General features: G+C 72.4%; 55 protein-coding genes, 1 pseudogene and 1 riboswitch (2 of these 57 only partly in view). Of the genes and pseudogenes, 34 read left to right on the top strand and 22 right to left on the bottom strand.

Annotation, left to right across the window (positions count from 1 at the left end; all coding sequences use genetic code 11):
* The 4 genes from ACZ6B8_RS17315 to ACZ6B8_RS17330 all read right to left on the bottom strand — a co-directional run.
* Positions 1-1403, bottom strand: partial view of an urease subunit alpha gene (locus ACZ6B8_RS17315; RefSeq protein ID WP_471083397.1) — the 5' portion only. 319 nt of this gene lie to the left of the window's left edge; only the first 1403 of its 1722 coding nucleotides appear in the window; it begins with the start codon at positions 1401-1403; its stop codon lies off the left edge, out of view.
* Entirely contained in the window at positions 1396-1707 is a 312-nt protein-coding gene (locus ACZ6B8_RS17320; protein WP_471607922.1) for an urease subunit beta, read from the bottom strand. Before ACZ6B8_RS17320 ends, ACZ6B8_RS17315 begins: the two co-directional genes overlap by 8 nt.
* 49 nt (positions 1708-1756) lie before the next feature.
* Complete coding sequence (locus ACZ6B8_RS17325; RefSeq protein ID WP_355806842.1) at positions 1757-2059, bottom strand: urease subunit gamma; 303 nt, start codon at positions 2057-2059, stop codon at positions 1757-1759.
* Between the two features lie 266 nt (positions 2060-2325).
* A complete protein-coding gene (locus tag ACZ6B8_RS17330; RefSeq protein ID WP_471607718.1) occupies positions 2326-2616 on the bottom strand; it encodes a type II toxin-antitoxin system Phd/YefM family antitoxin in 291 nt (96 codons plus the stop codon).
* A gap of 209 nt (positions 2617-2825) precedes the next feature.
* On the opposite strand from ACZ6B8_RS17330, the gene ACZ6B8_RS17335 reads away from it, so the two are divergent.
* The 3 genes from ACZ6B8_RS17335 (at position 2826) to ACZ6B8_RS17345 (ending at position 4787) form a co-directional block, all read left to right on the top strand.
* Positions 2826-3461 (top strand): ATP-dependent Clp protease proteolytic subunit, encoded by a 636-nt coding sequence (locus tag ACZ6B8_RS17335; protein ID WP_471607719.1) that lies wholly within the window; start codon positions 2826-2828, stop codon positions 3459-3461.
* Positions 3462-3468: 7 nt separating this feature from the next.
* Positions 3469-3777, top strand: coding sequence for a hypothetical protein (locus tag ACZ6B8_RS17340; RefSeq protein ID WP_471083388.1), 309 nt, complete (start codon positions 3469-3471; stop codon positions 3775-3777).
* 357 nt (positions 3778-4134) lie between these two features.
* Positions 4135-4310, top strand: a riboswitch (cyclic di-AMP (ydaO/yuaA leader).
* Between the two features lie 3 nt (positions 4311-4313).
* Complete coding sequence (locus ACZ6B8_RS17345) at positions 4314-4787, top strand: C40 family peptidase (RefSeq protein WP_471607720.1); 474 nt, start codon at positions 4314-4316, stop codon at positions 4785-4787.
* A gap of 57 nt (positions 4788-4844) precedes the next feature.
* Here ACZ6B8_RS17345 and ACZ6B8_RS17350 read toward each other — a convergent pair whose 3' ends face one another.
* Positions 4845-5297 (bottom strand): ATP-binding protein, encoded by a 453-nt coding sequence (locus ACZ6B8_RS17350; protein WP_471083382.1) that lies wholly within the window; start codon positions 5295-5297, stop codon positions 4845-4847.
* Between the two features lie 272 nt (positions 5298-5569).
* On the opposite strand from ACZ6B8_RS17350, the gene ACZ6B8_RS17355 reads away from it, so the two are divergent.
* The gene (locus tag ACZ6B8_RS17355; RefSeq protein WP_471083379.1) at positions 5570-6433 is read left to right on the top strand and encodes a helix-turn-helix domain-containing protein; all 864 of its coding nucleotides are present in this window, start codon (positions 5570-5572) and stop codon (positions 6431-6433) included.
* 9 nt (positions 6434-6442) lie between these two features.
* Entirely contained in the window at positions 6443-6667 is a 225-nt protein-coding gene (locus ACZ6B8_RS17360; RefSeq protein ID WP_471083376.1) for a DUF397 domain-containing protein, read from the top strand.
* Between the two features lie 32 nt (positions 6668-6699).
* Here the strand turns inward: ACZ6B8_RS17360 and ACZ6B8_RS17365 are convergent, their stop codons facing one another.
* Positions 6700-7908, bottom strand: coding sequence for an 8-amino-7-oxononanoate synthase (locus tag ACZ6B8_RS17365; protein ID WP_471607721.1), 1209 nt, complete (start codon positions 7906-7908; stop codon positions 6700-6702).
* Between the two features lie 120 nt (positions 7909-8028).
* Here ACZ6B8_RS17365 and bioB point away from each other — a divergent pair, with 120 nt between their 5' ends.
* The 4 genes from bioB to ACZ6B8_RS17385 all read left to right on the top strand — a co-directional run bounded on the left by bioB (position 8029) and on the right by ACZ6B8_RS17385 (position 12125).
* On the top strand, positions 8029-9282 hold the full coding sequence (gene bioB, locus ACZ6B8_RS17370) for a biotin synthase BioB (RefSeq protein WP_471083370.1): 1254 nt from the start codon (positions 8029-8031) through the stop codon (positions 9280-9282).
* Positions 9275-10555: an adenosylmethionine--8-amino-7-oxononanoate transaminase gene (locus ACZ6B8_RS17375; protein WP_471607722.1), complete on the top strand. Its 1281-nt coding sequence runs from the start codon at positions 9275-9277 to the stop codon at positions 10553-10555. The genes bioB and ACZ6B8_RS17375 overlap by 8 nt, the downstream gene beginning before the upstream one ends.
* 3 nt (positions 10556-10558) lie before the next feature.
* Positions 10559-11287 carry a dethiobiotin synthase gene (gene bioD / locus ACZ6B8_RS17380; protein WP_471607723.1) on the top strand — a complete coding sequence of 243 codons (729 nt, stop codon included), beginning with the start codon at positions 10559-10561 and terminating at the stop codon, positions 11285-11287.
* Between the two features lie 160 nt (positions 11288-11447).
* Entirely contained in the window at positions 11448-12125 is a 678-nt protein-coding gene (locus ACZ6B8_RS17385) for a class I SAM-dependent methyltransferase (protein ID WP_471607724.1), read from the top strand.
* Between the two features lie 63 nt (positions 12126-12188).
* Here the strand turns inward: ACZ6B8_RS17385 and ACZ6B8_RS17390 are convergent, their stop codons facing one another.
* Both ACZ6B8_RS17390 and ACZ6B8_RS17395 read right to left on the bottom strand, forming a co-directional pair.
* The gene (locus ACZ6B8_RS17390) at positions 12189-12527 is read right to left on the bottom strand and encodes a fic family toxin-antitoxin system, toxin component (RefSeq protein WP_471083927.1); all 339 of its coding nucleotides are present in this window, start codon (positions 12525-12527) and stop codon (positions 12189-12191) included.
* 37 nt (positions 12528-12564) lie between these two features.
* Entirely contained in the window at positions 12565-12813 is a 249-nt protein-coding gene (locus ACZ6B8_RS17395) for a toxin-antitoxin system HicB family antitoxin (RefSeq protein WP_362373300.1), read from the bottom strand.
* Positions 12814-12975: 162 nt separating this feature from the next.
* On the opposite strand from ACZ6B8_RS17395, the gene ACZ6B8_RS17400 reads away from it, so the two are divergent.
* From ACZ6B8_RS17400 to ACZ6B8_RS17420, 5 genes are all read left to right on the top strand, one after another.
* Positions 12976-13824, top strand: coding sequence for an ABC transporter ATP-binding protein (locus ACZ6B8_RS17400; RefSeq protein ID WP_471607725.1), 849 nt, complete (start codon positions 12976-12978; stop codon positions 13822-13824).
* Positions 13825-13837: 13 nt separating this feature from the next.
* On the top strand, positions 13838-16402 hold the full coding sequence (locus tag ACZ6B8_RS17405) for an ABC transporter permease (RefSeq protein ID WP_471607726.1): 2565 nt from the start codon (positions 13838-13840) through the stop codon (positions 16400-16402).
* A gap of 108 nt (positions 16403-16510) precedes the next feature.
* Positions 16511-16999, top strand: coding sequence for a GNAT family N-acetyltransferase (locus ACZ6B8_RS17410; RefSeq protein ID WP_471607727.1), 489 nt, complete (start codon positions 16511-16513; stop codon positions 16997-16999).
* Positions 17000-17169: 170 nt separating this feature from the next.
* Positions 17170-18504, top strand: coding sequence for a hemolysin family protein (locus ACZ6B8_RS17415; protein ID WP_471607728.1), 1335 nt, complete (start codon positions 17170-17172; stop codon positions 18502-18504).
* Positions 18501-19514 carry a hemolysin family protein gene (locus ACZ6B8_RS17420; protein ID WP_471607729.1) on the top strand — a complete coding sequence of 338 codons (1014 nt, stop codon included), beginning with the start codon at positions 18501-18503 and terminating at the stop codon, positions 19512-19514. The genes ACZ6B8_RS17415 and ACZ6B8_RS17420 overlap by 4 nt, the downstream gene beginning before the upstream one ends.
* Before the next feature lie 88 nt (positions 19515-19602).
* On the opposite strand, the gene ACZ6B8_RS17425 is transcribed toward ACZ6B8_RS17420, so the two are convergent.
* The 3 genes from ACZ6B8_RS17425 to yczE all read right to left on the bottom strand — a co-directional run bounded on the left by ACZ6B8_RS17425 (position 19603) and on the right by yczE (position 21151).
* A complete protein-coding gene (locus tag ACZ6B8_RS17425) occupies positions 19603-19863 on the bottom strand; it encodes a holin (protein ID WP_471083342.1) in 261 nt (86 codons plus the stop codon).
* Between the two features lie 85 nt (positions 19864-19948).
* Positions 19949-20509, bottom strand: coding sequence for an NADPH-dependent FMN reductase (locus ACZ6B8_RS17430; protein WP_471083339.1), 561 nt, complete (start codon positions 20507-20509; stop codon positions 19949-19951).
* Between the two features lie 12 nt (positions 20510-20521).
* Positions 20522-21151: a membrane protein YczE gene (gene yczE, locus ACZ6B8_RS17435; RefSeq protein WP_471607730.1), complete on the bottom strand. Its 630-nt coding sequence runs from the start codon at positions 21149-21151 to the stop codon at positions 20522-20524.
* 87 nt (positions 21152-21238) lie between these two features.
* Between yczE and ACZ6B8_RS17440 the strand changes: the two genes are divergently transcribed.
* The 3 genes from ACZ6B8_RS17440 (at position 21239) to purB (ending at position 24139) form a co-directional block, all read left to right on the top strand.
* The gene (locus tag ACZ6B8_RS17440; protein ID WP_471607731.1) at positions 21239-21751 is read left to right on the top strand and encodes a MarR family winged helix-turn-helix transcriptional regulator; all 513 of its coding nucleotides are present in this window, start codon (positions 21239-21241) and stop codon (positions 21749-21751) included.
* Positions 21752-21795: 44 nt separating this feature from the next.
* Positions 21796-22575 carry an SGNH/GDSL hydrolase family protein gene (locus ACZ6B8_RS17445; protein WP_471083330.1) on the top strand — a complete coding sequence of 260 codons (780 nt, stop codon included), beginning with the start codon at positions 21796-21798 and terminating at the stop codon, positions 22573-22575.
* Positions 22576-22696: 121 nt separating this feature from the next.
* Entirely contained in the window at positions 22697-24139 is a 1443-nt protein-coding gene (gene purB / locus ACZ6B8_RS17450) for an adenylosuccinate lyase (protein WP_471607732.1), read from the top strand.
* 94 nt (positions 24140-24233) lie between these two features.
* Here purB and lysA read toward each other — a convergent pair whose 3' ends face one another.
* Both lysA and ACZ6B8_RS17460 read right to left on the bottom strand, forming a co-directional pair.
* A complete protein-coding gene (gene lysA / locus ACZ6B8_RS17455) occupies positions 24234-25685 on the bottom strand; it encodes a diaminopimelate decarboxylase (RefSeq protein ID WP_471083324.1) in 1452 nt (483 codons plus the stop codon).
* 25 nt (positions 25686-25710) lie between these two features.
* The gene (locus ACZ6B8_RS17460) at positions 25711-26145 is read right to left on the bottom strand and encodes an SAV_915 family protein (protein ID WP_471607733.1); all 435 of its coding nucleotides are present in this window, start codon (positions 26143-26145) and stop codon (positions 25711-25713) included.
* 456 nt (positions 26146-26601) lie between these two features.
* On the opposite strand from ACZ6B8_RS17460, the gene ACZ6B8_RS17465 reads away from it, so the two are divergent.
* The 5 genes from ACZ6B8_RS17465 to ACZ6B8_RS17485 all read left to right on the top strand — a co-directional run bounded on the left by ACZ6B8_RS17465 (position 26602) and on the right by ACZ6B8_RS17485 (position 33750).
* Positions 26602-27390 (top strand): GNAT family N-acetyltransferase, encoded by a 789-nt coding sequence (locus tag ACZ6B8_RS17465; RefSeq protein WP_471083318.1) that lies wholly within the window; start codon positions 26602-26604, stop codon positions 27388-27390.
* 215 nt (positions 27391-27605) lie between these two features.
* A complete protein-coding gene (mutA, locus tag ACZ6B8_RS17470) occupies positions 27606-29453 on the top strand; it encodes a methylmalonyl-CoA mutase small subunit (RefSeq protein WP_471607734.1) in 1848 nt (615 codons plus the stop codon).
* Positions 29453-31654, top strand: coding sequence for a methylmalonyl-CoA mutase (gene scpA / locus ACZ6B8_RS17475; protein ID WP_471607735.1), 2202 nt, complete (start codon positions 29453-29455; stop codon positions 31652-31654). Before mutA ends, scpA begins: the two co-directional genes overlap by 1 nt.
* 18 nt (positions 31655-31672) lie before the next feature.
* Positions 31673-32680, top strand: coding sequence for a methylmalonyl Co-A mutase-associated GTPase MeaB (meaB, locus tag ACZ6B8_RS17480; protein WP_471607736.1), 1008 nt, complete (start codon positions 31673-31675; stop codon positions 32678-32680).
* A gap of 17 nt (positions 32681-32697) precedes the next feature.
* Positions 32698-33750, top strand: coding sequence for an enoyl-CoA hydratase/isomerase family protein (locus ACZ6B8_RS17485; protein ID WP_471607737.1), 1053 nt, complete (start codon positions 32698-32700; stop codon positions 33748-33750).
* A gap of 17 nt (positions 33751-33767) precedes the next feature.
* Here the strand turns inward: ACZ6B8_RS17485 and ACZ6B8_RS17490 are convergent, their stop codons facing one another.
* The 3 genes from ACZ6B8_RS17490 to ACZ6B8_RS17500 are packed head-to-tail and all read right to left on the bottom strand — an operon-like array spanning position 33768 to position 35967.
* Positions 33768-34223, bottom strand: coding sequence for a hypothetical protein (locus tag ACZ6B8_RS17490; protein ID WP_471083302.1), 456 nt, complete (start codon positions 34221-34223; stop codon positions 33768-33770).
* A 53-nt stretch (positions 34224-34276) separates the two neighbouring features.
* Positions 34277-35032 (bottom strand): ABC transporter permease, encoded by a 756-nt coding sequence (locus tag ACZ6B8_RS17495; protein WP_471607738.1) that lies wholly within the window; start codon positions 35030-35032, stop codon positions 34277-34279.
* A 2-nt stretch (positions 35033-35034) separates the two neighbouring features.
* Positions 35035-35967: an ATP-binding cassette domain-containing protein gene (locus tag ACZ6B8_RS17500; protein WP_471607739.1), complete on the bottom strand. Its 933-nt coding sequence runs from the start codon at positions 35965-35967 to the stop codon at positions 35035-35037.
* 109 nt (positions 35968-36076) lie between these two features.
* Here ACZ6B8_RS17500 and ACZ6B8_RS17505 point away from each other — a divergent pair, with 109 nt between their 5' ends.
* The 3 genes from ACZ6B8_RS17505 to ACZ6B8_RS17515 all read left to right on the top strand — a co-directional run bounded on the left by ACZ6B8_RS17505 (position 36077) and on the right by ACZ6B8_RS17515 (position 39226).
* Positions 36077-37294: a sensor histidine kinase gene (locus tag ACZ6B8_RS17505; RefSeq protein ID WP_471607923.1), complete on the top strand. Its 1218-nt coding sequence runs from the start codon at positions 36077-36079 to the stop codon at positions 37292-37294.
* 14 nt (positions 37295-37308) lie between these two features.
* Positions 37309-37971 (top strand): response regulator transcription factor, encoded by a 663-nt coding sequence (locus tag ACZ6B8_RS17510; RefSeq protein ID WP_471607740.1) that lies wholly within the window; start codon positions 37309-37311, stop codon positions 37969-37971.
* A 97-nt stretch (positions 37972-38068) separates the two neighbouring features.
* On the top strand, positions 38069-39226 hold the full coding sequence (locus tag ACZ6B8_RS17515; RefSeq protein WP_471083290.1) for an ROK family transcriptional regulator: 1158 nt from the start codon (positions 38069-38071) through the stop codon (positions 39224-39226).
* Positions 39227-39379: 153 nt separating this feature from the next.
* Here ACZ6B8_RS17515 and ACZ6B8_RS17520 read toward each other — a convergent pair whose 3' ends face one another.
* Both ACZ6B8_RS17520 and ACZ6B8_RS17525 read right to left on the bottom strand, forming a co-directional pair.
* Entirely contained in the window at positions 39380-40141 is a 762-nt protein-coding gene (locus tag ACZ6B8_RS17520) for a GntR family transcriptional regulator (protein ID WP_471607741.1), read from the bottom strand.
* Positions 40142-40439: 298 nt separating this feature from the next.
* The gene (locus ACZ6B8_RS17525; RefSeq protein WP_471607742.1) at positions 40440-41330 is read right to left on the bottom strand and encodes an RNA polymerase sigma-70 factor; all 891 of its coding nucleotides are present in this window, start codon (positions 41328-41330) and stop codon (positions 40440-40442) included.
* A gap of 172 nt (positions 41331-41502) precedes the next feature.
* Between ACZ6B8_RS17525 and ACZ6B8_RS17530 the strand changes: the two genes are divergently transcribed.
* On the top strand, positions 41503-42336 hold the full coding sequence (locus ACZ6B8_RS17530; RefSeq protein WP_471607743.1) for an alpha/beta fold hydrolase: 834 nt from the start codon (positions 41503-41505) through the stop codon (positions 42334-42336).
* Between the two features lie 39 nt (positions 42337-42375).
* Here the strand turns inward: ACZ6B8_RS17530 and ACZ6B8_RS17535 are convergent.
* Positions 42376-43212: pseudogene (locus ACZ6B8_RS17535) on the bottom strand (EamA family transporter); the annotation flags it as partial.
* Positions 43213-43332: 120 nt separating this feature from the next.
* Here ACZ6B8_RS17535 and pdxR point away from each other — a divergent pair.
* Positions 43333-44886 (top strand): MocR-like pyridoxine biosynthesis transcription factor PdxR, encoded by a 1554-nt coding sequence (gene pdxR / locus ACZ6B8_RS17540; protein WP_471607744.1) that lies wholly within the window; start codon positions 43333-43335, stop codon positions 44884-44886.
* On the opposite strand, the gene ACZ6B8_RS17545 is transcribed toward pdxR, so the two are convergent.
* Positions 44844-45254: a VOC family protein gene (locus ACZ6B8_RS17545; RefSeq protein WP_471607745.1), complete on the bottom strand. Its 411-nt coding sequence runs from the start codon at positions 45252-45254 to the stop codon at positions 44844-44846. The genes pdxR and ACZ6B8_RS17545 overlap by 43 nt on opposite strands.
* 300 nt (positions 45255-45554) lie before the next feature.
* Here ACZ6B8_RS17545 and ACZ6B8_RS17550 point away from each other — a divergent pair, with 300 nt between their 5' ends.
* Entirely contained in the window at positions 45555-47135 is a 1581-nt protein-coding gene (locus tag ACZ6B8_RS17550) for an alkaline phosphatase D family protein (protein ID WP_471607746.1), read from the top strand.
* A gap of 191 nt (positions 47136-47326) precedes the next feature.
* On the top strand, positions 47327-48835 hold the full coding sequence (locus ACZ6B8_RS17555) for a GNAT family N-acetyltransferase (RefSeq protein ID WP_471607747.1): 1509 nt from the start codon (positions 47327-47329) through the stop codon (positions 48833-48835).
* Here the strand turns inward: ACZ6B8_RS17555 and ACZ6B8_RS17560 are convergent.
* Positions 48759-50036, bottom strand: a complete 1278-nt coding sequence (locus ACZ6B8_RS17560; protein WP_471607748.1) for a trans-sulfuration enzyme family protein — start codon at positions 50034-50036, stop codon at positions 48759-48761. The genes ACZ6B8_RS17555 and ACZ6B8_RS17560 overlap by 77 nt on opposite strands.
* A gap of 60 nt (positions 50037-50096) precedes the next feature.
* Between ACZ6B8_RS17560 and ACZ6B8_RS17565 the strand changes: the two genes are divergently transcribed.
* On the top strand, positions 50097-50612 hold the full coding sequence (locus ACZ6B8_RS17565) for an Lrp/AsnC family transcriptional regulator (protein WP_471083263.1): 516 nt from the start codon (positions 50097-50099) through the stop codon (positions 50610-50612).
* A 32-nt stretch (positions 50613-50644) separates the two neighbouring features.
* Complete coding sequence (locus ACZ6B8_RS17570; RefSeq protein WP_471083260.1) at positions 50645-52363, top strand: DUF885 domain-containing protein; 1719 nt, start codon at positions 50645-50647, stop codon at positions 52361-52363.
* Positions 52364-52503: 140 nt separating this feature from the next.
* Here the strand turns inward: ACZ6B8_RS17570 and ACZ6B8_RS17575 are convergent, their stop codons facing one another.
* Positions 52504-53010: a rhodanese-like domain-containing protein gene (locus ACZ6B8_RS17575; protein ID WP_471607924.1), complete on the bottom strand. Its 507-nt coding sequence runs from the start codon at positions 53008-53010 to the stop codon at positions 52504-52506.
* Between the two features lie 389 nt (positions 53011-53399).
* Between ACZ6B8_RS17575 and ACZ6B8_RS17580 the strand changes: the two genes are divergently transcribed.
* The 3 genes from ACZ6B8_RS17580 to ACZ6B8_RS17590 all read left to right on the top strand — a co-directional run.
* Positions 53400-54137 (top strand): S1 family peptidase, encoded by a 738-nt coding sequence (locus tag ACZ6B8_RS17580; RefSeq protein ID WP_471083257.1) that lies wholly within the window; start codon positions 53400-53402, stop codon positions 54135-54137.
* Positions 54138-54411: 274 nt separating this feature from the next.
* Positions 54412-54858, top strand: a complete 447-nt coding sequence (locus ACZ6B8_RS17585) for an Lrp/AsnC family transcriptional regulator (RefSeq protein ID WP_355806755.1) — start codon at positions 54412-54414, stop codon at positions 54856-54858.
* A gap of 19 nt (positions 54859-54877) precedes the next feature.
* Positions 54878-55431: the 5' portion of a haloacid dehalogenase type II gene (locus tag ACZ6B8_RS17590; RefSeq protein WP_471607749.1), read on the top strand. It continues 142 nt past the right edge of the window; the window shows 554 of its 696 coding nt (coding positions 1-554); it begins with the start codon at positions 54878-54880; its stop codon lies off the right edge, out of view.

Below are 55431 nucleotides of genomic sequence, written 5' to 3' on the forward strand. Positions count from 1 at the left end.
TTGGCGTCGCCCATCTGCGCGTAGGCGATCTGGCCGCCCTTGAGGACCAGCTGCGGCTTGACGCCGAAGAACGCCGGCTCCCACAGCACCAGGTCGGCGAGCTTGCCGGGTTCGACCGAGCCGAGCTCGTGGTCGATGCCCTGGGCGACGGCCGCGTTGATCGTGTACTTGGCGACATAGCGACGCGCACGACGGTTGTCGGCGCGGAGGTCGCCCGGCAGGAATCCCCTGCGCCGCTTCATGACGTGGGCGGTCTGCCAGGTACGCATGATGACTTCGCCGATGCGGCCCATGGCCTGGGAGTCCGAGGACATGATCGAGATGGCGCCGAGATCGTGCAGGATGTCCTCCGCCCCGATGGTGGAGGGGCGGATGCGGGACTCCGCGAAGGCGAGGTCCTCGGGCACGGCCGGGTTGAGGTGGTGGCAGACCATCAGCATGTCGAGGTGCTCCTCGACGGTGTTGACGGTGTGCGGCCGGGTCGGGTTGGTGGAGCTCGGCAGCATGTTGGGGAGCGATACCGCCGTGATCATGTCGGGGGCGTGACCGCCACCCGCGCCCTCCACGTGGAAGGCGTGCAGGGTGCGCCCCGCGACCGCGTCGAACGTCGCGTCGATGAAGCCCGCCTCGTTCAACGTGTCGGTGTGTACAGCCAGTTGGGCACCGGTCTCCTCGCACACGGTGAGGCAGGCGTCGATGCTGGCGGGCGTGGCCCCCCAGTCCTCGTGGATCTTGAAGCTGACGGCGCCGGCGCGCAGTTGGGCGTGCATCGACTCGGCGTTGACCGTGTTGCCCTTGCCGAGGAAGCCGATGTTGACGGGGCTGGACTCCAGCGCCGCGAACATCCGGGACAGGTGCCAGGCGCCGGGCGTGATGGTGGTCGCCTTGCTGCCCTCGGCGGGGCCGGTGCCGCCGCCGAAGAGGGTGGTGACGCCGGAGGCGAGCGCCTCGTCGACGATGGTCGGCGAGATGAAGTGGATGTGGGTGTCGATGCCGCCCGCGGTGAGTATCTTGCCGTTGCCCGCGATGACCTCGGTCTCCGGCCCGATGACGAGGTCGGGGTGGACGCCGTCCATCGTGTCCGGGTTGCCGGACTTTCCGACGCCGGTGATCCGGCCGTCGCGGATGCCGATGTCGGCCTTGACGATTCCCCAGTGATCGATGACGACCGCGCCGGTGATGACGGTGTCGGGTGCGCCTTCGGCACGCGTGGTGCGCGACTGGCCCATCGACTCGCGGATGACCTTGCCGCCGCCGAACACCGACTCGTCGCCGGACCGGCCCGGGCCGCCCGAGCGGTCCTCCTCGATCTCGATGAGCAGATCGGTGTCGGCCAGCCGGATCCGGTCGCCGGTCGTGGGGCCGAACAGATCGGCGTACGCGGCACGGGACAGCTCAGGCATCGAGGGCACCTCCGGTCTCACCGCGCAGGCCGGGCACGATGCGCTTGCCGGCCAGCGGGACGAGTTCGACGTCGACGGGGATTCCGGGCTCGAAGCGCACGGCGGTTCCCGCGGCCACGTTGAGCCGCTTTCCGTGCGCGGCGCCGCGGTCGAAGTCCAGACCCGGGTTGGCCTCGGCGAAGTGGTAGTGGGAGCCGACCTGTACGGGACGGTCGGCGGCGTTGAGGACGGTGAGGCGGGTGACCTCGCGGCCCACGTTGTAGGCGATGGGGTCGTCCGCGAAGAGGATCTCCCCGGGGACCATTCCCTGGCCCGTGCCGTGCGTTGCGGCATGCATGAGGCGCGAACTCCCGTCAGACGATCGGCTCGTGGACGGTGACGAGCTTCGTACCGTCCGGGAAGGTGGCCTCGACCTGGACGTCGTGGATCATCTCGGGGATGCCCTCCATGACGTCGTCACGCGTGAGGACACCGCGCCCCGAGGACATGAGCTCGGCGACCGAGCGGCCGTCGCGGGCGCCTTCGAGGATGTGCGAGGTGATGAGGGCGATGGCCTCGGGGTGGTTGAGCCGCAATCCCCGCGCCCTTCGCTTCTCGGCCACGTCCGCGGCCACATGGATGAGCAGTCTCTCCTGCTCGTGCGGGGTCAGTTGCACGCGTCCCACCTCAACAGTTCTCACTCCGAACCATGCGGGGTCCGGCTGCCGCGGCCACCGCGACGGATATAGATGTAACACACAGCGAAGGTGCGCGATCTTGCGCACCCCGGACAGGAAATCCGCTGGTGGCGTGGCACGGAAGGTAGTTGGGAGGAGTTTCAACGAGGTTAACCAGTCATTGACCGGCCCATGACCATCGACTGGTCTACGCCATACCCGTCGACCGAGCGGCGCCCCATTTGTCCATCCTGTGAATTCGCGCCCTACCTGGCGTCGGGGCCGCGGTGCTCCGCCGCTATGCCGAACCTCTGTCGCTCCGAGGAGCCGGGCGGCACGGAACCGAGCGAGGTGACGGTGCTGACCGTCCGCTCCTCCCCCGCCGCCTCCACGGCCTCCGCGAGCGCCTGGAGACGCTCCAGATCCTCGGCGGACACGAGGGCCACGAGCGGCTTGCCGTGCCGGGTGACGACGACGCGCTCGCCGCCGTACACGACGCGATTGATCAGCTCGGCGAACTCTGCGCGGGCTTGCGTCACCGGAATCTCGTAGGCCATGCGTCCAGCTTAAACGGCCCCCTTCCGGCACCAAGGGCACGAGCGATCCCCCGCACGGCGCGGCGCATGCCCCTCATTCCCCCCACCCCCTCTCCCCCTCGACGCACCTCCGGGATCCCTGGCGACACCGCACGAGGAGTACGTACGTCCTGTACATTCTGTACAGATCCCGGAGGTGCGCACCGCACCCGGAGGAAGAGAGGCGTGCCGTGAACCGTCCTTCTGCCCGTTACGTCCTGCCCGAGTTCACCGAACGCACCAGTTCGGGGACGCGGACCATGGACCCCTACTCCAAGCTCCTGGAAGAGCGGATCGTCTTCCTCGGCACTCCCATCGACGCCACCTCGGCGAACGACGTGATGGCGCAGTTCATGCACCTCGAGTACCAGGCGCCCGACCGCGACATCTCGCTGTACATCAACTCCCCGGGCGGCTCGTTCAGCGCCATGACGGCGATCTACGACACGATGCGGTTCGTGAGCTGTGACGTGGAGACGACCTGCCTCGGCCAGGCCGCGTCGGTCGCCGCCGTCCTGCTCGCCGCCGGGACGCCCGGCAAACGGTTCGCGCTGCCCGGCGCGCGCCTCCTGATCCGCCAGCCGGAGATCTCCGAGCCCCTTCAGGGACAGACGACCGATCTCGTCATCCAGGCGGACGAACTCCAGCGCACCAGGCGGCTGTTGGAGGAGCTGCTCGTCCGGCACACCGGACAGGGCCCCGACCGGATCACCGCGGACATCGAGCGGGACAAGATCCTCGACGCTCAAGGAGCCCTGGAGTACGGGTTCGTGGACCGGATCATCCCGAGCCGCAAGAGCTCGCTCGCGGCACGGGACGCGAGGTGACCCGCCCATGCTGCCTCCCGAGCTGCCGCCCCTGCCGGCCCTGACGGGCGCCGAGGCGGAGCTGGTCGACCGCTACCTGGAGGTCGTCGACCTGCTCGGCAGAATCAATCCGGCGCGCGCCGAGCACACTTATGGTGGCCTCAGGGCCGCCCAGGCGCTGGTCGGCCGGGCGAGCGCCCTGCGGGACGCGCTCGCCCTCATGCACCGGCGGGGGGAGAGTGAGGTGCACGCACCCACGCTCGCCCGGGCCTTGCGCGTCCTCGACGGCGAACGGCGCGCCGGCCGCGTCACCCTGCCGCCCCCGGCAGCCGGCTGAGCACCCGTCAACCGCCCACCGCTCGAAGCCGAAACGTCCGGGCCCCGCGCGAAACGGACCAGTCGGGCTACCCCGGACGGCGTATTTCCACCTCCTCCTTCACACGGGTTGCGGTTGCGCCCGACGACTACAGCAGGTCCGGAATAAGACGTTCCGTTGCTGGTCGAGCCGTCGTCAGACGACGTGTCGACTAGTCCATTTCGGTTGTGTCCACCTGAACAGGTCAGTCGTGAGGAGCCTCACAAAAAGCCGTTTCGGCTCGGTTTTCGGACCTGTTTCGGGTCAAGATCCCTTCCGACGACAAGCCCCCGCCACAACGGCGGGGCGGTCCGGGCGGACGCCGAGTCCTGCCGCCGCCCGGATGACCGGTCGACATCTGTGCAACGGCAGGAGTGGAGGACCCAGCACGACGGGCCCGTCCGGAAAGTCCGGGCGACGTCCTTGGGGTGAAGCCGCAGAGCACGACGCGGCCGGGCATCTTCGCCTGCCCGAACCCGACAGGTCATCCTTCACAGGCGGCTGACGAAGGGTTGCGCATGACCGCGCTGAATCACGTTCCGTCGCTGCTCAGCAGGACCGGTGCCGCATCGGTCCTCACGCTCGCAGTCGTAGGCGGCACCGTATTGGCCCCCGGGCTCACCTCCGAGGCCCAGGCAGCGACCCACGGGGCGAAGGCGCTCCAGATCGCGGCGTCGAAGAAGGGCGCCCCGTACGCCTACGGGGCCGTGGGGCCGCACCGGTTCGACTGCTCCGGCCTGACGCTCTACTCGTTCAAGCGAACGGGCAAGAAGCTCCCGCGCACCGCCGCCGCGCAGTACAACAAGACCACGCACGTCTCCAGGTCCCAGCGGTCCCGCGGTGACCTGGTGTTCTTCCACTCCGGGCGGAACGTCTACCACGTGGGCATCTACGCCGGGAACAACCGCATCTGGCACTCCCCCAAGACGGGGTCCGTGGTGCGCCTGGAGAAGATCTGGTCCAAGAGCGTCTGGTACGGCAGGGTCCGCTGACCCCGCAGATCCCTCGGCGACCGGCCTCCCGGTCCCCTGACGCCGTGGCGGCGCTCCTCAGTGGGCGGCGTCACGGGGTCTGCGCCGGACGGGCGCCCGCCAGGGAAGCGCGATCCACACGGTCTTGCCGCCCTCGTCGGTCGGGCTGACCGAGAGCCTGCCGCCGCACTCCGCGGTGAGCCAGCGGATGATGACCATGCCGCGGCCGTTGTCCTGCTGGACGGCGGCCGGGAGCCGCTTGGGGTAGCGCGGGTGGCTGTCGGTGACGCCGATCCGCAGGTGCTCGTCCCGGTCGAGTTCGAGGCCCACGGTGAAGGTCGGCGACTGCCCCAGGGTGTGCTGCACGGCGTTCGTGGCGAGCTCGGAGACGATGAGCCTGATCGTGTCCGACACCTCGGCGTCGGCGGGCAGTCCCCAGTCGTCGAGCACCCGCATCACGTACTTCCGGGCCGCTGGGACCGAGGCAGGATCGCTCGGCAGGGTGACGGAGGCTTCCTGATGGTCGGCCATGGCGACGCTGTCCCTTTCCCACCGGGACCGGTCTCCGACTGGCGGCGGATGACTCGAGGACCGTCCCGGGCTGGTGCTTCGCGCCAGCCTGCCACTCCTTGGCCGGTCACGCGTGGCGATCCACCGAGATGTGCATATATCTGTCGCTCGAAGCGGTGAACTCTGCTACGGCAGAACGTATTTGGGCACAGGACTCGTACTTCCTCTAATCTCCCGTACTGCCCCCGTCCTGCCGCCGGGTGACCTGGCGGCTCCGTCCGGAAGGAGCGGGCATGCAGTACGGCCCCGCGGTACGCCGGCGCCAGCTCGGCGCCGAACTGCGCGCGCTGCGCAGCGCGGCGGGACTCACCAGCAGTGAGGCCGCGGCCCGGCTGGGCTGGCACCAGTCGAAGGTGAGCCGCATCGAGACGGGCCGCAGCGGGGTGAAGGCGTCCGACGTGCGGCTGCTGCTCACCGCGTACCGGGTCGAGGACTCCCGGCGCAGCGAGCTGCTCATCGCCATCGCGGGCGCCGACGACCCCGGCGCGGGGCGTCAGCACTGGTGGCGGGCCTACCGCGATCTGCTGCCCGCCACCTACCGCGATTTCATCAGCCTGGAATCGCAGGCGAGCGGCGTGCGCACCCTGGAGACCAGCGTGGTCCCCGGCTTGCTGCAGACCCCGGACTACGCGCGCGCGGTGACCCGGGCGGCGCTCTGCGGGCTGCCGGAGAAGCAGGTCGACGCGTTGGTGGAGGTGCGCCTCGCCCGGCAGGACGTGCTCCGCGCGGACCCGCCGCTGCGACTGAGCGTGGTCATGGACGAGGCCGTGCTGCACCGGCCGGTGGGCGGAAAGCCGGTCCTGGCGGGGCAGTTGGCGCGGTTGCGGGAGGCGTCGCAGCTGCCTCATGTCCGGATTCAGGTGCTGCCGTTCGCCGCCGGCGAGCATGCGGGTCTGATCGGTTCTTTCGTTATCTTTTCATTTCCGGACATTGCTGATCTGGATGTGGTTGTTCTCGACCACTTGACGAGTAGCCTCTACCTCGAACGGAAAGAAGACCTCCAGGCGTACACGGAGGCCTTCAACTCCCTTCAGGCACAGGCGCTTTCACCCGAGGAATCAACGGAATTCATCGCCGGACTAGGTAACGGCGCGTAAGGAGGCACCATGATCGCAATGCCTCGGTACGTACCTTCCAGCACGACGCTCCAAGGTGCGCGGTGGCAGCGCAGCAGCTACAGCAACGGAATGAACAACTGTGTCGAGACGGCCACCCTCGACTCGGGTCCGCCGACCGGCCTGTGCGCCGTGCGTGACTCGAAGGACATCGCAGGGCCCGCCCTGCTGTTCTCCCCCGGCCCCTGGGAGACGTTCGTCAACAGCCTCCGGTGAGCCGGCCCGGCCTCCCGCGGGCCGGGCACGCTTCACCGGGGTGCTCTGCGGCTGATCACCCGGACCGCATCGGCGATCATCGCGTCGGTGAGGTCGGCCCGGGCGGTCAGCCGCAGTCGTGAGATGCCGTCGGGCACCGACGGCGGCCGGAAGCAGCCCACCGCGAGCCCGTCGGACCGGCAGTCGGCCGCCCACTGCACGGCCTGTTCCGGTGACGGCGCGCGCACCGAGACGACGGCGGCGTCGGGGCGCACCGCCGAGAGCCCCTCGGCCGTGAGGCGCCGGTGCAGCTCGGCCGCGACCTCGCGGGCGCGGGCGGCGCGTCCGGGTTCGCGGCGCAGCAGGCGCAGGGCTGCCAGGGCGGCGCCGGCCGCGGCGGGCGCGAGACCCGTGTCGAAGATGAACGTACGGGCCGCGTTCACCAGGTGCTCGATGACCCGGGCCGGGCCGAGGACGGCGCCGCCCTGACTGCCGAGGGACTTGGAGAGGGTGAGGGTGACGACGGTGTCGTCCGCGCCCGCGAGCCCCGTCGCGTGCGGGGCACCACGGCCGCCGTCGCCCAGCACGCCGAGGCCGTGGGCGTCGTCGACGATCAGCCCCGCGCCGGTCTCCCGGCAGACCGCGGCGAGTTCGGCGAGCGGCGCCATGTCGCCGTCCACCGAGAACACCGAGTCGGACACCACGACCGCGGGACCGTCGTGGCCTTCCAGCGTCTTGCGCACCGCTTCGGGGTCGGCGTGCGGCACCACCTGTGTCGTACCGCGGGCCAGCCGGCAGCCGTCGATCAGCGACGCGTGGTTGCCCGCGTCGGAGACGATCAGCGTGCCGTGCGGGGCGAGCGCGGTGACGGCCGCCAGGTTCGCCGCGTAGCCCGAGGAGAAGACGAGCGCCGCCTCGAAGCCGCAGAAGTCGGCGAGCTCGCGCTCCAGTTCGGCGTGCAGTTCCGTGGTGCCGGTGACGAGCCGGGAGCCGGTGGCGCCACCGCCCCAGCGCCGGGCCGCGGCCGCGGCGCCCTCGGTGGTCTCCGGGTGCCTGGTCAGGCCGAGGTAGTCGTTGCCCGCGAGGTCGAGGAGGCCGTCCGCGTCGGCGGGGCGCGGGCGCAGGGTGCGGACGAGTCCGGCGTCGGCGCGCAGCCGCGCCTGTTCGTCGAGCCAGCCGAACGCCGTGCCCGACGGGGAGTCGTGGGACGCGCCGCTCGGCTGGGTGGGCGTGCCCGGCACGGGGTGGCTGTTTGTAGACATTGCACAGACCTTAGCCGTCGTGCCACCTGGCCAGTATGTGGCAATACCCACACCTCAAACCGGTTCTGTTGTGCGAACTCTCCTTGGCCGGGGAGGCTGCCGTGCGTAAGGATCAGCGCCATGGATCTGCTGAACACGCTGGTGGACAAGGGGCTTCGGCGCGAGCTGCCGACCCGCGAAGAGGCGCTGGCCGTGCTGGCCACCTCCGACGACGATCTCCTGGACGTAGTGGCCGCCGCCGGGAGGGTGCGGCGGCAGTGGTTCGGGCGCCGGGTGAAACTCAACTATCTGGTCAATCTCAAGTCGGGTCTGTGCCCCGAGGACTGCTCGTACTGTTCGCAGCGGCTCGGCTCCAAGGCCGAGATCCTCAAGTACACCTGGCTGAAACCCGACGAGGCCTCGCAGGCCGCGGCGGCCGGTGTCGCGGGCGGCGCCAAGCGGGTCTGCCTGGTGGCCAGCGGCCGCGGACCGACCGACCGTGACGTCGACCGGGTGGCGCAGACCATCGCGGCGGTCAAGGAGCAGAACGAGGGCGTCGAGGTGTGCGCCTGCCTCGGCCTGCTCTCGGACGGTCAGGCGGAGCGGCTGCGGGGCGCGGGCGCCGACGCCTACAACCACAACCTCAACACGTCGGAGGCGACGTACGCGGGCATCACGAAGACCCACACGTACGCCGACCGCGTCGACACCGTGCAGAAGGCGCACGCGGCGGGCCTGTCCGCCTGCTCCGGGCTGATCGCGGGCATGGGCGAGAGCGACGAGGACCTCGTCGACGTGGTGTACGCGCTGCGCGAGCTCGACCCCGACTCGGTACCGGTCAACTTCCTGATCCCCTTCGAGGGCACCCCGCTGGCCAAGGAGTGGAACCTCACGCCGCAGCGCTGTCTGCGGATCCTCGCGATGGTCCGGTTCGTCTGCCCGGACGTGGAGGTGCGCATCGCGGGCGGCCGCGAGGTCCATCTGCGCTCGATGCAGCCGCTCGCCCTGAACCTCGCCAACTCCATCTTCCTCGGCGACTACCTGACCAGTGAGGGCCAGGCCGGCCAGGCGGACCTGGACATGATCGCGGACGCCGGTTTCGAGGTGGAGGGCGCGGACCAGGTCACGCTGCCGCGGCACCGCGCGGACGCGGCGGCGGGCGGCTGCGGCTCGCACGAGGCGGCCGGGTGCGGGTCCGGGGCGCACGAGGGCGCCGGCTGCGGCTCGCACGACGGCGGCGGCTGCGGTCCGTGCGGCACCCCCGGGCCGACCGCGGAGCAGGCCGCGGAGCCGGTGGCCGAGGCCGCGGTCGTGGCCGAACCGGGCGAGGCGCGGACGGACCTGGTGGCGGTGCGCCGCCGGGGCGCGGGAACGGACCTGGCCCCCAATGCCTGACCTCTCCACATCGGAGCTCCTCGCCCTCGACCGGCAGCACGTCTGGCACCCCTACGGGCCGATGCCGGGCCGCCAGGAACCCCTGGTCGTCGAGTCCGCGAGCGGCGTCCGGCTGCGCCTCGCCGACGGTGACACGGAGCTGGTCGACGGGATGTCGTCCTGGTGGTCGGCGATCCACGGCTACAACCACCCCGTCCTCAACGACGCGGTGCGCGGCCAGCTGGACCGCATGAGCCATGTCATGTTCGGCGGACTCACCCATGAGCCCGCGGTCCGGCTCGCGAAGCGCCTTGTCGACATGTCACCCGAAGGGCTCGAGCACGTCTTCCTCGCCGACTCCGGCTCCGTCTCGGTCGAGGTCGCCCTGAAGATGTGTCTCCAGTACTGGCGCTCCCTCGGCCGCCCCGCGAAGCAGCGGGTGCTGACCTGGCGCGGCGGCTACCACGGGGACACCTGGCAGCCGATGGCCGTCTGCGACCCCGACGGCGGCATGCACGAGCTCTGGCAGGGCGTCCTGCCGCGCCAGGTGTTCACGGACGCGCCGCCGGCGGCGTACGAGGAGTCGTACGCGACCCATCTGCACGACATGATCGAACGCCATGCGCACGAGCTGGCGGCTGTGATCGTCGAGCCCGTGGTGCAGGGCGCGGGCGGGATGCGCTTCCACTCCCCCGCCTATCTGCGGGTGCTGCGCGAGGCGTGCGACGCGCACGACGTGCTGCTCGTCTTCGACGAGATCGCGACGGGCTTCGGCCGTACGGGAGCGCTGTTCGCGGCGGACCACGCGGGCGTCACGCCCGATGTGATGTGCCTGGGCAAGTCGTTGACCGGCGGCTATCTGACGCTGGCGGCGACGCTGTGCACGGCGCGGGTCGCCGACGGCATCTCACGGGGCGAGGTGCCGGTGCTCGCGCACGGGCCGACGTTCATGGGCAACCCACTGGCCGCCGCGGTCGCCGGGGCCTCCATCGACCTGCTGCTCGGACAGGACTGGCAGACCGAGGTCAAGCGCATCGAGACGGGACTGCGGGACGGTCTGGCCGAGGCGGCGGGCCTCGCGTCCGTGCGGGAGGTCCGCGTCCTCGGTGCGATCGGGGTGGTCCAGCTGGACCACCCGGTGGACATGGCGGCGGCGACCCGCGCCGCGGTCCGTGAGGGCGTGTGGCTGCGGCCGTTCCGCGACCTGATCTACACGATGCCGCCGTTCATCACGGGGGACGACGACGTGGCGCGGATCGCCCGCGCGGTCTGCGCCGCGGCGCGGGAGGGCTGACACATGACGGTGATCATGGTGTCCGGTACGGGCACGGAGATCGGCAAGACGGTGACGACGGCCGCCGTGGCAGCGGTCGCACTCGCGGCGGGGCGGAGCGTCGCCGTGCTCAAGGGCACCCAGACCGGCGTGGCACCCGGCGAACCGGGCGACGCCCAGGAGGTGGCGCGGCTGGCCGGCGACACCGTCACCACACGCGAACTCGCCCGTTTCCCCGAGCCGCTGGCTCCCGACACCGCAGCCCGCCGGGCCGGAATGACACCGGTGAGCCCGCGGGACGTGGCCGACGCCGCCCGGAAGCTGGCCGTCGAGCACGACCTGGTCCTGGTCGAGGGCGCGGGCGGGCTGCTCGTACGCCTCGACGAGGAGGGCGGCACGCTGGCGGACGTGGCGCGGCTCCTGGACGCGCCCGTCCTGGTGGTCGCCCCGGCGGGGCTCGGCACCCTCAACGCGACGACGCTGACCGCGGAGGCCCTGCGGGCGCGCGGCGTGGCGCAGTTGGGTGTCGTCGTCGGCAGCTGGCCCGCGGCGCCGGACCTCGCGTCCCGGTGCAACCTCGCGGATCTTCCGGGTGCCTCCGGCCGGGCCCTGCTCGGGGCGATCCCCGAGGGGTCGGGGCAGCTGGACGGCCCGGCCTTCCGCGCGGCGGCCGGGAGTTGGCTCGGGCCCGAGCTCGGCGGCACCTGGGACGGGACGGCGTTCGCGGAGCGCGAGGCGCCCGCGCCGCGCTGACCCGGCCCGGCCGAGGTGACCGGACCGCCGGGGCGAGCCGTCCCGGCGGACCACCCGTAAGGGAGACGACACCACCAGAACACCCCGGCCCGGGAACTGCGGAGAACGGCCTCCCGAGGGGCACCATGGCGGTATCCGCCCGCTGTGCCGAGGAGGACCCATGTCGCCGCGCTCCGCCCGCTCCGCCGCGTCCCGGGACGCCGTGCACCACCCCGTCTTCGCCCGTTTCTACGCCCGTCAGAGTGTTGCCGCCGAGCCCTTGATCGGTCCCCGCCGCCGCGAGCTGCTCGCCGGGCTCTCCGGGCGGGTCATCGAGGTGGGCGCCGGCAACGGCCTCAACTTCGGGTACTACCCGGGTGCGGTCTCCGAGGTCGTGGCGATCGAACCGGAGCGCATGCTGCGGCGGTTGGCGGTCACCGCGGCGCTGCGCGCGGACGTGCCCGTCGACGTCGTGCCGGGTGCCGCCGAGGCGCTGCCCGTCAAGAGCGAGGCGTTCGACGCGGCCGTCCTCTCCCTGGTGCTGTGCAGTGTGCGCGACGTGCCGCGGGCGCTGGCCGAACTGCGGCGCGTGCTGCGGCCCGGCGGGCAGGTGCGGTTCTTCGAACACGGCCGCGCGCCGGGCACGCTGATGTCCGCCACGCAGCGCGCCCTGGACCGAACGGTGTGGCCGTCGCTGTTCGGCGGCTGTCACGTCGGGCGCGACACGCTCGGCGCGCTGCGCGAGGCCGGTTTCGAGGTGGGCGACCACCGCCATCTCCTGGTGCCCGCGAAGGGGCCGCGCCTGCCCACCTCGTACTGCGTGATCGGCACGGCACGGCGCCCGGACGGCACACCCTGACCTCCGGGGCCCTCCTTTCGGGGAGGGGGCATCAGGGCCGGCTCCGCAGCCGTGTCCGGGAAGTCACAGACTCCACTGGCGCAGCTCAGCCGCGATGTCGTGCACGCTCGCACCGTCCTCCTTCACCAGCCGCGCCAGGTCGCGCACCTGCTCGGGCGAGGTGACGACCTTGAGGCCGCTGGAGACGAGGTAGGCGTACGCGACGGAGGCGGCGAAGAGCGCGTTGGAGCGTTCGAGCGCGGGGATGTGCAGCAGGAGCTGGAGGAGCGCCGCCGCGCGGTCGTGCGCGGTTTCGTAGACGGGCATCCCGAATATCTCCGCCTCGTGTCTGGCGACGGCGGCGACGAGCGCGCCCCAGTCGGTGACCTGAGGGTCTCCGGGCGTCTTGTGTTCGGCGATCATCAGGAGCCAGGCAAGGTCGATTCTGAGATTCAACGGCTCAGCGACGACCTTCACGCAGCGGGCGGCTGCCCTCGCGTTCGACGCCGAACTCCTCGGCGAAGACGGACTCGTACTGCTTCATGAAGTCGGCGGCGGCCTCGACGAAGGTGTGTCCCACCTCGCCTGAGTCCTGTTTGACGAGCTCTTCGATGTAGCGGTTGACGCTCATGCCCCGGGCCAGGGCGCGCTCCCGCGCGGCCCGGGCGGTGCCCTCGTCCACGCGGACGTTCAACTGGGTCTTCGCCATACCGCCAAGCTAGCGCCCGAGTGCTAGCGCGACAAGGGCGCCGGACCATGCCCCTTACATGCGTCTCGGGGCCCGACCTCGGAGGGATACCGGACACCCAGGTGGCCCACTACTCTCGGCACGGTCACGGGAGTTGGAACGGCCACAACCCAGGAGGCCGCCTTGTCCACTGCTGCTTCGGCACCGTTCACGGGACGTTCGGGGGCCGCCGGGACCGCCGCGCGCGCCCGCGGCCTCACCAAGGCGTACGGCTCGGGCGAGACGACCGTCCTCGCCCTCGACTCGGTCGACGTGGACATCGCGCGTGAGCGCTTCACGGCCGTCATGGGACCCTCCGGTTCGGGGAAGTCCACCCTGATGCACTGTCTGGCGGGGCTCGACAGCGTCTCGGCGGGCCAGGTGTGGCTCGGGGACACGGAGATCACGGGGCTCAAGGAGCGTGAGCTGACCCGGCTGCGGCGGGACCGCATCGGTTTCATGTTCCAGTCCTTCAACCTCATCCCCACGCTCAACGCCCTGGAGAACATGACGCTCCCGATGGACATCGCGGGGCAGCGGCCGGACCGCGACTGGCTGGAGCACGTGATCGACACGCTGGGGCTGCGGGACCGCCTCGCACACCGGCCGGCGCAGCTGTCCGGCGGGCAGCAACAGCGGGTGGCGTGTGCGCGGGCGCTGGCCGCCAAACCCGAGCTGATCTTCGCCGACGAGCCGACGGGCAACCTCGACTCACGGGCCGGGCTCGAAGTCCTCGGCTTCCTGCGCGAGGCGGTGGACCAGCTCGGTCAGACGGTGGTGATGGTGACCCACGACCCCGGCGCGGCCGCCCACTCCGATCTGGTCCTCTTCCTCGCCGACGGCAGGATCGTGGACGACATGGAGCGCCCGACGGCGGACGCGGTCCTGGAGCGCATGAAGCGGTTCGACACGCTGCAGGCGATGACACCCGGAGCGCGGCGGCCACCCGACTCGGAGTCCACGCCCACCGACCGTCCGTCCGCACAGAGCTGAGCCGGGGGCCGCGGTGCTGAAGGCGACGCTCAGGAGCTTCCTCGCGCACAAGGGCAGACTGGTGCTCTCCGCGCTCGCCGTCATCCTCTCGGTGGCGTTCGTGACGGGCAGCCTGATCTTCTCGGACACCGTCACCCGTACCTTCGACCGCCTCTTCGCCTCCACGGCGGCCGACGTGACCGTCTCGCCCAAGAAGGACCTGGACGAGGCGGTGCCCTCGGGGCAGACACCGACGGTGCCGGCGCGCCTGAAGGACCGGGTGGACCGGATCGCCGGCGTCAAGGACACGCACGTCGACGCGGCGGTCGACAACATCACCGTCGTCGACCGCGACAACGAGTCCGTGGGCCCGACGACGGGCGCCCCGACCGTCGCCACCAACTGGTACCCCTCCGACCGCAGCCCCGTGGAGCTCACCTCGGGCCACGCACCGCGCGGGGCGGGCCAGGCGATGCTCGACGCAAACACCGCCGACAAGAAGGACGTGGGGATCGGCGACACCCTCACCGTCCTCGCGCGCCCCGGCTCCTTCAAGGTCGAGATCGTCGGCATCGCCACGTTCACCACCACCAACCCCGGCGCCGCCCTGGTCTATGTGGACACACCGACCGCACAGAACAAGCTCCTCGGCTCGGCGAACGCGGCGACGAGCATCTCGGTGACGGCCGCCGACGGCGTCTCCGACACCACCCTCAAGCGGCGGATGGCCGCCGTACTGGGTTCCGGCTACGAGCTGGAGACCGCCGACGAACAGGCCGAGTCGGCCGCCGCCCAGCTCGGCGGATTCCTGGACGTCATCAAGTACGTGATGCTCGGATTCGCCGGAGTCGCCGTCCTCGTGGGCATCTTCCTGATCGTCAACACCTTCTCGATGCTCATCGCGCAGCGCACGCGCGAGCTGGGTCTGCTGCGCGCGCTCGGCGCCGACCGCAAGCAGGTGCGCCGCTCCGTGCTCATCGAGGCGCTGCTGCTCGGCCTGGTCGGCTCCACGCTGGGGCTCGCCGCCGGGATCGGTCTCGCCCTGGGTCTTATCGAGCTGATCGGCCTGCTCGGGATGAACCTGAAGTCCACGGAGATGGTCATCGGGTGGGTGACGCCGGTCGCCGCGTACGTGGTCGGGGTCGGCGTCACGTTCGTCGCGGCGTATCTGCCGGCCCGGCGGGCCGCGCACGTCTCGCCGATGGCGGCCCTCGCCGACGCCGAGATCGCGGGCGTGGGGCGGCCGTTGCGGGTACGGGCGATCGCCGGCGCCCTCGTCGGCGCGGCCGGGGCCGCCGCGCTGGCGGGCTGCGCGGCCGCGACGAAGACCTCGTCGGCGGCGCCCCTGCTCGGCCTCGGCATCGTCCTGACCCTGATCGCCACCATCATCGCGGGGCCTCTCCTGGTCCGGCCGGTGATCCGGGTCCTCGGCGGCGCGTTCCCCGCGCTCTTCGGCTCGGTCGGCCGGATGAGCCAGCGCAACGCGCTGCGCAACCCGCGCCGCACCGGCGCCACGGCGGCCGCGCTGATGGTGGGACTCGCGCTGGTCGGCGGTCTTTCGGTGGCCAGTGCCTCGATGACGAAGTCGTTCGACCGGCAGATCGACAAGACCCTCGGTGCCGACTTCGTGGTGCAGAACAGCAGCTTCCTGCCGTTCACCTCGGAGATCACCGGCAAGGTCAAGGGCACCGACGGCGCGGGCCTCGTCGTGCGCCAGCGGTTCACCCCGATCGAACTGGCCCTGCCCGACGGCAAGAACGTCGAGTCGACCGCCGCGGGATACGATCCGCGACTCGACGACGTCGCCAAGGTCCGTTACGCGCGGGGGAGTTCACGCGCCGCGCTGGCGGCAGGCCGGATCGGCATGGACAAGGACTTCGCGCACCAGCACCGGGTGCGCGTCGGCGACACCCTGCACGCGACCTTCCCCGGCGGACGCGCGGCGAAGCTGACGGTCGGCGCGCTCACCGACCAGGACGCGGCCGAGGGGTTCGGCGTGGAGGGCGGCCTCTTCCTCGGGTTCGGCACGGTGGAGAAGTACGTGCCGGGCGGCCAGGACTCCGCGCTGTACGTCAACGCGGCCCCGGGCACGGACGCGGACACGCTGCGCGCCCGCCTGGACCGGACACTCGACCCGTATCCGCAGGTGCAGGTGCGCGACCAGGCCGACTACAAGGAGCTGATCCGGCAGCAGATCGCCGTGATGCTCTATCTCGTCTACGCGCTCCTCGGGCTCGCGATCGTCATCGCCGTGCTGGGGGTGGTCAACACCCTGGCGCTGTCGGTCGTGGAGCGCACCCGGGAGATCGGGCTGCTGCGCGCCATCGGGCTCGGCCGGCGTCAGCTGCGCCGGATGATCCGCCTGGAGTCGGTGGTGATCGCGGTGTTCGGCGCGCTGCTCGGGCTCGCGCTCGGTCTGGTCTGGGGCGTCGCCGTGCAGCAGATCCTCGCGCTCCAGGGCATGAAGGAGCTGGCGTTCCCCTGGACGACGATCGTCGCGGTGGTGATCGGCTCGGTGGTCGTCGGGCTCGCGGCGGCGCTGCTCCCCGCCCTGCGGGCGTCGCGCATGAACGTGCTGGCGGCCATCGCGCACGAGTGACGGGGCCGCGCACGAGTGACGGGCCAGGTACGGGCCCGGTGGCCCGGGCCTCCGTCCGCATCCTGAAACCGCGCTGCGCCGGAGATCGGCCGGTGATGGGATGCCGACATGGATGATCTTCGTGACGGCAGGGACGACCACGGCAGGGACGACCACGGCAGGGACGGCCTTCGCATACGGGCCGCCGCACCCGAGGACCTCGACGCGGTGCTGGCCTTCTGGAAGGTCGCCGCGGAAGGCACCAGCATCAGCGACGACCGCTCCGGCGTGGAGCGGCTCGTGGCCAGGGATCCCCAGGCGCTGATCCTCGCCGAACGCGACGGCGTGCTCGCCGGCACGGTCATCGTGGGGTTCGACGGCTGGCGCTGCCACCTGTACCGCCTGGCCGTCCATCCGGACCAGCGGAGGCGCGGCGTGGGGGCGGCGCTGCTCGCCGCCGCCGAGGAGCGTTTCGTGCGGCTCGGGGGGCGGCGCGCCGACGCGATGGTCCTGGACCGCAACGACCTCGCGCAGCACGCATGGCGCGCGGCGGGCTACGCTCCCGAACCACAATGGAGCCGTTGGGTGAAGCCGCTCTCGGAGCCGCTCACGCAGTGAGCCGCGACCCGAGGCGACAAGGGTTCGAGTGGCTTTGCCGATCCTTTACCATGGTTCCACCACTCGTATCCGACTGAAAGGTGTGAGCGTCCGCCCATGGGCGAGCCTCCCAGTACCCGACATCGCGCATTCCTCCCGCCCCTGTCCGATCATGGGACGGAGGTGACCCGATGACCGAAGTGCTCCTGCTCCTCGTGGCGCTGCTGCTCTGCCTGGCGTGCGGCGTCTTCGTCGCCGCGGAGTTCTCCCTCACCACGGTCGAGCGCAGCGAGCTCGAGCGGGCCGCCGAGCGGGGTGAGCGCGGCGCCGCCGGCGCCCTCAAAGCCGTCAAGAACCTCACGTTCCAGCTCTCCGGCGCGCAGCTCGGCATCACGGTCACCAACCTGGTGGTCGGCATGCTCTCCGAGCCCTCCATCGCCAAACTCATCGCGGGCCCGCTGCGCGACCTCGGTGTCCCCCGGTCGGCGGCCTCGTCCATCGCCCTGGTGCTCGGCACGGCCCTGTCGACGGTCTTCCTGATGGTCATCGGCGAGCTGGTCCCGAAGAACTGGGCGATCTCCTCGCCGCTCGCCATCGCCAAACGGGTGGCCACGCCGCAGCGCCTGTTCAGCGCCATGTTCCGGCCCTTCATCGCCCATCTGAACAACACCGCGAACCGTTCCGTACGCCGCTTCGGCCTGGAGCCCACCGAGGAGCTCGCCTCCGCCCGCGGCCCCAAGGAACTCATCGCGCTGGCCCGGCACTCCGCCAAGGCGGGGGCCCTGGAGGCGGACACCGCCGAGCTGTTCGTGCGCACCCTGAACCTCGCCGACCTGACCGCGGAGAACGTGATGACGCCCCGCGTCCAGGTCATGGCCCTCGATGTGCACGCCACCTGCGAGGACGTCGCCAACGCCACGCGCGCCACGGGTCTCTCCCGCTTCCCGGTCTACCGCGGCAACCTCGACACCGTCGTCGGCACCGCCCACATCAAGGACGTGCTGGCCGTACCGGCCGAGCGCAGGCAGCGCGTGTCCGTCGCCGAGCTGATGCGCGAGCCCCTGCTCGTACCGGAGACGCTGACCGTCGACCGGCTCCTCGACCGCCTCTCGGGCAAGCGCACCATGGCCGTGGTCATCGACGAGTACGGCGGCACCGCCGGCGTCGCCACCCTGGAGGACATCGTCGAGGAGGTCGTCGGCGAGGTGCGCGACGAGCACGACCCCCACGAGACGCCCGACATCGCCCTCGCCGGCACCGACGAGGACGGCAGAACCCTCTACTCCGCCGACGGCGCGGCCCGCACCGACCAGCTCGCGCGCGTCGGCCTGCGGGCGCCCGACGGGCCGTACGAGACGCTCGCCGGCCTCGTCGCCACGGAGCTCGGCCGCATCCCCGCCGTCGGTGACGGCGTCGACGTGGGCGGATGGCGGCTCGACGTCGTGGACGCCGCCGGGCGACGCGCCGCGCGGGTCCTGCTGCACGCGCCCCTGGAGTCCGACGACCACGAGGAGGATGCCCGATGACCGCCATCCAGTTGCTGATCGCGCTGGCGACGCTCGTCGTCAACGCCTTCTTCGTGGGCGCCGAGTTCGCGCTCATCTCCGTGCGCCGCAGCCAGATCGAGCCGTACGCGGACGAGGGGGACCGGCGCGCCAAGAGCGTGATGTGGGGCCTTCAGCACGTGTCGGCGCTGCTCGCCGCGGCGCAGCTGGGCATCACGCTGTGCACCCTGGTCCTCGGCATCGTCGCGGAGCCGGCCCTCGCGCATCTGCTGGAGCCGCTGTTCGACGTGGTCGGTGTGCCGGACGGCCTGGTCCACCCGATCTCGTTCGTGCTCGCGCTGATCGTGGCCACCTACCTGCACATGCTGCTCGGCGAGATGATCCCGAAGAACATCGCGCTGGCCGAGCCGGTGCGCTCGGCGCTGCTTCTCGGCCCGCCGCTGGTGGCGCTCGCACGGGCGCTGCGCCCGGTGATCTTCGCGATCAACGCGTTCGCCAACGGACTGCTGAAGCTGTTGCGCGTGGAGCCGAAGGACGAGGTGTCGGCGAGCTTCTCCGACGACGACCTTGCCCGCATGGTCAAGGACTCCGGTGACGCGGGGCTGATCGACGACCGCGCGCAGGAGCGGCTGCACGACGCGCTGGAGCTGGGCCGCCGTCCGGTCAGGGACGTGGTCCTGCCGCTGGAGGACGTCGTCTACGCGCGCGTGGGCGTCACCCCGGAGAAGCTGGAGCAGCTCTCGGCGGAGTCCGGGTTCTCCCGCTTCCCCGTGGTGGACGACGGCCGCCGCATCGTCGGCTATCTGCACGTCAAGGACGCCCTAGACCGAGCGCCGCGCGATCTGCCGTTCCGGGTGCCGGAGATGCGCAAGATCGCCCAGGTGCGCGAGACGACGCCGCTGGACGACGTGCTGACCGCCATGCGTGGCAGCCGTACGCACGTGGCGGCGGTACTCGGCGCGGACGGGCGGCTGGCCGGCATGGTCACGATGGAGGACGTGCTGCGCGAGCTCTTCGGCCAGCCCGCGTGATCCGCCGCGCGGACCGCTCGGCCCCTTAGGGAGACCGCCGGAGCCACGACCCGTCGTCGTGGCTCCGGCGTCACCGCTCCCCCAGCCCTCAGTGGGCGGGCTCACCCGCCCCTGCGGCCGTCGTCGGGTTCGGACGCTCGGTGATGCCCGGCCCGTCCGCGCCGGCCTCAGAGGCGCCGACCGCCGTCAGGACGGCGAGCAGCGCGGCGAGCCCCGCCGTCGCGAAGGCGGCGCCCCAGGCCACGTCCAGCAGGCTCGTCGCCCCGGCCACCAGAACGGCGGCCAGCGCCTGGGCGAACGTGCGGATCGCGCGTTCCGCGGTGGCCTTCCAGAATGCTGCGGTCCACATGACGGGCTCGCTCTCTCGTGACGACGGCGTGCCTCCGGCATACCGCGGGGCCACCGCGCTGCCCAGGGTCCGGGCGGCCGCCGTCTCAGACGGCGGCCGGCGTCGCGGCCAGGCGTGCCACGTCGTCGAGGAGGGTGGCCGCCTGCCCGGCCAACGCGGCGGTGCCCGAGAAGCTTCCGTAGGGGCCCACCAGATCCTCGATGCCGGGGACCGACACGCTCCGTCGCACGGGGCGCAGTCCCACCCTGCGCAGCACCGGCTCGATCATCTTCACGGCCGGAGCGCCACCCGAGCTGCCGGCGCTGTAGCTGATCAGCCCGACCGGTTTGCCCTTCCACTCCTGCTGCAGATAGTCGAGGGCGTTCTTGAGCGGCGCGGTGAAGCCGCCGTTGTACATCGGCATCACGAAGACGAAGCAGTCGGCGGCCGAGATGGTCGCGCTCCAGTCCTTGGTGTGCTGATGGACGTAACGCCCCTCCATCGGGTGCTCGGGCTCGTCGAAGAAGGGCAGGCCGACCTCGCCGAGGTCGATCAAGGTGGTGTCGAACTCGCCGCGGGCAGCGGCGAGTTCCGCGACCCAGGCGGCAAGCGGCCGTCCCGCCGAGGTGGGGCGGGTACTGGCCGAGACGACGTACAGACGGGGCATCGTGCCGATCCTTTACGTGGTGGTGGTGTCGCGAGGTGCCGCGACGCCGGGCTGGGAGAAGTGACGGATGGCGGGCTGGGCGAGAGGGCCGATCGCGAGGGCGAACAGCACCGTGCCGACGCCCACCGTGCCGCCGAGCAGCCAGCCGATCGCCAGGACGCAGACCTCGATCACGGTGCGCGCCAGGCGGATCGAGACACCGCGCCGTGCGAGGCCGGTCATCAGGCCGTCGCGCGGCCCGGGACCGAGACCCGCGCCGAGGTAGAGGCCGGTGGCCAGGGCGTTCAGTACGACGCCGGCGACGAGCAACGGCGCCCGCACGGCCAGGGAGCGCGGCTCGGGCAGCAGGGCGAGCGTCGCGTCGGCGGTGAGGCCGACGACCAGGATGTTGCAGAGCGTGCCGACGCCGGGCCGGACCCGCAGCGGTATCCAGGCCAGGAGCACCAGCGCGCCCACGATGTTCACCACCCAGCCGAAGGGCAGCCCCGTGGTGCGGGCCAGGCCTTGGTGCAGGGCGTCCCACGACGGAAGGCCCAGGTCCGCGACGACCATGAGCGCGATGCTCACGCCGAACAGCACGAGCCCGCCGAACAGGCAGAGCGACCGCGTGGCCATCGGCGCCTCCCGAGGACGGGTTCTCATGACGTCACCCTGATGGTTGACGTGTCACTCAGGACGGTAGAAGCGTGGTGAGTGACATGTCAACCACATCTCCGCTACGGTGGGCCCGTGCCCCAGGAACCTCTGCGCGCGCCCCTCGAATCCGGCCGCGCACCCCACGAACCCCGCTGGCTGAGCGGCCCCGAGCAGCGCGCCTGGCAGGCGTACCGCCGCATGTTCCTCCTGCTCAACGCCGAGCTCTCCCGCGACCTCAGCCGCCGGAGCGGGCTCTCCGAGCCCGACTACGACGTGCTGTCCAACCTGGGCGCCAGCCCGGGCCACCGGCGTCGCGTCAGTGAGCTCGCGGACCGCATGCTGTGGTCCCGCAGCCGCCTCTCCCACCACCTGGCGCGCATGCAGCAGCGCGGTCTCGTGGTGCGCGAGGAGTGCGCGACGGACGGCCGCGGAGCGGTCGTCGTGCTCACGGAGGAGGGGCTGCGCACCATCGAGGAGGCCGCGCCCCGACACGTGGAGTCCGTGCGCCGGCACTTCATGGATCTGCTGACCCCCGAACAGATCGAGGCCTTCGCCGACATCGGGGAGACGGTGGTGGCCCGGCTCTCCGGCGCCGATCACGACTGACACCCGACACCGACGGGCCCATGCGGGATACCATCGCTCCCGCCATGCAGATGAATGCCAACTACACCAGTCTCGTCGCGGTGGGCGACTCCTTCACCGAGGGCATGTCGGACCTGCTGCCCGACGGCACCTACCGCGGCTGGGCCGACCTCCTGGCCGGCCGGATGGCGGCGCGCACCCCCGGCTTCCGCTACGCGAACCTCGCGGTGCGGGGCAAGCTCATCGGCCAGATCGTCGACGAGCAGGTGGACGTCGCGGCCGCCATGCAGGCCGACGTGGTCACCCTCGTCGGCGGGCTCAACGACACGTTGCGCCCCAAGTGCGACATGGGCCGCGTGCGCGCCCTGCTCGAGGAGGCCGTGGAGCGGCTCGCCCCCTCCTGCAAGCAGCTCGTCCTGATGCGCAGCCCGGGCCGCAACGGCCCCGTCCTGCAGCGGTTCCGGCCGCGCATGGAGGAGCTCTACTCCTACGTCGAGGACCTGGCGGGACGGCACGACGCCCTGGTCGTGGACCTGTACGGCGCGGCCGTCCTCGGTGACCAGCGCCTGTGGGACGTGGACCGGCTGCACCCCACCGCCGAGGGCCATCGCAGGATCGCCGAGGCCGTGTGGCAGGCGCTCGGGTACGACGCCGAGGACGACTGGCAGAGCCCGCTGCCCGCCGCCGTGCCGCCGGGCTGGACCTCGCGCCGGATCGCCGACGCCCGCTTCGCCCGCCAGTACCTCGGCCCGTGGATCGGCCGCCGCCTCACCGGCCGCTCCTCCGGCGACGGCCGCGCCCCGAAGCGTCCCGACCTGCTCCCCTACGAGGACCCGCGCCCCTAGGGGCCGACCCCAGCCGTACGGGGCTCACTCGCGCGAAGACGGACGGCGCCCCGCTCTCGTAGCTTCCGACGAACGGGGGCGTGGCGCTGGCCTGCACGAATGCCCAGTAGAATCCGTACACGTGACTGCCGCGCCTGCAAAGCCCCGTATCCCGAACGTCCTCGCCGGACGTTATGCCTCCGCCGAGCTCGCCACCCTCTGGTCGCCCGAGCAGAAGGTGAAGCTGGAGCGTCAGCTCTGGCTCGCCGTGCTGCGCGCGCAGAAGGACCTCGGGATCGAGGTCCCGGACGCCGCCATCGCCGACTACGAGCGCGTGATCGACCAGGTCGACCTGGCCTCGATCGCCGAGCGCGAGAAGGTCACGCGCCACGACGTGAAGGCCCGCATCGAGGAGTTCAACGCCCTCGCCGGCCACGAGCACGTCCACAAGGGCATGACCTCGCGCGACCTCACGGAGAACGTGGAGCAGCTGCAGATCCGGCTCTCCCTGGAGCTGATCCGCTCCCGTACCGTCGCGGTCCTCGCCCGGCTCGGCAAGCTCGCCGGCGAGTACGCCGAGCTGGTCATGGCGGGCCGCTCCCACAACGTCGCCGCGCAGGCGACGACACTGGGCAAGCGCTTCGCGACCGGCGCCGACGAACTGCTCGTCGCCCACCGCCGCCTCGACGACCTGCTCGGCCGCTATCCGCTGCGCGGCATCAAGGGCCCGGTCGGCACCGCCCAGGACATGCTCGACCTGCTCGGCGGCGACGCGGAGAAGCTGAACGACCTGGAGCAGCGCATCGCCGGGCACCTCGGCTTCGACCGCGCGTTCACCTCGGTCGGCCAGGTCTACCCGCGCTCGCTCGACTACGAGGTCGTCACGGCGCTCGTGCAGGTCGCGTCGGCGCCCTCCTCGCTGGCCAAGACGATCCGTCTGATGGCGGGCCACGAACTGGTGACCGAGGGCTTCAAGCCGGGCCAGGTCGGCTCGTCCGCGATGCCGCACAAGATGAACACCCGCTCCTGCGAGCGTGTCAACGGCCTCACCGTCATCCTGCGCGGCTACGCCTCGATGACCGGCGAGCTGGCGGGCGACCAGTGGAACGAGGGCGACGTCTCCTGCTCCGTGGTGCGGCGCGTCGCCCTGCCGGACGCGTTCTTCGCGCTCGACGGCCTGCTGGAGACCTTCCTGACCGTGCTCGACGAGTTCGGCGCCTTCCCCGCCGTCGTCGCGCGCGAGCTGGACCGCTACCTCCCCTTCCTCGCCACCACCAAGGTCCTGATGGCCTCGGTGCGCGCGGGCGTCGGCCGTGAGGAGGCCCACGAGGCCATCAAGGAGAACGCGGTCGCCTCCGCGCTCGCCATGCGCGAGCAGGGCGCCGAGCGCAACGAACTGCTCGACAAGCTCGCCGCGGACGCCCGCATCCCGCTGGACCGCGCGGAGCTGGACGAGCTGATGGCCGACAAGCTGTCCTTCACCGGTGCCGCGAGCGACCAGGTCGGCACGGTCGTCGCGCAGATCGAGGCGCTGCTCAAGGAGCACCCCGAGGCAGCGGCCTACACGCCGGGCGCGATTCTCTGACGCCACCCGAGGGCCGGCCGAGCTCTGCCCGTCAGCACCACGTACGCGTCACGGCCCCGAGGCTTCCCGCCCCGGGGCCGTGACGCGCCCGCGATCAGAGACCGACGTCGCGGCTGCGGAAGTCCTCCAGCGACTCGCGGCGGACCAGCAGCCGTGCGTGCCCCTCGGACACGGCCACCACGGGCGGGCGGCCCACGAGGTTGTAGCCGGAGGCCATCGAGAGGTGGTACGCCCCGGCGACCGGGACGGCGAGCAGGTCTCCGGGGCGCACGTCGCCGGGGAGCGCCACGTCCGAGGCGAGGACGTCGCCCGCCTCGCAGTGCCGGCCGACGACCGTCACCGGGGCGGGACCGGCCGTGGAGCGCCGGCCGACCAGGCGCGGAACGTAGCGCACGCCGTAGAGGGCCGGTCGCGGATTGTCGCTCATCCCGCCGTCGACGGCGACGAACGTCGTGCCGCCGGTTCGCTTGACGGCGAGGACGCGGTAGAGCGCCACCCCGGCGGGGCCCGCGATGGCGCGGCCCGGCTCCACCACGAGGCGCGGCACCGGCAGGCCCGCCGCCGCACAGCTCTGTTCGAGCTCGGCCCGCACCCGGTGCGCGAGCGCGGTGACGTCGAGCGCCTCTTCTCCCGGGCGGTACGCGATGCCGTGGCCGCCGCCGAGGTCCAGTTCGGGGAGGGTGACGCCGTGCTGGTCCGCCGTGCGGGCCAGCAGCCCGACCAGACGGCGCACCGCGGCGACGAACGGCTTCACCGTGGTGATCTGTGAGCCCAGGTGGCAGTGCAGACCGACGAGTTCGAGGGTCGGCTGGTCCAGGATGCGGGCGATCGCGTGCTGTGCGGAGCCGTCGTTGAGGGACAGGCCGAACTTCTGGTCCTCGGTGCCCGTCCGGATCTTGGCGTGGCCGCCCGCCGCGATCCCCGGCACCACCCGGACCAGTACCTTCTGCCGGCTGCCCAGGGGTACGGCGGCGGCGATCCTGGCGATCTCCGAGGCGCTGTCGATGACGATCCGGCCCACCCCGAGCCGCAGGGCGGCCCGCAGGTCCTGCGGGCTCTTGGCGTTGCCGTGCAGCACGACGCGGTGGGCGGGGAACCCCGTCGTGACGGCCAGCTCCAGCTCGCCGGCCGAGCACACGTCCAGGCCGAGGCCCTCCTCGTCCACCCAGTGCGCCATGGCGCGGCACAGGAACGCCTTGGCCGCGTAGAGGACTTCGCCGTCCGGGAAGGCGCGCCGGTAGGTGCGGCAGCGGGCCCGTACCTCGCCTTCGTCGACGAGGTAGGCGGGGGTGCCGAAACGCTCGGCGATCTCGGTGAGCGGCACGCCGCCGACGGTGAGGTCGCCGTCGGCGAGGCGGGCGGTGGACGCGGGCCAGACGGACAGATCGTCGTCGTGCCGGATCGCCTCGTCACGCCCTGGCGTCTCGTCGCGCCGGATGCCGTCGTCGTACCGGGCCGGAGCCAGGGTGGCGGGTCCGGCGGGAATCGGTGTGGGCGTGGGCGCAGCCGCGGGCGCCGGGAGCGGGGGTATGCGCAGTGTGGTCATGACCGTTTCTCTCTTCGCCTCGTCCTCAGCCGAACCACAGGGTCAGGGCGCCCACTTGGGCGGCCGCGCCGGTGAGGCGCCGGGGGCCGCCCGCCGGGCTCAGGTCCGAGTCCGGGGCCGGGATTCGCCAGTCGGTCGTGCGGCGCTCTGGGGGCAGTCGCCGCGGGTGGCCCACGGCGTGGGCGGCCAGGCGCGGGTCCACGGTGACCTCGCCGACGCCGAGCGGCTCGGTCAGTGACCTGAGCGCCGGTTCGGAGAGGCGGATCCACGGCTGCCGGGGGCCCAGGGCGGCGCGCAGGCGCAGCTCGGTGGTGAAGGCGACGGCGGTGCGCCCGCCGACGGGGGTGCGGAACAGGCGGGCCACGCAGCCCGCGGGTCCCGGCCGGACGGGGACGAACAGGGGCCCGGCCGGGCCGGGTTCGCAGGGCTCGGGGTCCTCGTCGTACACAAGCGCGGTCATGGGATTCCTCCGGTGGAGACGGGGGGACGGTGGAGCGGGTGGTGACGGGGCAGACGGGACGGACAGGCGGTCCGGTGGGCACAGGAGTGCCGGAGGACCGCCGCATCCGGTACGAAACCGGCGGCACACGAAGACGGTATGCCCGGCACCCCGTGCCAACCGACCCTCCCTGACGTGACGTTGACGCGACGTCGCCGTCCTCTGACGCGATGCCGACGCTCGAGCCGTCCACTCGTATGGGTCGAGTCAGAGTCGATGAGGCGGTCTTGAGCCCGCTGGCGCGGGACAGTTGGATGTCCGGCACAGCGGGAGTCCGGCGCGGCGGCACTCGGCGCGGGGTGGTCGGCCCTCCGGCCGGGGCCCGGCCGGCCGGCGCACCCGGCGCATCCCGGCACACCGGTTCCACCCGCCGTCGCACCCGTTTCACTCGAAGGTCTCACTCCGGAGGAGCGCCTGATGATCGAGGTTCCCCCGCACCACCTGCCCGCCGTGCCCCGCTGGTTCGCCCCCGGGACGCCCGGGCCCGGCTCCCTGCCCGAGCACGTGGCGGCCGTCGGCGTCGGGCGCTGGTGGGCCGACCGTGCGCTCGATCCGCGGGCCGTGGCGGTCTCGTGCGCGGGCCATGTGCTGCTGCGCGGCGACGCGGGCAGCCTCGCGCCGGATCTGCTCGCCCCCTTCGCGCGCAGCCACGTCGAGGCTCCCGCCCCGTTCCTGCCGGTGCTCGGCGCCGCCTTCGACCGGCTCGTACCGGCCGAGCGGATGGTGTACGTGCACCGCGAGAAGGTGGACCCGCCTCGCGCGCCACGGGGCGTGACGGTCCGCCGGCTGGCGCCCGCCGACGCGCCCGCGCTCACCGCCCTCGGCCCGGAGTCGACCTGGATCCACGACAGTTGGGGCGGCCCCGAGGGCCTCGCCGCCTCCGGCCACGGCTGGGCGGCCGTCGACCGCGGCGGCCGGGTCGCCGCCGTGGCGTGCAGCTACTTCACCGGACAGGCGTACGAGGACGTGGCGGTGCTCACCGCGCCCGAGCGCCGGCGCGAGCGCCTGGCCCTCGCCTGCGTCACCGCGCTGTGCGCGGACATCGCCGCGCGCGGCCGCACGGCGAGCTGGTCCTGCGGCCGCGACAACCGCCCCAGCCGCCTGCTGGCCTGGACGGCCGGCTTCCGGCTGCAGCGCGAGTACGTCCAGTACGTCACGGGGACGCCCGTGGCGCCGCCCCGCCAGGCGACCCGCGTCTCCGCCTGACGCCCGGCGCGAGGAGCGAGGAGCGAGGAGCGGGCGGTGGGTGGCGGGGCGGTGGGTGCGCGGGCGCGTGGCCCGAAACCACGCCCTCCGCCCGGCTCGATGCCTGCGGCAATCAATAGCCGTCCGCTCGTTCGAGATCAAGAGCGATCAGAAGAGGGCAAGGTCACAGCCCTTGATGGCACCGCGTGCCATGGGTTGCGCCCTAGCATCGGGGCATGACGGTCCTGCCTGACGACGGGCTTTCGCTGGCCGCCGAGTTCCCTGATGCGACCCATGAGCAGTGGCAGCGCCTGGTGGAAGGCGTGCTGCGCAAATCGGGTAAGGACGCATCGGGGACGGCCGCCGAGGAAGCACTGTCCACCGCCCTCGAGGACGGGCTCACCACCCGCCCTCTGTACACCGCCCGCGACGCGACACCCGATGTCGGACATCCCGGCTTTGCCCCCTTCGTACGCGGTGGCACAGCCGGCGGCACCGCGGCGACGGGCTGGGACGTGCGGCAGCGCCACACGAGCTCCGACGCCGCCCGGACCAACGAGGCCGTCCTCGCGGACCTGGAGAACGGCGTCACGTCCGTGTGGCTGGGGGTGGGCGCGAACGGCGTCCCGGTCTCCGCTCTGGCGTCGGCGCTGAAGGGCGTCTATCTCGACCTCGCGCCGATCGCACTGGACGCGGGGGCCGAATTCGCCCCGGCGGCACGGGCGTTGCTCGGCCTGTACGCGGCCGCCGGCGTCCCCGCGGAGTCGGCGCGCGGCACCTTGGGCGCGGACGTGCTCGCCCACGAGGCCCGGACCGGCGAGGCGTTGGACCCGGCCGAGGCCGTGGAGCTCGCCCGGCTCTGCGTGCGGAGCCACCCCGGCCTGCGGGCCCTCACGGTGGACGCGCTGCCCTACCACGAGGCCGGCGGCTCGGCGGCGCAGGAGCTCGGCGCCTCGCTCGCCACGGGCGTCTCCTATCTGCGCGAGCTGACCGCCGCGGGGCTCTCGGTCGAAGAGGGCTGCGCCCAGCTGGAGTTCCGCTACGCGGCCACCGCGGACCAGTTCCTGACCATCGCCAAGCTGCGTGCGGCCCGCCGGCTGTGGGCGCGGGTGGCCGAGGTGTGCGGCTCCGCCGCGGCGGGCGCGCAGCGTCAGCACGCGGTGACCTCACCGGTGATGATGACCCGGCGCGACCCGTGGGTGAACATGCTGCGCACCACCGTGGCCTGCCTGGGCGCGGGCGTGGGCGGCGCCGACTCCGTCACCGTGCTGCCGTTCGACCACTCCCTGGGCCTGCCCGACGCGTTCGCGCGCCGCATCGCCCGTAACACCTCGACGATCCTCATCGAGGAGTCCCATCTCGCCCGGGTGATCGACCCCGCGGGCGGCTCCTGGTACGTGGAGCGGCTCACCGACGAACTCGCGCGGGCCGGCTGGGCGTTCTTCCAGGAGATCGAGCGCGCGGGCGGCCAGGCCGCGGCCCTGCGCTCCGGGATGGTGGGCGAACACCTCGCCGCCACCTGGGCCGAGCGCGGCAAGAAGCTCGCCGAGCGCCGTGAACCCATCACGGGCGTCAGCGAGTTCCCGCAGCTCGTCGAGCGGCCCGTGGAGCGTGAGACCGCGCCCGCCGGCCCTTCGGGCGGACTGCCCCGGGTGCGCCGCGACGAGGCGTACGAGGCACTGCGCGCCCGCTCGGACGCCCACCTCGCGCGGACCGGTGCGCGCCCGAAGGTGTTCCTCGCCGCGCTGGGCCCCGCCGCCGCGCACACCGCGCGGGCCACGTTCGCCTCGAACCTCTTCCAGGCGGGCGGCATCGAGGCCGTCCACGAGCCCGCGACGGTGGATCCCGGTACGGCCGCCGAGGCGTTCCGGGCCAGCGGCGCGAGCGTCGCGTGCCTGTGCTCCAGCGACGCGCTCTACGCCGAACAGGCCGACGCCGTCGCGCGGGCCCTCAAGTCGGCGGGCGCGCAGCGGGTGTTCCTGGCCGGACGCGGGGAGTACGCCGATGTCGACGCGTACGTCTTCGCGGGCTGTGACGCCGTCGCCGTGCTCTCCTCCACCCTCGACCGCATGGGAGTGGCGTAATGCGGATCCCCGACTTCTCCTCCATCGACCTGGACGCCGGGGCCGGCGCCGACGGGTCCCACGAGCAGTGGCGCACGGCGGTGAAGGAGTCCACCGGCAGGTCCGAGAGCGATCTGCTGTGGGAGACGCCCGAGGGTATCGCGGTGAAGCCGCTGTACACCGGCGCCGACGTGGAGGGCCTGGATTTCCTCGGGACCTACCCGGGCGTCGCGCCGTATCTGCGCGGCCCGTACCCGACGATGTACGTCAACCAGCCCTGGACCATCCGGCAGTACGCGGGATTTTCCACCGCCGAGGAGTCCAACGCCTTCTACCGCCGCAACCTCGCGGCCGGGCAGAAGGGCCTCTCGGTCGCCTTCGACCTGCCCACGCACCGCGGATACGACAGTGACCACCCGCGCGTGACGGGTGACGTCGGCATGGCGGGCGTCGCGATCGACTCGATCTACGACATGCGTCAGCTCTTCGACGGCATCCCGCTGGACAAGATGACGGTGTCGATGACGATGAACGGCGCCGTGCTGCCCGTGCTCGCGCTCTACATCGTGGCGGCCGAGGAGCAGGGCGTACCGCCCGAGAAGCTGGCCGGGACCATTCAGAACGACATCCTCAAGGAGTTCATGGTCCGCAACACCTACATCTATCCGCCGAAGCCCTCGATGCGGATCATCTCCGACATCTTCGCGTACACCTCGCAGAAGATGCCGCGCTACAACTCCATCTCGATCTCCGGCTACCACATCCAGGAGGCGGGCGCGACAGCCGACTTGGAGCTGGCGTACACCCTCGCCGACGGCGTGGAGTACCTGCGCGCCGGCCAGGAGGCGGGCCTGGACGTGGACGCGTTCGCGCCGCGGCTCTCCTTCTTCTGGGCGATCGGCATGAACTTCTTCATGGAGGTCGCCAAGCTCCGCGCGGCGCGCCTGCTGTGGGCGAAGCTGGTCAAGCAGTTCGACCCGAAGAACGCCAAGTCCCTCTCGCTGCGCACCCATTCGCAGACGTCGGGCTGGTCGCTGACCGCGCAGGACGTGTTCAACAACGTCACGCGCACCTGTGTCGAGGCGATGGCGGCGACGCAGGGCCACACCCAGTCGCTGCACACCAACGCCCTGGACGAGGCCCTCGCCCTGCCGACGGACTTCTCCGCGCGCATCGCCCGCAACACCCAGCTGTTGATCCAGCAGGAGTCGGGGACGACGCGGACCATCGACCCGTGGGGCGGCAGCGCATACGTCGAGAAGCTCACGTACGACCTGGCGCGCCGTGCCTGGCAGCACATCGAGGAGGTCGAGGCGGCGGGCGGCATGGCGCAGGCCATCGACGCCGGCATCCCGAAGCTGCGCGTCGAGGAGGCCGCCGCGCGCACGCAGGCGCGCATCGACTCGGGGCGCCAGCCGGTCATCGGCGTCAACAAGTACCGGGTGGAGAGCGACGAACAGATCGACGTCCTCAAGGTCGACAACTCCTCGGTGCGCACCCAGCAGATCGCCAAGCTGCGGCGGCTGCGCGAGGAGCGCGACGAGCGGGCGTGCCAGGACGCGCTGCGCGCGCTCACCGCGGCGGCCCAGCGCGGCTCCGGACCCGGCCTGGAGGGGAATCTGCTCGCCCTCGCGGTCGACGCGGCCCGCGCCAAGGCCACGGTCGGTGAGATCTCCGACGCACTGGAGAGCGTGTACGGGCGGCACGCGGGCCAGATCCGTACGATCTCCGGTGTGTACCGCAGCGAAGCAGGCCAGTCCCCGTCCGTCGAGCGGACGCGCACGCTGGTGGACGCGTTCGACGAGGCCGAGGGGCGCAGGCCGCGCATCCTGGTCGCCAAGATGGGCCAGGACGGCCACGACCGCGGCCAGAAGGTCATCGCCAGTGCCTTCGCCGACCTGGGCTTCGATGTCGACGTCGGCCCGTTGTTCCAGACCCCGGCGGAGGTCGCGCGCCAGGCCGTCGAGGCGGACGTGCACATCGTCGGCGTCTCCTCGCTGGCCGCGGGGCACCTCACCCTCGTACCCGCGCTGCGCGAGGAGCTGGCCGCCGAGGGGCGCGAGGACATCATGATCGTGGTGGGCGGCGTGATCCCGCCGCAGGACGTCGAGGCCCTGCACGAGGCGGGCGCCACCGCGGTCTTCCCGCCCGGCACGGTGATCCCGGACGCGGCGTACGACCTGGTGAACCGCCTCGCGGCCGACCTCGGCCACACGCTGTGAGCCGGTGAGCGCCGACCCATGCCTGTGACGATCGACATCGACGCCTACGCGAAGGGCGTCCTCGACGGGAAGCGCGCGTTCATCGCGCGCGCCATCACGCTCGTGGAGTCGACACGGCCGCACCACCGGGAGCTGGCGCAGGAGCTGCTCACCGAGTTGCTTCCGCACAGCGGGCGGGCGCGGCGGATCGGCATCAGCGGGGTGCCGGGCGTCGGCAAGTCCACGTTCATCGATGCCCTCGGCACGATGCTCACCTCGCTCGGCCACCGGGTCGCGGTGCTCGCCGTCGACCCGTCCTCCACGCGCACGGGCGGCTCCATCCTGGGTGACAAGACCAGGATGGAGCGGCTCTCGCAGGACCCCGCGGCCTTCGTCCGCCCGTCGCCGTCCGCGGGCACGCTCGGCGGCGTCGCCAAGGCGACCCGCGAGTCCATCGTGGTGATGGAGACGGCGGGCTACGACGTGGTGCTCGTGGAGACCGTGGGCGTCGGGCAGTCGGAGACGGCCGTCGCGAACATGGTCGACACGTTCCTGCTGCTGACTCTGGCCCGCACCGGCGACCAGCTGCAGGGCATCAAGAAGGGGGTCCTGGAGCTCGCCGACGTCATCGCCGTGAACAAGGCGGACGGCCCGCACGAGAGGGACGCGCGCTCGGCGGCGCGTGAACTGGCGGGCGCGCTGCGCCTCATGCATCCGGCCGACGCGGCGTGGACCCCGCCGGTGCTCACCTGCAGTGCCCGCGAGTCCAGCGGCCTCGACACCCTGTGGGACCGGATCGAGCAGCACCGCGCCCTGCTCGACTCGTCCGGCCGCCTCGCCGCCAAACGCCGCGACCAGCAGATCGACTGGACGTGGGCCATGGTCCGGGACGAGTTGCTGGGCAGGCTGCGGGACCACCCCGCCGTGCGCGGAGTCACCCCTGAACTGGAGCAGCGCGTACGGGAGGGTACGTTGACGGCGACCTCGGCCGCCGAGCAGATCCTGGACGCGTTCCAGGGCGGCGGCCCGACGACGCGCCCCACGTGAACGGAGCCACCCGCACCATGAACGCCACCGCCGACGAAGCCCCCGTCCTGCTGCGCCGCGAAGGCCGCGCCGGGCACCTCGTCCTGAACCGCCCCCGGGCCATCAACGCCCTGAACCACACGATGGTCCGGATCATGGCGGACGCCCTCGACGCGTGGGAGCACGACGAGGCGGTGGCGGCCGTGGTGCTCACCGGCGCCGGGGAGCGCGGGCTGTGCGCCGGCGGGGACATCCGGTCCATCCACGACGACGTCCGCGCCGGGCGCCCCGCGGCCGCGGCCGCCTTCTGGCACGACGAGTACCTCCTCAACGCCCGTATCGCCCGCTTCCCGAAGCCTTATGTCGCGGTGATGGACGGCATCGTCATGGGCGGCGGGGTGGGCGTCTCGGCACACGGCGGCGTGCGGGTGGTCACCGAACGCTCCCGGGTGGCGATGCCGGAGACCGGTATCGGCTTCGTGCCCGACGTGGGCGGGACGTACCTCCTGACGCGCACGCCCGGCGAGCTCGGAACGCACCTCGCGCTGACGGGTTCGCCGGTGGGGGCGGGCGACGCGCTGCTGTGCGGCCTCGCCGACCACTTCGTGCCGTCCGAACGGCTGCCGGAGTTCACCGCGGCGCTCACGGACACCGAGGTGGCCGACGCCGTACGGGAGTTCGCGATCAGCGCTCCCGCGGGGGAACTGGCCGCGTACCGGGAGTGGATCGACCACTGCTACGCCGGGGACTCCGTCGAGGAGATCGTCGACCGGCTGCACGCGTCCGGGGACCGGCACGCCAAGGAAGCGGCCGAGACGATCCTCGCCAAGTCACCGACCTCCCTGAAGGTCACGCTGGCGGCGCTGCGCCGGGCCCGGGAACTGCCGTCCCTGGAGGCCGTCCTGGAGCAGGAGTACCGCGTCTCGTGCGCGGCCCTCGCCTCACCCGACCTGGCGGAGGGCATCCGCGCCCAGGTGGTCGACAAGGACCGCAGGCCGCGCTGGTCGCCCGCGGAGTTGTCACGCGTGACGGAGGCGGACGTCGCCCGGCACTTCGCGCCGGCCGCGACCGGTTCGCTCGGTCTCGTCTGAGGAGGCAGCCCGCACCCTCACGGCGGGTCGGTCTCCGTGACCACTGCGAGGAGCTGGAAGGGCAGTTCCTTGTCCCACTGCGCGACGCCCAGGGCTATCCAGCGGCCGTCCGCCCGCCAGAGGTGGAGGTCGGGGACACAGGCGCTCAACTGCGCCCACGGCTCCGGTATCTCCTCGTCCGCGTCGCCGAAGTCCACGGCCACGGTGCGCTCGAAGAGACTCGCGAGGCTGAACCTCTGCGGCGGTCCCCACCGCTCGGCGAGGAGGACGGTCAGGGCGTCGCGCTCGGCGTCGTACTGCTCCTCGGTGAGGTGCCATCGCGTGCCGTCGTCCTCCCAGAACGTCTCGCTGGTCAGTAACTCGGCGATGTGGAACCCGGGGCCCTCACTGCCGCACTCCGACCTGCCGTGCTCGGCGGGGAACTCCCGGGAGCGCAGCAGGTCGATCACGGCGAGATGCTGTGCGGTGCTCATGACGTCCAGTAAACCGGGCGCCACTGACAACGCGTCATGAGCCGGTGCGCTCCTCAGGCGTCCCTGCGCCGCACCGCCCACCAGCCGGCCAGCAGTGCGGCGGCCGCCCAGGCCGCGGCCACGGCGAGACCGGACCACGGGCCGAGGGTGCCGGTCGGGTTCTCGTGCAGCACCTGCTGGCCCGCCTGGTCGGGGAGCAGGCCCGCGACGCCGCTCGCCACGTCCCCGAGCACGAACGAGACGATCAGGGTGAACGGGATCACGATGCTCAGGACGGCGACTCCGCTGCGCAGCACGGCGGTCAGGCCCGCCGCCAGCAGCGCCATCAGCGCCAGGTAGACGCCTCCGCCGACGCAGGCCCGCACCGCACCGGGGTGGCCGAGGCCGATGGCGTACTCCCCCAGGAAGGCCTGGCCGACCAGGAAGGTGCCGAAGCTCGTGGCGAGGCCGACGAGCAGGGCCAGGCCGCCGACGACCGCCATCTTGGCCCAGTAGAAGAGTCCGCGGCGCGGCACCGCGGTGAGGGAGATCCGCAGGGCGCCGCTGGTGTACTCGCAGGACACGGCGGTCGTGCCGAAGCTGATGGCCGCGATCTGCCCGAAGTTGAAGGCGTAGAAGGCACCGAACAGCGGTTCCGCGTCGGCGTTGTCGGCCTCCGCCCGACCGACCGCCGCGAAGACGAGCGCGGTGATGCCGACCGACGCCACGAAGACGACGATCAGTGAGACCAGGCTGGACCGCAGCGACTTGATCTTGAGCCACTCGGCGCGGGCGACGGGCAGCGCGGCGGCGGCAAGGGTGTTCGACATCGTCAGGCCTCCTGGCGGGACAGCGGGGCGGCCGCCGCGAACGGGGTCTCGTCGGCCGTCAGGGCGAGGTAGGCCTGTTCCAGGGAGGCCTGTTCGTCGGCGAGTTCGAGAACGGGGACGCCGGCGGTGGCGGCGAGCGCACCGATCTCCGCGGCCCGCGCCCCGTCGACCGTCCAGCGCCCGTCGTGCGCCTCCCCCAGTGCGTATCCCCGGTCGGTCAACAGGCCCCGTAGTCGCTCCGGATCCGCCGTCCGTACCCGCACTCGCGGGCGGCTGTGCGCCGCGATGAAGTCGGGCATGGGCGTGTCCGCGAGGAGCCTGCCGCGTCCCAGGACCACCAGGTGGTCGGCGAAGGTGGCCGTCTCGTTCATGAGGTGGCTGGAGACGAGGACCGTGCGGCCCTCCGCCGCGAGACGGCGCATCAACTCACGGATCCAGATGATGCCTTCGGGATCCAGACCGTTGGAGGGCTCGTCCAGCATCACCACCTCCGGGTCGCCGAGCAGGGCCGCCGCGATGCCGAGGCGCTGCCGCATGCCCAGCGAGAACGCCTTGATCCGTCTGCCCGCCACCGAGGCGAGCCCCGTCTCGTCGAGGACCTCGTCCACCCGGCCCTCCGGCAGCCGGTTGGTGGCGGCGAGGACGCGGAGGTGGTCGCGGGCGGTGCGGGAGCCGTGGGGCGCCTGGGCGTCGAGGAGCGCCCCGACGTGGCGCAGGGGGTCCTGAAGGGACGCGTAGGGGCGGCCGCCGATGGTGGCGGATCCGGAGGTGGGGCGGTCGAGACCGAGGACGAGCCGCATGGTGGTCGACTTGCCGGCGCCGTTGGGGCCGAGGAAGCCGGTGACCCGGCCGGGGCGGACGCTGAAGGTGAGGGCGTCCACGGCCCGGGTCGTGCCGTACTCCTTGGTGAGGTCTTGGACGTCGATGCTGGTCATGGGCATCAGCCTGGCCGCCGTGCACACCGGCGCGCCTCCCCCGCCCGGGGAGTCCGTCTCCCCCGTGCGGGGGAGCCGCGCCGCGGCGCGGGCCTGGCACGATGGCGCCATGCCCGGCTTCCTGCGACCTCTGACGCGTGCGGTCACCTACACGCGGTGGCTGCATCTCCTCATCGGCTCAGGGGTGGTGTGGGTCTGCGCCTCCATCTATCCCGGGCTCAGCAGCCCCACGCCGACGGGCTGGCTTCTCGTGGTGCTCGACCCCGTACCCCTGATGGTGGTGGCCGGCATGGTCCCCGCCGTGCGCCGGGCCGAGGGTCTGCAGGCCCGGATGATGCTGTTCCCCGGCCCCCACGCGCGCGGGAAGGGCGACGCGCCGGATCCGGGCATCTCCGTGGCGGCGTCCGCCTCGTGGCGCGAGCGGGCCAGGACCGCCGCGTGGCTGGTGCTCCGCCTGGAGGTCGGGAGCGTGACGGTCCTGCTCACGGGGCAGCTCATCGGGACCGCCTTCGTGCTGCTCGGCGCGACCGACGAGCCCCCGGAGAGCGACGGTCTGATCCTGCCCGCGTCGTATATGGGTGGGGCCGGGCTGCCGCTTGCCCTGCTCCTGGTGGTCGCGGAGGTGCTGATGCTCGTGGCGGCGGGCCGGCTGGTCACCTGGGCGGCGCCCCGCCTCCTCGGTCCCTCCCCCGCCGAACGCCTCGCCGCCCTAGAGGAACGCACCGAGCAGCTCCTCGAACGCAATCGCATCGCACGGGAGTTGCACGACTCCATCGGCCACGCGTTGACCGTCGCCGTCGTCCAGGCTGGCGCCGCGCGGGCCGCGGCCGACCCCGAGTTCACCGACCGGGCCCTGGAGGCCGTCGAGGAGACCGGCCGGGCCGCACTGGAGGACCTGGAGCGGGTGCTGCGAGTGCTGCGCGAGGACGGGCGGCCCGCGAGCGGCCGGCCGACGCTCACCGACGCCGAGCGGCTCCTGGACTCGGCGCGCGCCTCGGGCGCCGAGGTCGACGTGGAGATATCGGGAGCGGTCGAGCGGCTGCCGGGCCCGGTGTCCCGCGAGGGCTACCGCATGCTCCAGGAGTCCCTGACGAACGTGCTGCGGCACTCCGGCCCCGTCCCGGTCCGGCTGCGCATCACCGTCGACGACGCACGCCTGGTGATGGACGTCCGCAACACCCTCCCCCGCGCCGCCCGTTCGACGGGGCGCGGCGGCAGCGGGCTGCGCGGCATACGGGAGCGGGCCACGCTGCTCGGCGGCAGGGCCACCACCGGGCCGCTCGACGACGGCGAGTGGCAGGTGCACGTCGAGCTGCCCCTCGCGTGATCTACGCTGGCCGGATGCCGGTCACAGTGCTGCTCGTCGATGACGAACCCCTCGTCCGCGCGGGTCTGCGCGCCGTCCTGGAGGCACAGCCGGACATCCACGTCGTCGGCGAGGCGGCGGACGGCGCGGCGGTGATCCCCCTCGTCCGCGAGCTGCGGCCCGATGTCGTCGCGATGGACGTCCGGATGCCGCTGCTCGACGGCATCGAGGCCACCCGGGCCGTGCTGCGCACGGTGCAGGACCCGCCGAAGATCATCGTGGTGACGACCTTCGAGAACGACGAGTACGTGTACGAGGCGCTGCGTGCGGGCGCCGACGGATTCCTGTTGAAGCGCGCCCGCCCCGCGGAGATCGTGCACGCCGTACGGCTGGTCGCCGAGGGCGAGTCGCTGCTCTTCCCGGTGGCGGTCCGGCAGCTGGCGGGTGAGCACGGCAGGGAGCGCGGCAACGCCGAGGCGCGGGCCGCGCTCGACCGGGCGGCGCTGACCGAGCGCGAGGCCGAGGTGCTGCGGCTGATGGCGCGCGGCCTGTCGAACGCGGAGATCGCCGCCCGTCTGGTGGTCGGCGCGGAGACGGTCAAGTCCCATGTCAGCTCCGTCCTGGCGAAGCTGGCGGCGCGCGACCGGACGCAGGCGGTCATCGTCGCGTACGAGTCCGGCTTCGTCTCGCCCGGATGACGGCCGTACGCAGGGGAAATGCGGGCCCGGCACTCGCCGCCGACCCGTGCGGCGAGTACGATCCGGCCATCATGCGCACGAGCTGGAAGGTAGGACGTTGGGGCGGCTGACCGGCGGGGACCCGTCTCTGTTGCGGCGTATCAACTCCGCGGTGGTGCTGCACGCGCTGCGCGCCGCGGATTTGGCGACGCTCACGGAGATCACCCGCGTGACCGGGCTCTCCCGGCCCACCGTCGAGGGGGTCGTCGAGGGGCTCATCGAGGCCGGGCTCGTGGTGGAGTCGGCGGCCGAGGACAGCGGTGCCCGGCGTCAGGGGCGGCCCGCACGGAAGTATCGATTCCGCGCGGAGGCGGGGCATCTCCTCGGCCTGGAGATCGGCCCGCACCGGGTGGCGGCCGTGGCCGCGGATCTGGACGGCAAGGTGCTCGGCACGGCGTCGAGGAGCGTCTCCGAGGAGGCCTCCGCGGACGACCGCCTGGACCGCGTGCGCACCGTGGTCGCCGATCTGCTGCGCCGCACCGGGGTCGCCCGCAGCTCGCTGCGCGCCGTCGGGGTCGGCAGCCCCGGCATTCTGGACGCGGACGGCACGGTGCGGTTGAGCACCGCGCTGCCCGAGTGGAACGGGCTCCAGTTGGGTGAGCGGCTGCGCCGGTCGTTCACGTGCCCGGTCCTGGTGGAGAACGACGCGAACGCGGCGGCCGTCGCCGAGCACTGGAAGGGCGCGGCCGCCGACACCGACGACGTGGTGTTCGTCCTCGCGGGGCTGAGCCCGGGGGCCGGGTCGCTGATCGGCGGGCGGCTGCACCGGGGCTACGGGGGCGCGGCCGGGGAGATCGGCGCGCTGCACCTCCTGGGCCGGGAGGTCACTCCGGAGACGCTGCTCTCCACCACGGACGAGCCGCTGCACCCCCTGGACGAGCAGGCGGTCGCGGAGGTCTTCGCCCACGCGCGCGGGGGCGACGAGCGGGCCCGGGCCGCCGTGGAGCGTTTCATCCAGCGGCTCGTGCACGACGTGGCGGCCCTCGTGCTCGCCCTCGACCCCGAACTGGTCGTCGTCGGCGGCTGGGCGGCGGGGCTCGACGGCGTCCTCGAACCGCTCCACCGGGAGCTGGCCCGCTACTGTCTGCGGCCGCCGCGGGTGGCGCTGTCGCTGCTCGGTGACGCCGTGGTGGCGACCGGAGCGCTGCGGCTGGCGCTCGACCATGTCGAGGAGCAGCTGTTCGCCGTCGAGGGGACGGTCACCGCGCGGCGCTGAGCGGTCAGCCCGGCTGCCTCCGGTGCGTGAGCCATGGCCCGCACGCGTCGTGCGGCGGCCACCGGCCGCCGGCCCGGAAACGCGTCGCGCCCGGCACGTGGTGTGCCGGGCGCGGGTCCTGACCGGTACCGGGGCGGGCACCGGTCCGCGTGATCAGGAGGCGTGGCGCTCCGAGTCGTGGCGGATCTCCACGCCACCGGCGTCGCCGAAGGTGAGCCTGCACGTGTCCGCGCGGTAGGTGGCCACGGAGACCGCGGCCGTGCGTCCCTCGGCGAAGAAGCGGGTCGTCACGACCAGCACGGGGGCGCCGGGGAGACGGTCGAGGGCGCGGGCGTCGTCGGCGCGGGCCGAGCCGAGCTCGACGGCCCGGTCCTGGCCTTCGAGGCCGAGCCGGGCGAGGTCGCGCAGGACGACACGCGCGCGTGCGGCCCCGGACGGCTCGTCCATGCCGGTCAGTTCGGCGACGGCCGACGTCGACACGTACAGCAGCTCGGCCGCGACGGGCTGACCCTCGGAGACGCGGGTGCGGCGCACTACGTGCACCTGCTCGTCCGCGACGGTCTCCAGCATGCGGGCCACGTCCGCGGGCGGTACGGCGGGCGCGCAGTCCGCGGGCTGCCAGGCGTCGCCGACCGCGCCGGGCCAGGTGCCCTGCGCCGATCCGACGGCCACGCCCATGCGCGGCGGAGCGACGGTGGTGCCCACGCCGCGGCGGCGGTGCAGCCTGCCCTCGAGTTCCAGTTGTTCGAGCGCCTGCCGGAGCGTGGCGCGGGCGACACCGAAGCGGGCGGCGAGATCACGCTCGTTCGGCAGGATCTCCCCTACGGCGAATTCGGAGTCGAGCGCCTCACTGAGCACCGTCTTCAGGTGCCAGTACTTCGGCTCCGGCGCCGTTTCGAGCTGCGTGGTCCCCACCCTGTCCTCCGCAATCGCCGTTGACCGGCGGCGTTTTAGCGCCCTTGTTTATTAAAGGTTCCTGCACTATCCCTGCGACCATAGAGCCGCTCCCACCCTTGGTCAAGACCAATCCTCGTTCGGTTACAGGCTGCACAGGGGTGATGCCACAGAGCATTCATGCGGAGTTCGCGTGCGGCCAAGCAGGCGTAATCGGCCACGCGTGTGTGAACGGCCGGACCAGGACCGCACGCCGGAGCCCCCGTCCGGCCGGACGGGGGCTCTGCACTGCGCGGACGTGCCGCCGAGCGCCGCGCCTCTACCGGGCGAGGCTCGCGAGCTTGTCCGGATTCCGGATGATGTAGACGCGCTGGACGCGCCCGTCGCCGACGTCCAGCTGGAAGACGCTGTCGGGCTTGCCGTCGATGATCACGTACGCGGACTCGGCTCCGTTGACCTCCAGGAAACGGAACTCCAGCTCGGCGGCGGCCCTGATGACACCGGCGGCGGTGCTGTACAGGAAGCGGCCCACCTTGTCCGCGCTCTCCAGGACGCGCAGCGGGGCCTTGTTCTTGCCCCCGGCGTCGCCGATCAGCCGGACGTCGGGCGCGAGCAGCGCCATCAGTCCGTCCAGGTCGCCCTCGCTCGCCGCGGCGAGGAACCGCTCGGTCAGATCGCGGCGCTCGGCGGGGTCCACCGTGTAGCGGGGCCGCCCGGCGTCGACGTGCTTGCGGGCGCGGCCTGCGAGCTGGCGCACCGCGGCCTCACCGCGTTCGAGCGTGAGCGCGATCTCGGAGTAGGGGAATCCGAAGGCCTCGCGGAGCACGAACACCGCGCGTTCCAGCGGCGAGAGGGACTCCAGGACCACGAGCACCGCCAGCGAGACGGAGTCGGCGAGCACGGCGCGCTCGGCGGTGTCGGGGACCGCGGGGCCGAACGCGGTGACCCAGGGCTCGGGGAGCCACGGGCCCACGTACGCCTCACGGCGGGACTGCAGGTGGCGCAGGCGGTCGATGGCGAGGCGCGTGGTGATGCGCACCAGGTAGGCGCGCGGTTCGCGCACGCTGTCGTGGTCCGATGCCTGCCACCGCAGCCAGGCCTCCTGGACGACGTCCTCCGCGTCGACCACGCGACCGAGCATGCGATAGGCGACGCCCATCAGAACGGAACGGTGTTCTTCGAAGACGTCGGTCATGCTGTCGGTGGCCACTCCCCCATCCCAACCCACCCGGTCGCGTGTGTCCAGGTGGAGCGGGCGCGGGGCAGGACCGGCCGAACCTCGCGCGGGGTCTTGAACTGCGGGCTACTGAACGGTAATTGTTGCTGACATCGCGTCTAACGTACCGAGGAGCCGTCGTCCGGCGGCGGGGACAGGAGCAGTCATGGCCGCAGAGGTGTCCTTCGATGTCGCGTCGCCCCGCGGCACCCGCACCGTGACGGTCTCCTACGAACGGGCGGGCGCGGGCGAGCCGTTGCTGCTGCTCCACGGGATAGGCCACCACCGGCAGGCCTGGGACCCGGTCCTGGAGATCCTGGCCGCCGAGCACGACGTGATCGCGGTGGACCTGCCGGGGTTCGGGCGCTCCCCCGACCTGCCGGACGGACTAGCGCACGATCTCGGCACGGTCGTTCCGGTCCTCGGCGCGCTCTGCGAGGCGCTCGACGTGGAGCGCCCGCACGTGGCGGGCAACTCCCTGGGCGGATTGCTCGCCCTCGAACTGGGCCGCGAGAAGCTGGTCCGCTCCGTCACCGCCCTGTCCCCCGCCGGCTTCTGGACGCCCGCCGAGCGCCGGTACGCCTTCGCCACCCTCCTCGGGATGCGACAGGGCGCGCGCGTGCTGCCGCGCCCCGCCATCGAGCGGCTGTCGGGCAGCGCGGCGGGCCGCACCGCCCTCACGAGCACCATCTACGCCCGCCCCTGGCGCCGTTCACCGGGGGCCGTCGTCGCCGAGACACTCGCGCTGCGGGACGCGACGGCCTTCGACGCGACGCTGGCGGCCGGGCGTGACGTCCTCTTCCGGGACGACGTGGCGGACGTCCCGGTCACCGTCGCCTGGGGCACCCGGGACCGGCTGCTGCTGCGCCGCCAGGGGATCCGTGCCAAGCAGACCATCCCCGGGGCGCGGCTGATCCGGCTCCCCGGCTGCGGCCACGTCCCGATGAACGACGACCCGGCGCTCGTCTCCCGCGTCATCCTCGACACCTGCCGCCGCTGACGGACGGCGGGCGAGCACTCCGGAGCCCAGGGCCACCCCGGCGCCGACGAGCGCGCTGCCGACGGCCTGGGGCGTCCCGTACGTGCCCGTCCCCACCAGGGGAGCCGTACAGGCGGCCGCGACCGGGATGAGACCCGAGAACAGGGTGGCCCGCTCGGCACCGATGCTCTGCAGGCCCGTGTACCAGAGCACGAATCCGACGACGGTGACGATCACCGCCTGCCACAACAGGGCGGCCCCTTCGGTGCGGTCGGGCCACCGCAGGAATGCGCCGCCGTCGAGGACGAGCCCGAGGACGGCCGACTCGACGGCGGCCACCGCGCAGACGGTGGCGGCGAGCAGCCTGGGCCCCAGGGGACGCAGCACGGGCACGGCGAGCACCGCGAAGCCGACCTCGCCCGCGAGGGCGCCGACCGAGAAGAACAGCCCGGCCGCGTCCGTGCGGCCCCACCCCTGCACGACGAACGCCCCCGCGGCGACCAGGAGCGCGCCGTGCAGGACGGCCCGCTGCGGGGCGCGCCGGTCGAGAAGCGGCACCAAGAGGGCGACGACAACGGGGGCGCAGCCTACGAAGACACCCGGTACGGCTGGCTCCGCCGATTGTTCCGCGGCCAGGATCGCCATGTTGAAGCCGACCATGCCGACGGCCGCGAGCAGTGCGAGGCGCCCCCACTGGGAGGGCCGCAGCCGGTGCAGCGGGGCGGTGCCGCCCGCGCCGAGCCAGGGCAGGAGGAGCAGACAGGCCAGGCCGTAGCGGAGGAACTGGCCGCCCGTGTACGGGTAGGCGCCCAGGAGGCTGTTGGCGGTGAAGGAGCCGCCCACGAGGAGGCAGGCGAGGCCCGCGAGGAGTGCCCCGCGGGAGGAGTTCGTGGTCATGCCCCGACGTTAGGAAGCGCGGCGGTCCCCCTTAAGGTCCACTTCCATGGTGTGTTCGGGGACCACTTCTTTCCGGGTCTTCCATCTTTCTTGAGTTCTTGAGTGAGGAGGCGATCCCCGGTGGCCTCATATGGCGCCGACGACCGCGCGCGCTGGGCCGCCGCCTGGGAGCTGCTGCTGCCGGCCGCGGCAGCCCCCGCCCGCAGCCGCGGCCGCAGCCTGCGCGCCGCCCTGCGCGAGGCCGTCCGCTCGGGACGGCTCACGGCGGGCACCCGGCTGCCGTCGAGTCGTGAGCTCGCCGCCGACCTGGGCGTCTCCCGCGGCCTGATCACGGAGACGTACGAGCAGTTGACGGCCGAGGGCTATCTGCGCAGCGACCGGGGCGCGGGGACCTGGGTGGGGGACGCGGCGCGGGCGGCGGTGCCCCCGGTGCGTGACCTCGCGCCGCGCGACGGGCACGCGCGCGTGGACTTCCTTCCCGGCGTCCCCGACCTGTCGTTGTTCCCGCGCTCCGCCTGGGCCACCGCCCACCGCCAGGTGCTCGCCGAACTGCCGCACCACATGCTGGGCTATCCGGATCCGCGCGGGCTGCCGAAGCTGCGCACGGTTCTGGCCGACCTGCTGGCGCGGCGCCGCGGGGTGGTCGCCGAGCCGGAGCGCGTGATCGTGTGCTCCGGAGTGGCTCAGGCCATGACCCTGCTGGCGCTGGCGCTGCGCGCGCGGGGGCACACGGCGATCGGCGTCGAGGACCCCGGCAGCCCCGAGCACGCGACCCTGCTCGCCGCCTCCGGTATCACCCCGGTGGGCGTCCCTCTCGACGACGAGGGCGTGCTCCCCAAGGCGCTGCGCGAGGGCGACGTGCGCGCCGTCGTCACCACGCCCGCCCACCAGTTCCCCTCCGGGATCGCCTACTCCGCGAGGCGCCGTACCGAACTCCTCGACTGGGCACGGTCCGTCGACGGGCTGGTGATCGAGGACGACTACGACGGCGACTTCCGTTACGACCGGGCCCCCGTCGGCGCCCTCCAAGGGCTCGACCCCGAACACGTCGCCTACACCGGCTCGGTCAGCAAATCGCTCGCTCCGGGGCTGCGCCTGGGGTGGCTCCTGGTGCCGGACGGTCTCACCGAGGATGTCGTCGAACGCAAGCGCGTGATGGACCTGGGCAATCCCTCCCTCGACCAGGAGCTCCTGGCCCGCTTCATCGAACGCGGCGACTACGACCGGCAGTTGCGCCGCTGCCAGCGGGCCTACCGCGACCGCAGGGACGCGCTCGCGGCCGCGCTGGAGCACCACTTCGCGGGCGTGCGGGTCACCGGGATCGCGGCAGGCCTGCACGTCATCGCCCGGCTGCCCGGCCGCTGGGGTCCACCGGACACCTTCCTGGCACGGGCCGCCGCGGCCGGCATCGCGGTCCGGCCGCTGAGCGACTACGACGCGTCGAGGGAGCAGTCGAGCGAACAGGGGGTGCCGGCCGACGGAACGGCGCCTCCGGACGAGGTGCGCCTGGTCCTCGGCTACGCGCATCTGTCGGAAGCCCGGATCCGCGAGGGGGTGAGGCTGCTGGCGCGGGCGGTTCAGGACCTGGACCACCCACGGGCGGTTCAGGACCTGGACCACCCACGGGCGGTTCAGGAGTTGGACCACGCGCGCGTGCAGAGCACCAGCCGGTAGGCGTCCGGATCCTCGACGGTGACCCCCCACTCGTTCCAGTAGGGGTTGGGTGACGTCACCCGCTTCCCGCCGTGCTCCTCCAGCCGGACCAGCAGTTCCTCGGGCACCTCTCCGTCGACATAGACGACCAACAGGTCCTCCTCGGTGGGGCGAGGGTCGACCGGGGCGTCCGCGTCGTAGACCAGTTCGAGGTGCCAGGAGGCGTCGGGCCAGCCCACCATGAGCAGATCGTGCTCGCCGGGCACGCCGTGGCCCTCGGCCCGGTACAGCACGGAGAGTCCGAGTCCGTCGACCCAGAAGCGTTCGGCCGCCGCCAGGTCGCGGCTCGGGCGGGCGACGCGGATGTGACTGTGACCGTTGACCGGCACGGGGCTCCCCCTTCGGTACGGCACGCCGGGGTGGCGTGTCCCGGTGCCGAGCGTAGAAGGATGGGGATCTTGTGACCATCGGTCGTACGTCCCGGGGGCCCGGCCGCGGGACGTAGGGCCGTGGACCCACACAGAGGCAGCACCACCTTCTCTGCGCGCCGCGTCCCTCGCGGACGTTCCCGCGCGGCGGTTCCCCCGCGCACGCCGCGAGTTGTTCACTTGTGGTTCGCGTGGACGCTGTGGCGCGGTACCGGCCGGGCGCCCGCACACTGGTCGCACCCGTCAACTGGAGGCGCATTCATGTCGCAACGTGAACCCAGCCCGTCGCCCCGCCGCCGCAGCGTGCTGCGCGGATCGCTCGCCGTGCCGGCGGCGCTCGCCGTGCCCGCGTCGGTCGGGGCGGCTCCTTCGTTCGCCCTCGCGGGACGCCCGAAGGCCGGGTGGGGTGTGCAGGCCGGGGACGTGACGGCGCACGCGGGGCTCGTCTGGGTCAGGTCCGACCGGCCGGCCCGGATGATCGTGGAGACCTCGGCCACCGAGTCGTTCCGCGATCCCCGCCGGTGGCACGGCCCCCTGCTCGGCCCGGACACCGACTTCACCGGGACGACCCGGCTGCACGGGCTGCCCGCCGGTGAACAGATCCACTACCGGGTGATGCTCGCCGACCCGGACGATCCGCGGCGGACCGGCCGGCCGGTCGAGGGCACGTTCCGGACGACACCGAAGGGCCGCAAGGAGGACGTGCGCTTCTTGTGGTCGGGCGACATCGCGGGCCAGGGCTGGGGCATCAACCCCGACCGCGGCGGCTACCGCATCTTCGAGGAGATGCGCAGGCGCGATCCGGACTTCTTCCTGTGCAGCGGCGACAACATCTACGCGGACGGCCCCATCCTGCCCAGCGTCACCCTGCCCGACGGCAGCGTGTGGCGGAACGTCACGACGGAGGAGAAGTCGAAGGTCGCCGAGACCCTCGCGGAGTTCCGCGGCGCGTTCCGCTACAACCTGCTCGACGAGAATCTGCGGCGGTTCAACGCGCAGGTGCCGTCCATCGTGCAGTGGGACGATCACGAGGTGCACAACAACTGGTACCCGGGGCAGATCCTGGACGACCAGCGGTACACGGAGAAGAGCGTCGACGTCCTCTCGCGCCGCTCCCTGCGGGCGTTCAGCGAGTACTTCCCCGTGTCGACCCTGGCGCCGGGCGACGAGGACGGCCGGGTGTACCGGGTCATGCGGCACGGGCCGCTCCTGGACGTGTTCGTCCTCGACATGCGCACCTACCGCAACGCCAACTCGCCGGGCAGACAGCCCGACGACACCACCGGCATCCTCGGCGCCCGCCAGCTGGCCTGGCTCAAGCGCGAGCTGTCCCGCTCGCGGGCCGTATGGAAGGTCATCGCCTCCGACATGCCGCTGGGCATCGTCGTGCCGGACGGCCGGGTGAACTTCGAGGCCGTGGGGCAGGGCGACCCCGGTGCCCCGCTCGGCCGCGAGCTGCAGATCGCCGAGCTGTTGCGGCACATCAAGCACCAGAAGGTCACCGGGACGCTGTGGCTGACCACCGACGTGCACTACACCTCGGCGCAGCACTACGACCCCTCGCGCGCGGGTTTCAAGGACTTCGCGCCGTTCTGGGAGTTCGTGTCCGGGCCGCTCGCGGCCGGCGGCTACCCGGCGACGCGGCTCGACGGGACGTTCGGCCCGGAGCAGAAGTTCATCAAGGCGCCGAGCCGGGCGAACACCTCGCCGGTGGAGACCCCGCAGTACTTCGGTGAGGTCGACATCGACGGCGGCAGCGGCGAGCTGACGGTGCGGCTGCGGCAGGAGGGCGGCGACATCCTGTTCACGCAGGTGCTTCAGCCGGGGCGGGTCGGGCAGTGACCCGCCGGAGCCGCTGCGGTCGGTGACCGGGCCGGCCCGCGCCGGACGCCACCCCGGACCGCCCGGGCCCGGCGGCGACCCGAGCCGTGAGACCCTCGGGAACACATCCGCCAAATGGGTCAGATGGCCTCTTTACCCATCAGTCACAGGGCGTTCGCGACCACGCAACACCGGTCGAGCACAGTGGCCACATGAGAACCGACCTGCATGACGTGACCCGACGCACCAAGCACGGCCGTCCCGTCCATCACTGGCGGCGCGACGTGGTGGAACTGGCCGCGCTGTTCACCGCCGTGGCGGTGGCCGACGCGGTGGCGAACATGGTGGGGCACGGCCCGGACGGGCCCGCCCTCCTGGTGATGTCGGCCGTGGTGCTCCTCGCCACGGTCGGTTTCCACACATGGTGGGCACGGCGCCACAACCACGCACCGCCGACGGCGCACGATACCGGCGCCCGGCCGCCCGCGGACGCGGAGCAGGCCGGGCCCGCGACGCCCTCCGCCGAGGCCCCCCGGGCGCTCGCGGCACACCCGTCCGCCGGCCGGGAGCCGGACGCGGGCGCGACCACGCTGTGGCGGATGCGGACGACCGTGCGGGACGAGCCGGGGTCGCTCGCCGCGCTGTGCGTCGTACTCGCCGAGCGCGCCGTGGACATCCTCAGCCTGCAGGCGCATCCGCTGGCCGACGGCACCGTCGACGAGTTCCTGCTGCGCGCCCCCACGCAGCTGTCCGGCACCGAAATCACCCGGTCGATCGCCCGGGCCGGCGGCACCGGCACCTGGATCGAGCGCGCCGACGCCCACGACCTGGTGGACGCCCCCACCCGCATCCTCGGCCTGGCCACCCGCACCGCCCTCGACGCCTCCGAACTCCCGCTCGCCCTGCGGCACTTGCTCGGCCGCTGCACCATCCGTTCGCTGCCCGCCGCCGCGCGTTCCGTGGCACGACGGGACGAGGCCGCGGAGGGAGCACCGGGCGACGGCGTGCTGGACGGGACGGTGCTGCGGCTGAACGGGCCCGACGGTGAGGTCATCACCGTGGAGCGGCCGTATCTGCCGTTCACGCCCACGGAGTTCGCACGCGCCCGGGCCTTGGTGGAGCTCGACACGCGGCTCGGCCCGCGCATCCCGCACAGCCAGGACGTCCTGACGCTCCCCGAGGGCAACTCCATCACCGTGCGGCGCGCCGACACCGCCGACATCGAGGCCGCCAAGGCCATGCACGAGCGCTGCTCGCCGCGCACGCTGGACCTGCGCTACCACGGCCCCGTGCGCGACGCCGACCGCTACCTCCACCACCTGCTCAGCCCCCGGTTCGGCCGCACGCTCGCGGTGCGCACCGCCTCGGGGCGGATCGTCGGCCTCGGGCACCTCCTCTGGGACGGCGACGAGACGGAGGTCGCGCTGCTCGTCGAGGACGACTGGCAGCGGCGCGGCATCGGCGGCCAACTCATCGGCCGCCTGGTGACGATGGCGGTCGAGGCCGGCTGCGAGAGCGTGTACGCGGTGACGCAGGCGTCCAACACCGGCATGGTGGCCGCGATGCGGGGCCTCGGCCTGCCGCTCGACTACCAGATCGAGGAGGGCACGCTGGTGATCACGGCCCGCTTGGACGCCACTCCGGTCAGTTCGCGGCTGCCGTACGACTCCGCTCGCCATCGCGACGACCGGGTCGGTCACCGTACGCAGGCGGAGCGCTGACCGTCGCCACGGCGGGAGCGACGCCCCGGATCGGACCGAGCGCCCGGTCCAGGTCGCTCCACAGGTCCTCGACGTCCTCCAGGCCGCAGGACATCCTCAGCAGCCGCTCGCTCACGCCGGACGAACGCCGGTCCGCCGGGTCCACGACGCGGTGGCTGATGGAGGCCGGGTGCTGGATGAGCGAGTCGACGCTGCCGAGGCTCACCGCCGGGGTGATCAGCCGCACTCCGCCGATCACCTCGTGCGGATCGCCTTCCACCTCGAAGGCGATCATGGCGCCGCCGAGCCGCGGGTAGTGGACACGGATCACCCGCGGGTCGTCGGCGAGGCGCCGCGCCAGCTCCGCGGCGGTCGCCGACGCCGCCTTCACCCGTACCGGCAGGGTGGACAGACCGCGCAGCAGCAGATATCCGGCGAGCGGATGCAGCACCCCGCCCGTGGCGAACCGCACTTGGCGCAGCCCGCGCGCGAACTCCTCGTCGCAGGCGACGACTCCGCCCAGTACGTCGCCGTGCCCGCCCAGGTACTTCGTGGCGCTGTGCAGCACCAGACGGGCGCCGCTCTCGGCCGGTCGCTGCAACACGGGGGTCGCGAAGGTGTTGTCGGCGAGCAGCGGCACCGTGCCGCAGGCCCGCGCGACCGCGCCGAGGTCGAGTTCGGCGAGGGTGGGGTTGGCGGGCGTCTCGACCATCACCAGGCCCGTCTCGGGGCGGATGGCGTCGGCGATGCCCGCCGGGTCCACCCAGGTGACCTCGGTGCCGACCAGGCCAGCGGTGAGCAGGTGGTCGCTGCAGCCGTACAGCGGCCGCACGGCCACGACATGGCGCAGGCGTGCGGCGCCCCGCATGAGGAGGACGGCGGTCAGCGCGGCCATGCCGCTGGCGAACGCGACCGCGCTCTCGGTCCCTTCGAGGCGGGCCAGGGCGGTCTCGAAGCGGGCGACGGTGGGGTTGCCCAGCCGCGCGTAGACGGGCGGTCCGTCGTCGAGGATCCCTTCGGCGGCGAAGGCGTCGATACGGGCGGCCTCGCCGCGGCTGTCCCGCGAGGGGTAGGTGGTGGAGAGATCGATCGGCGGGGCGTGCAGGCCCATTTCGGCCAGATCGTCCCGGCCCGCGTGCACCGCCTCGGTGGCCAGGGCGCGCTGCGGTGACGTGGTGCCGACGAGGGGCTCGTGCGGGGCTGTCCCGGTGTTCGCTTCCATGTCGCCCAGGCTGAACATCCGCCGGGGACCGGCGACGGATCACCGTGCTACGTTCGGCCGATGGCCGATTCCGTCGCACTGGACCCGGTGGACCTCCACATACTGCGTCTGTTGCAGAACGACGCCCGGACCACGTACCGCGACCTCGCGGCGCAGGTGGGCGTCGCGCCGTCCACGTGCCTGGACCGCGTGACGCGGCTGCGGCGTTCGGGGGTGATTCTCGGACACCAGCTGCGACTCGACCCGGCGAAGCTCGGCCGTGGCCTTGAAGCGCTCCTGTCGGTGCAGGTGCGGCCGCACCGCCGCGATCTCGTGGGGCCGTTCGTGGAGCGGGTCAGGGCCCTGCCCGAGTCGATGTCGCTGTTCCACCTCACCGGGCCCGAGGACTTCCTGGTGCACGTGGCCGTGGCGAGCCCGGCGGATCTTCAGCGGCTCGTCCTGGACGAGTTCACCGTGCGGCGCGAAGTGGCGCGCGTGGAAACCCGGTTGATCTTCCAGCAGTGGGCCTGCGGCCCGCTGCTCCCGCCCGACGCCGTCGCCGCGGACGTGCTGGATCCGCTCAGTGAATCATGGTGACGCGCACCCCCTCGCCGTACGAGGATGTCCGCATGTCAGCCACGAGTACCCCCCATGCGAACACCGGCCCCCTGCCCCGCGCCGTCGCGGACGCCTTCGTCGACGAACTGATCGCCCTCGACCCCATCACGGGCACGTATCTCGGCGTCGAGGAGAGCAACAGCAGGCTTCCCGACACCTCTCCTGAGGGCCGGGAGGCCCTGGCGCGGCTGGCGCGCACCACGTTGGCCCGGCTGGACGAGGCGGAACTCAGGCCCGGCGCGGACCGCGAGATCGAGCGCCGCTGCGGCCGGCTGCTGCGCGAGCGGCTCACCGCGCAGCTGGCCGTGCACGAGGCGGACGAAGAGCTCCGGGCCGTCGGCAATCTGCACACGGTGCCGCACCAGGTGCGGGAGATCTTCACCGTGACCCCCATGGAGACGGACGCGGACTGGGCGGCGATCGCCGAGCGGCTCCGGGCCGTGCCCACCGCCCTGGAGGGTTATCGCGCCTGCCTCGAACTGGGCCTGGAACGCAAGCTGTTCGGGCCGCCGCGCCCGACGGCCACGTTCATCGAGCAGCTCACCGAGTGGGCGGGTGAGAGCGGCGGGGATGCGGACGGCCGCGGCTGGTTCGAGGACTTCGTGTCCGCCGGCCCCGAGGCGTCGCGCGCCGACCTGGACACCGCGGCGCGGGCCGCCACCGCTTCGGTGGTGGCGCTGCGCGACTGGATGCGAGACGTCTACGCCCCCGCGATCGAGGGCGCCCCCGACGTCGTGGGCCGCGAGCGCTACGCCCGGCTCTCCCGCGAGTGCAACGGCACCGACCTGGACCTCGACGAGGCATACGCGTACGGCTGGTCGGAGTTCCACCGGCTGCTCGCGGAGATGCGCGCCGAGGCCGAGAAGATCCTGCCCGGTGCGGCCACGCCGTGGGTGGCGCTCGCCCATCTCGACGAGCACGGCGCGCACATCGAGGGCGTGGACGAGGTACGGGTCTGGCTGCAGCGGCTGATGGACGAGGCGATCGACGCGCTGGACGGCACGCACTTCGAACTCGCGGAGCGGGTAAGGAAGGTGGAGTCGCACATCGCCCCGCCCGGCGGCGCGGCCGCCCCCTACTACACGGCCCCGACCGAGGACTTCTCGCGCCCCGGCCGCACCTGGCTGCCGACGATGGGCGAGACGCGCTTCCCGGTCTACGACCTCGTCTCCACCTGGTACCACGAGGGCGTGCCGGGCCACCACCTCCAGCTGGCCCAGTGGGCGCACGTCGCGGAGAACCTCTCCCGCTACCAGGCGACCGTGGGCATCGTCAGCGCCAACGCCGAGGGCTGGGCGCTGTACGCGGAGCGGCTCATGGACGAGCTGGGCTTCCTCACCGACCCCGAGCGCAGACTCGGCTATCTGGACGCCCAGATGATGCGCGCATTGCGGGTCATCGTCGACATCGGCATGCATCTGGAGCTGGAGATCCCGGCCGACTCACCCTTCCACCCGGGCGAGCGCTGGACGCCGGACCTTGCCCAGGAGTTCTTCGGCGCGCACTGCAGCCGTCCCACGGACTTCGTGGCGAGCGAGATGACGCGCTATCTGACGATCCCCGGCCAGGCGATCGGCTACAAGCTGGGCGAGCGCGCCTGGCTGCTGGGCCGGGAGAACGCGCGCCGACGCCACGGCGACGCGTTCGACGCCAAGGCGTGGCACATGGCGGCGCTTTCACAGGGTTCGCTCGGCCTCGACGACCTGGTCGAGGAGTTGTCGAAGTTGTGACGACGCTGGGCGGCGGGGCGGGAACGAGCCAAGGCGGACGCCGCCATCATGGACTCCTCTCCCCTGCCGCCCCGTACGACGGTGCGTGTGTCGTCCTACGCACGGCGGCGGGCCGCGCTCTCCGCGCACGACCCGTCGCCTCAGCAGCCGCAGTCTTCCGCGGCGACCGGTGCGGTCAGGGCGTCGGGGGTGTGCTGTTCGCGGCCCTCCCACGTATCGAACGCGAAGCCTTCGCGTGCCCAGTACTCGAACCCGCCCAGCATCTCCTTGACCTGGAAGCCCAGTTGGGCGAGTGCGAGGGAGGCGCGGGTCGCGCCGTTGCAGCCCGGCCCCCAGCAGTAGGTGACCACCGGCACCGACTTGTCGAGCAGCGTTTCGGCCTGCTCCGGGATCAGGGCGGTGGGCAGGTGGATCGCGCCCGGCACGTGGCCTTGGTCCCAGGACTCGGTGGAGCGGGTGTCGATGACGACGAAGCCGGGGTCGCCGTCAGAGGCGAGCGCGGACGCCACGTCGGAGACGTCGGCGTGGAAGGCGAGGCTCGCCCCGAAGTACGCGGCGGCCGCCGCGGGTGACGCGGGCGGGACCCGCAGGACGGGGTTGCCGGTCAGCGGCGCGCCAGCGGTCCGACCGGCTTCCGTGGTGCTCATCGTGTGCGTGTTGTTCATGGCAAAAAATCTACGGGCGGGCATCCGCGGCCTGAAGGGATGATCCCCGGCGTATCGGTCGCCCGACCGTCGAATTCCCGGTCATCCATAGGCGTCGGCCGGGGAGTTGGTCCGGACCAGCTTCCGTTTCATCATGCAGTCAGTGGCAATCTCACGCATTCGTGCGTCCGTTACCCGCCACCACCCCACCTCCCCTCCGTACCACTGACACCCCCCGGACTCTTGCGCCCCCACAACTCCTCTGCCAGATTCACCCCCAGCCGAAATGGCATGCCCGCGACAGGAGATACCCGCCTCCCAGCCGGGCGCACCTGCATATCTATGCAGGCGTCCTCACCAGGACGTCCCCTCCCCACACAATGGAGACGAACGTGCGAATATCCAGACTCGTACCCGCGCTCGCGGCCACCGCCCTCGCCGTTCTGGGGCTCGCCCCCACGGCAGCGGCCCAGGCGGCGGCGAGCGGCGAAGCGCCCAAGGCGGCGGCGGTCAGCTCCCCCCAGCCGATCATCGGCGGCGGCTACGCGAGCAACGCGCCCTGGGCGGCCAGGCTCTTCTCCAACGGTCAGCAGACCTGCAGCTCCACGATCATCGCGCCCACCTGGATCCTCACCGCGAAGCACTGCGTCAGCGGCGGCGGCCTGTCGTTCCGCATCGGCAGCCTCGACCAGACGTCGGGCGGCACCACGGCCAACGGCATCAGCGTCCAGACCCACCCGAGCGCCGACCTCGCCCTGGTCAGGCTGGACCGCTCCGTGCCCGGCACCTACTCGCGCCTCGGCAACCCGGGTTCCGTCTCGGTGGGCCAGACCGTCCAGGTCTACGGCTGGGGCGCGACCTCCCAGTGCGGCCAGGAGATCAACTGCCAGTCCCGGCTCCTGAAGGTCGCCGATGTCGTGGTGACCGGCGGCTGTCGCGACGCGTACCAGGGCCAGGCGATCTGCGCCCGGCGCGGCAACGGCATCACCGCGGGCGGCGACTCCGGCGGCCCGATGACGGCGAACGGCGTGCAGGTCGGCGTCGCCTCCACCAGTGACCGTCAGACCACGACGGCGTACACGAACGTCACCGCGTACCGCTCCTGGATCCAGAGCATCGCGGGAGTCTGACGGGCCCTCGGCTCCGCAGGGCCACGGGCCCGACGAGCCCCAGCCCCTCCCGAACGCCCGGAGCGTCCCGCTCCCCCGCGCGTACTCGTCGGCGCAGGTCACCGGCGAGTACGCGCACCACCGGCCCGGGCGGGCATCTCACCGCTCACCCCGGCCGGCCGCCCTCAGCCGGCCCGTGCCCATGTCCCGTTGCGGACGGCCACCGGCGCATCCGGCCCTGTTGATCCCGGCCCACCTCTTGATCGGCCGGGGATTTCCCTGTTACCTCTCGGACATGACCGGCTATTCCACGGACGCCACCGACTGGCGCATACTCGACGTCCTCCAGCGCGAGGGCCGCGCCAGCTATGCCGAACTGGCGCGCGCCGTCTCGATGTCCGCCAGCGCCGTCACCGAGCGGGTGCGCCGCTTGGAGGAGGCAGGCGTCATCCAGGGATACGCGGCCGTGATCGACCCGGAGCGGCTCGGCCTGCCCATCCTCGCCTTCGTACGGCTCCGGTACCCCAACGGCAATTACAAGCCCTTCCACGACCTGGTCGAGACGACGCCCGAGATCCTCGAAGCGCACCACGTCACGGGTGACGACTGCTTCGTCATCAAGGTCACCGCACGCTCGATGCAGCATCTGGAGGAGGTCTCGGGGCGGATCGGCGCACTGGGTTCGGTGACGACGAGCGTCGTCTACTCCTCTCCTCTCCCCCGCCGCCCGCTCGGCCGCTGACGACCTCAGGAGACCTTCCATGCCAGTGCCGCAGATCGACGCCTGCGTGTTCGACGTGCTCGGCACGCTCGTCGACGAACCCTCCGGCATCCGCGCCGGCATCCGCGCGCTCGACCCGTCGCTCGACGACGCCCGGGTCGAGAAGCTGCTGTCGCTGTGGCAGGAGCACGTCGCACGGGAGCAGCAGCGCGTCCTCGACGGCGACCGGCCCTACGTACCCAGTGACGCCATCGATCTGGAGGCCGCCCGGCTCGTCGCCGACGCCGCCGGAACCGGCGATCCGGAAGCGGTGGCACAGCTGGCCCTGTCCGCACGGAGACTGCCGCCGTGGCACGACACCGTGTCGGGGCTGGCCCGCATCGCCGCGGGATTCCCACTGATCGGGCTCTCCAACGCCAGCCGGACGGCGCTGCTGGGGCTCAACGCCCACGCCGGGCTGCGTTGGCACCAGGCCCTGTCCGCCGAGGACGCCCGGACGTACAAGCCGGATCCCGCCGTCTACCAACTGGCCGTCACGGTCTCCGCAGGAGCCCCGGAGCGCCTCCTGATGGTCGCCGCCCACGCCTGGGACCT

The organism is Streptomyces sp. NPDC041122 (genome assembly GCF_055592445.1).

Coding starts and splice junctions, on each gene's coding strand:
- ACZ6B8_RS17465 (WP_471083318.1), top strand. CDS start 26,602: ATGATCGAGGTTCCCCCGCACCACCTGCCCGCCGTGCCCCGCTGGTTC.
- ACZ6B8_RS17555 (WP_471607747.1), top strand. CDS start 47,327: ATGAGAACCGACCTGCATGACGTGACCCGACGCACCAAGCACGGCCGT.
- ACZ6B8_RS17485 (WP_471607737.1), top strand. CDS start 32,698: ATGAACGCCACCGCCGACGAAGCCCCCGTCCTGCTGCGCCGCGAAGGC.
- ACZ6B8_RS17395 (WP_362373300.1), bottom strand. CDS start 12,813: ATGGCGAAGACCCAGTTGAACGTCCGCGTGGACGAGGGCACCGCCCGG.
- ACZ6B8_RS17350 (WP_471083382.1), bottom strand. CDS start 5,297: ATGGCCGACCATCAGGAAGCCTCCGTCACCCTGCCGAGCGATCCTGCC.
- ACZ6B8_RS17330 (WP_471607718.1), bottom strand. CDS start 2,616: ATGGCCTACGAGATTCCGGTGACGCAAGCCCGCGCAGAGTTCGCCGAG.
- ACZ6B8_RS17415 (WP_471607728.1), top strand. CDS start 17,170: ATGACCGAAGTGCTCCTGCTCCTCGTGGCGCTGCTGCTCTGCCTGGCG.
- ACZ6B8_RS17550 (WP_471607746.1), top strand. CDS start 45,555: ATGTCGCAACGTGAACCCAGCCCGTCGCCCCGCCGCCGCAGCGTGCTG.
- ACZ6B8_RS17340 (WP_471083388.1), top strand. CDS start 3,469: ATGCTGCCTCCCGAGCTGCCGCCCCTGCCGGCCCTGACGGGCGCCGAG.
- ACZ6B8_RS17360 (WP_471083376.1), top strand. CDS start 6,443: ATGATCGCAATGCCTCGGTACGTACCTTCCAGCACGACGCTCCAAGGT.
- ACZ6B8_RS17530 (WP_471607743.1), top strand. CDS start 41,503: ATGGCCGCAGAGGTGTCCTTCGATGTCGCGTCGCCCCGCGGCACCCGC.
- ACZ6B8_RS17320 (WP_471607922.1), bottom strand. CDS start 1,707: ATGGTCCCCGGGGAGATCCTCTTCGCGGACGACCCCATCGCCTACAAC.
- scpA (WP_471607735.1), top strand. CDS start 29,453: ATGCGGATCCCCGACTTCTCCTCCATCGACCTGGACGCCGGGGCCGGC.
- ACZ6B8_RS17375 (WP_471607722.1), top strand. CDS start 9,275: ATGCCTGACCTCTCCACATCGGAGCTCCTCGCCCTCGACCGGCAGCAC.
- ACZ6B8_RS17365 (WP_471607721.1), bottom strand. CDS start 7,908: ATGTCTACAAACAGCCACCCCGTGCCGGGCACGCCCACCCAGCCGAGC.
- ACZ6B8_RS17560 (WP_471607748.1), bottom strand. CDS start 50,036: ATGGAAGCGAACACCGGGACAGCCCCGCACGAGCCCCTCGTCGGCACC.
- mutA (WP_471607734.1), top strand. CDS start 27,606: ATGACGGTCCTGCCTGACGACGGGCTTTCGCTGGCCGCCGAGTTCCCT.
- ACZ6B8_RS17430 (WP_471083339.1), bottom strand. CDS start 20,509: ATGCCCCGTCTGTACGTCGTCTCGGCCAGTACCCGCCCCACCTCGGCG.
- ACZ6B8_RS17505 (WP_471607923.1), top strand. CDS start 36,077: ATGCCCGGCTTCCTGCGACCTCTGACGCGTGCGGTCACCTACACGCGG.
- ACZ6B8_RS17570 (WP_471083260.1), top strand. CDS start 50,645: ATGTCAGCCACGAGTACCCCCCATGCGAACACCGGCCCCCTGCCCCGC.
- ACZ6B8_RS17565 (WP_471083263.1), top strand. CDS start 50,097: ATGGCCGATTCCGTCGCACTGGACCCGGTGGACCTCCACATACTGCGT.
- ACZ6B8_RS17355 (WP_471083379.1), top strand. CDS start 5,570: ATGCAGTACGGCCCCGCGGTACGCCGGCGCCAGCTCGGCGCCGAACTG.
- yczE (WP_471607730.1), bottom strand. CDS start 21,151: ATGAGAACCCGTCCTCGGGAGGCGCCGATGGCCACGCGGTCGCTCTGC.
- bioB (WP_471083370.1), top strand. CDS start 8,029: ATGGATCTGCTGAACACGCTGGTGGACAAGGGGCTTCGGCGCGAGCTG.
- ACZ6B8_RS17420 (WP_471607729.1), top strand. CDS start 18,501: ATGACCGCCATCCAGTTGCTGATCGCGCTGGCGACGCTCGTCGTCAAC.
- ACZ6B8_RS17575 (WP_471607924.1), bottom strand. CDS start 53,010: ATGAGCACCACGGAAGCCGGTCGGACCGCTGGCGCGCCGCTGACCGGC.
- ACZ6B8_RS17490 (WP_471083302.1), bottom strand. CDS start 34,223: ATGAGCACCGCACAGCATCTCGCCGTGATCGACCTGCTGCGCTCCCGG.
- ACZ6B8_RS17460 (WP_471607733.1), bottom strand. CDS start 26,145: ATGACCGCGCTTGTGTACGACGAGGACCCCGAGCCCTGCGAACCCGGC.
- ACZ6B8_RS17345 (WP_471607720.1), top strand. CDS start 4,314: ATGACCGCGCTGAATCACGTTCCGTCGCTGCTCAGCAGGACCGGTGCC.
- ACZ6B8_RS17410 (WP_471607727.1), top strand. CDS start 16,511: ATGGATGATCTTCGTGACGGCAGGGACGACCACGGCAGGGACGACCAC.
- ACZ6B8_RS17495 (WP_471607738.1), bottom strand. CDS start 35,032: ATGTCGAACACCCTTGCCGCCGCCGCGCTGCCCGTCGCCCGCGCCGAG.
- ACZ6B8_RS17385 (WP_471607724.1), top strand. CDS start 11,448: ATGTCGCCGCGCTCCGCCCGCTCCGCCGCGTCCCGGGACGCCGTGCAC.
- lysA (WP_471083324.1), bottom strand. CDS start 25,685: ATGACCACACTGCGCATACCCCCGCTCCCGGCGCCCGCGGCTGCGCCC.
- ACZ6B8_RS17425 (WP_471083342.1), bottom strand. CDS start 19,863: ATGTGGACCGCAGCATTCTGGAAGGCCACCGCGGAACGCGCGATCCGC.
- ACZ6B8_RS17510 (WP_471607740.1), top strand. CDS start 37,309: ATGCCGGTCACAGTGCTGCTCGTCGATGACGAACCCCTCGTCCGCGCG.
- meaB (WP_471607736.1), top strand. CDS start 31,673: ATGCCTGTGACGATCGACATCGACGCCTACGCGAAGGGCGTCCTCGAC.
- ACZ6B8_RS17390 (WP_471083927.1), bottom strand. CDS start 12,527: ATGATCGCCGAACACAAGACGCCCGGAGACCCTCAGGTCACCGACTGG.
- ACZ6B8_RS17445 (WP_471083330.1), top strand. CDS start 21,796: ATGCAGATGAATGCCAACTACACCAGTCTCGTCGCGGTGGGCGACTCC.
- ACZ6B8_RS17500 (WP_471607739.1), bottom strand. CDS start 35,967: ATGACCAGCATCGACGTCCAAGACCTCACCAAGGAGTACGGCACGACC.
- ACZ6B8_RS17585 (WP_355806755.1), top strand. CDS start 54,412: ATGACCGGCTATTCCACGGACGCCACCGACTGGCGCATACTCGACGTC.
- bioD (WP_471607723.1), top strand. CDS start 10,559: ATGACGGTGATCATGGTGTCCGGTACGGGCACGGAGATCGGCAAGACG.